The 55,716-nt window shown below is 60.8% G+C and carries 54 protein-coding genes, 4 tRNA genes and 1 riboswitch (1 of these 59 only partly in view); of the genes, 29 read left to right on the plus strand and 29 right to left on the minus strand.

What is annotated here, in order from left to right:
* Positions 1-536, plus strand: the 3' end of a protein-coding gene (locus JOE62_RS12805) for a pyridoxal phosphate-dependent aminotransferase (RefSeq protein WP_204722635.1). It extends 664 nt beyond the left edge of the window; the window shows 536 of its 1,200 coding nt (coding positions 665-1,200); its start codon lies off the left edge, out of view; it ends in the stop codon at positions 534-536.
* 79 nt (positions 537-615) lie between these two features.
* Here JOE62_RS12805 and JOE62_RS12810 read toward each other — a convergent pair whose 3' ends face one another.
* Together JOE62_RS12810 and JOE62_RS12815 are read right to left on the minus strand one after the other, a co-directional pair.
* Positions 616-1,284, minus strand: a complete 669-nt coding sequence (locus tag JOE62_RS12810) for a LuxR C-terminal-related transcriptional regulator (RefSeq protein ID WP_204722636.1) — start codon at positions 1,282-1,284, stop codon at positions 616-618.
* A 4-nt stretch (positions 1,285-1,288) separates the two neighbouring features.
* Positions 1,289-2,542 carry an ATP-binding protein gene (locus JOE62_RS12815; protein ID WP_204722637.1) on the minus strand — a complete coding sequence of 418 codons (1,254 nt, stop codon included), beginning with the start codon at positions 2,540-2,542 and terminating at the stop codon, positions 1,289-1,291.
* Between the two features lie 127 nt (positions 2,543-2,669).
* Between JOE62_RS12815 and JOE62_RS12820 the strand changes: the two genes are divergently transcribed.
* From JOE62_RS12820 to JOE62_RS12835, 4 genes are all read left to right on the plus strand, one after another.
* Complete coding sequence (locus JOE62_RS12820) at positions 2,670-3,992, plus strand: PspC domain-containing protein (RefSeq protein ID WP_204722638.1); 1,323 nt, start codon at positions 2,670-2,672, stop codon at positions 3,990-3,992.
* Positions 3,993-4,004: 12 nt separating this feature from the next.
* On the plus strand, positions 4,005-4,253 hold the full coding sequence (locus JOE62_RS12825) for a hypothetical protein (RefSeq protein ID WP_204722639.1): 249 nt from the start codon (positions 4,005-4,007) through the stop codon (positions 4,251-4,253).
* Between the two features lie 35 nt (positions 4,254-4,288).
* On the plus strand, positions 4,289-4,531 hold the full coding sequence (locus JOE62_RS12830) for a PspC domain-containing protein (protein WP_105656871.1): 243 nt from the start codon (positions 4,289-4,291) through the stop codon (positions 4,529-4,531).
* Positions 4,532-4,786: 255 nt separating this feature from the next.
* Entirely contained in the window at positions 4,787-5,815 is a 1,029-nt protein-coding gene (locus JOE62_RS12835) for a 6-phosphofructokinase (protein ID WP_204722640.1), read from the plus strand.
* 75 nt (positions 5,816-5,890) lie between these two features.
* Here the strand turns inward: JOE62_RS12835 and ygfZ are convergent, their stop codons facing one another.
* The 3 genes from ygfZ to JOE62_RS12850 form a co-directional block, all read right to left on the minus strand.
* Positions 5,891-6,973 carry a CAF17-like 4Fe-4S cluster assembly/insertion protein YgfZ gene (gene ygfZ, locus JOE62_RS12840; RefSeq protein WP_204722641.1) on the minus strand — a complete coding sequence of 361 codons (1,083 nt, stop codon included), beginning with the start codon at positions 6,971-6,973 and terminating at the stop codon, positions 5,891-5,893.
* Between the two features lie 2 nt (positions 6,974-6,975).
* A complete protein-coding gene (locus JOE62_RS12845; RefSeq protein ID WP_204722642.1) occupies positions 6,976-7,590 on the minus strand; it encodes a heme-binding beta-barrel domain-containing protein in 615 nt (204 codons plus the stop codon).
* A gap of 266 nt (positions 7,591-7,856) precedes the next feature.
* Positions 7,857-8,525: a hypothetical protein gene (locus JOE62_RS12850; protein ID WP_204722643.1), complete on the minus strand. Its 669-nt coding sequence runs from the start codon at positions 8,523-8,525 to the stop codon at positions 7,857-7,859.
* Positions 8,526-8,723: 198 nt separating this feature from the next.
* On the opposite strand from JOE62_RS12850, the gene JOE62_RS12855 reads away from it, so the two are divergent.
* From JOE62_RS12855 to asd, 9 genes are all read left to right on the plus strand, one after another.
* Complete coding sequence (locus JOE62_RS12855; RefSeq protein WP_128471104.1) at positions 8,724-9,392, plus strand: winged helix-turn-helix domain-containing protein; 669 nt, start codon at positions 8,724-8,726, stop codon at positions 9,390-9,392.
* 52 nt (positions 9,393-9,444) lie between these two features.
* Entirely contained in the window at positions 9,445-10,401 is a 957-nt protein-coding gene (mshD, locus tag JOE62_RS12860; RefSeq protein WP_204722644.1) for a mycothiol synthase, read from the plus strand.
* 84 nt (positions 10,402-10,485) lie between these two features.
* Positions 10,486-12,702 carry an RNA degradosome polyphosphate kinase gene (locus JOE62_RS12865; protein ID WP_204722645.1) on the plus strand — a complete coding sequence of 739 codons (2,217 nt, stop codon included), beginning with the start codon at positions 10,486-10,488 and terminating at the stop codon, positions 12,700-12,702.
* The gene (locus tag JOE62_RS12870; protein WP_204722646.1) at positions 12,702-13,709 is read left to right on the plus strand and encodes an NUDIX domain-containing protein; all 1,008 of its coding nucleotides are present in this window, start codon (positions 12,702-12,704) and stop codon (positions 13,707-13,709) included. The genes JOE62_RS12865 and JOE62_RS12870 overlap by 1 nt, the downstream gene beginning before the upstream one ends.
* A 139-nt stretch (positions 13,710-13,848) precedes the next feature.
* Positions 13,849-14,181 carry a GNAT family N-acetyltransferase gene (locus JOE62_RS12875; RefSeq protein ID WP_066140787.1) on the plus strand — a complete coding sequence of 111 codons (333 nt, stop codon included), beginning with the start codon at positions 13,849-13,851 and terminating at the stop codon, positions 14,179-14,181.
* 108 nt (positions 14,182-14,289) lie between these two features.
* Positions 14,290-15,099, plus strand: coding sequence for a thymidylate synthase (locus tag JOE62_RS12880; protein ID WP_204722647.1), 810 nt, complete (start codon positions 14,290-14,292; stop codon positions 15,097-15,099).
* Entirely contained in the window at positions 15,096-15,671 is a 576-nt protein-coding gene (locus JOE62_RS12885) for a dihydrofolate reductase (RefSeq protein ID WP_275587984.1), read from the plus strand. Before JOE62_RS12880 ends, JOE62_RS12885 begins: the two co-directional genes overlap by 4 nt.
* Before the next feature lie 7 nt (positions 15,672-15,678).
* Positions 15,679-15,906: an NF038396 family protein gene (locus JOE62_RS12890; protein ID WP_204722648.1), complete on the plus strand. Its 228-nt coding sequence runs from the start codon at positions 15,679-15,681 to the stop codon at positions 15,904-15,906.
* 112 nt (positions 15,907-16,018) lie between these two features.
* Entirely contained in the window at positions 16,019-17,137 is a 1,119-nt protein-coding gene (gene asd, locus JOE62_RS12895) for an aspartate-semialdehyde dehydrogenase (protein WP_204722649.1), read from the plus strand.
* A gap of 84 nt (positions 17,138-17,221) precedes the next feature.
* Here the strand turns inward: asd and JOE62_RS12900 are convergent, their stop codons facing one another.
* From JOE62_RS12900 to JOE62_RS12930, 7 genes are all read right to left on the minus strand, one after another.
* The gene (locus JOE62_RS12900) at positions 17,222-17,746 is read right to left on the minus strand and encodes a GNAT family N-acetyltransferase (protein WP_204722650.1); all 525 of its coding nucleotides are present in this window, start codon (positions 17,744-17,746) and stop codon (positions 17,222-17,224) included.
* Positions 17,747-17,789: 43 nt separating this feature from the next.
* Positions 17,790-18,851, minus strand: coding sequence for a UDP-N-acetylmuramate dehydrogenase (locus JOE62_RS12905; protein WP_204722651.1), 1,062 nt, complete (start codon positions 18,849-18,851; stop codon positions 17,790-17,792).
* 53 nt (positions 18,852-18,904) lie between these two features.
* A complete protein-coding gene (locus JOE62_RS12910; RefSeq protein ID WP_204722652.1) occupies positions 18,905-20,107 on the minus strand; it encodes an MFS transporter in 1,203 nt (400 codons plus the stop codon).
* A gap of 2 nt (positions 20,108-20,109) precedes the next feature.
* Positions 20,110-20,550 carry a MaoC family dehydratase gene (locus tag JOE62_RS12915; RefSeq protein ID WP_128471097.1) on the minus strand — a complete coding sequence of 147 codons (441 nt, stop codon included), beginning with the start codon at positions 20,548-20,550 and terminating at the stop codon, positions 20,110-20,112.
* Between the two features lie 2 nt (positions 20,551-20,552).
* Entirely contained in the window at positions 20,553-20,999 is a 447-nt protein-coding gene (locus JOE62_RS12920; protein WP_204722653.1) for an FAS1-like dehydratase domain-containing protein, read from the minus strand.
* Between the two features lie 101 nt (positions 21,000-21,100).
* Positions 21,101-21,376: a hypothetical protein gene (locus JOE62_RS12925; RefSeq protein WP_204722654.1), complete on the minus strand. Its 276-nt coding sequence runs from the start codon at positions 21,374-21,376 to the stop codon at positions 21,101-21,103.
* 84 nt (positions 21,377-21,460) lie between these two features.
* Entirely contained in the window at positions 21,461-22,402 is a 942-nt protein-coding gene (locus JOE62_RS12930) for a DUF2797 domain-containing protein (RefSeq protein WP_204722655.1), read from the minus strand.
* 239 nt (positions 22,403-22,641) lie between these two features.
* Here JOE62_RS12930 and JOE62_RS12935 point away from each other — a divergent pair, with 239 nt between their 5' ends.
* Positions 22,642-23,418: a GTP pyrophosphokinase gene (locus JOE62_RS12935; RefSeq protein WP_338085790.1), complete on the plus strand. Its 777-nt coding sequence runs from the start codon at positions 22,642-22,644 to the stop codon at positions 23,416-23,418.
* A 92-nt stretch (positions 23,419-23,510) separates the two neighbouring features.
* Here JOE62_RS12935 and JOE62_RS12940 read toward each other — a convergent pair.
* Positions 23,511-23,587 (minus strand) — tRNA-Met (locus tag JOE62_RS12940).
* A 47-nt stretch (positions 23,588-23,634) separates the two neighbouring features.
* A tRNA-Thr gene (locus JOE62_RS12945) sits at positions 23,635-23,706 on the minus strand.
* Positions 23,707-24,236: 530 nt separating this feature from the next.
* Between JOE62_RS12945 and JOE62_RS12950 the strand changes: the two genes are divergently transcribed.
* Positions 24,237-24,308 (plus strand) — tRNA-Thr (locus tag JOE62_RS12950).
* A gap of 276 nt (positions 24,309-24,584) precedes the next feature.
* Positions 24,585-24,692, plus strand: a riboswitch (TPP riboswitch).
* The gene (thiC, locus tag JOE62_RS12955) at positions 24,689-26,431 is read left to right on the plus strand and encodes a phosphomethylpyrimidine synthase ThiC (RefSeq protein ID WP_204722656.1); all 1,743 of its coding nucleotides are present in this window, start codon (positions 24,689-24,691) and stop codon (positions 26,429-26,431) included. Its footprint overlaps the riboswitch before it by 4 nt.
* A gap of 88 nt (positions 26,432-26,519) precedes the next feature.
* Here the strand turns inward: thiC and JOE62_RS12960 are convergent, their stop codons facing one another.
* Complete coding sequence (locus JOE62_RS12960) at positions 26,520-28,415, minus strand: DEAD/DEAH box helicase (protein ID WP_204723300.1); 1,896 nt, start codon at positions 28,413-28,415, stop codon at positions 26,520-26,522.
* 308 nt (positions 28,416-28,723) lie between these two features.
* Here JOE62_RS12960 and JOE62_RS12965 point away from each other — a divergent pair, with 308 nt between their 5' ends.
* Positions 28,724-29,140: a hypothetical protein gene (locus JOE62_RS12965; protein WP_204722657.1), complete on the plus strand. Its 417-nt coding sequence runs from the start codon at positions 28,724-28,726 to the stop codon at positions 29,138-29,140.
* A 90-nt stretch (positions 29,141-29,230) separates the two neighbouring features.
* On the opposite strand, the gene JOE62_RS12970 is transcribed toward JOE62_RS12965, so the two are convergent.
* The gene (locus JOE62_RS12970) at positions 29,231-30,388 is read right to left on the minus strand and encodes a cystathionine gamma-synthase (RefSeq protein WP_128471092.1); all 1,158 of its coding nucleotides are present in this window, start codon (positions 30,386-30,388) and stop codon (positions 29,231-29,233) included.
* Positions 30,389-30,415: 27 nt separating this feature from the next.
* Positions 30,416-31,780: a pyridoxal-phosphate dependent enzyme gene (locus JOE62_RS12975; protein ID WP_204722658.1), complete on the minus strand. Its 1,365-nt coding sequence runs from the start codon at positions 31,778-31,780 to the stop codon at positions 30,416-30,418.
* A 136-nt stretch (positions 31,781-31,916) separates the two neighbouring features.
* Here JOE62_RS12975 and JOE62_RS12980 point away from each other — a divergent pair, with 136 nt between their 5' ends.
* Entirely contained in the window at positions 31,917-32,879 is a 963-nt protein-coding gene (locus tag JOE62_RS12980) for a DNA-3-methyladenine glycosylase family protein (protein WP_204722659.1), read from the plus strand.
* 25 nt (positions 32,880-32,904) lie between these two features.
* Here JOE62_RS12980 and trxA read toward each other — a convergent pair whose 3' ends face one another.
* Both trxA and JOE62_RS12990 read right to left on the minus strand, forming a co-directional pair.
* Complete coding sequence (trxA, locus tag JOE62_RS12985; protein ID WP_204722660.1) at positions 32,905-33,279, minus strand: thioredoxin; 375 nt, start codon at positions 33,277-33,279, stop codon at positions 32,905-32,907.
* Positions 33,280-33,418: 139 nt separating this feature from the next.
* Positions 33,419-33,500, minus strand: a tRNA-Tyr gene (locus tag JOE62_RS12990).
* 182 nt (positions 33,501-33,682) lie between these two features.
* Between JOE62_RS12990 and JOE62_RS12995 the strand changes: the two genes are divergently transcribed.
* Positions 33,683-34,171, plus strand: a complete 489-nt coding sequence (locus JOE62_RS12995; RefSeq protein ID WP_038992247.1) for a YajQ family cyclic di-GMP-binding protein — start codon at positions 33,683-33,685, stop codon at positions 34,169-34,171.
* 118 nt (positions 34,172-34,289) lie between these two features.
* Here the strand turns inward: JOE62_RS12995 and JOE62_RS13000 are convergent, their stop codons facing one another.
* Together JOE62_RS13000 and htpX are read right to left on the minus strand one after the other, a co-directional pair.
* The gene (locus JOE62_RS13000; RefSeq protein WP_204722661.1) at positions 34,290-34,883 is read right to left on the minus strand and encodes a magnesium transporter; all 594 of its coding nucleotides are present in this window, start codon (positions 34,881-34,883) and stop codon (positions 34,290-34,292) included.
* A 180-nt stretch (positions 34,884-35,063) separates the two neighbouring features.
* The gene (gene htpX / locus JOE62_RS13005) at positions 35,064-35,942 is read right to left on the minus strand and encodes a zinc metalloprotease HtpX (protein ID WP_204722662.1); all 879 of its coding nucleotides are present in this window, start codon (positions 35,940-35,942) and stop codon (positions 35,064-35,066) included.
* A 286-nt stretch (positions 35,943-36,228) separates the two neighbouring features.
* Here htpX and rarD point away from each other — a divergent pair, with 286 nt between their 5' ends.
* Positions 36,229-37,119, plus strand: a complete 891-nt coding sequence (gene rarD / locus JOE62_RS13010; RefSeq protein WP_338085791.1) for an EamA family transporter RarD — start codon at positions 36,229-36,231, stop codon at positions 37,117-37,119.
* Positions 37,120-37,214: 95 nt separating this feature from the next.
* Here the strand turns inward: rarD and gabT are convergent, their stop codons facing one another.
* The 3 genes from gabT to JOE62_RS13025 form a co-directional block, all read right to left on the minus strand.
* Positions 37,215-38,558, minus strand: a complete 1,344-nt coding sequence (gabT, locus tag JOE62_RS13015) for a 4-aminobutyrate--2-oxoglutarate transaminase (RefSeq protein ID WP_204722664.1) — start codon at positions 38,556-38,558, stop codon at positions 37,215-37,217.
* A 207-nt stretch (positions 38,559-38,765) separates the two neighbouring features.
* Positions 38,766-38,909 (minus strand): methionine/alanine import family NSS transporter small subunit, encoded by a 144-nt coding sequence (locus tag JOE62_RS13020; RefSeq protein WP_073705872.1) that lies wholly within the window; start codon positions 38,907-38,909, stop codon positions 38,766-38,768.
* 2 nt (positions 38,910-38,911) lie between these two features.
* Positions 38,912-40,519: a sodium-dependent transporter gene (locus JOE62_RS13025; protein WP_204722665.1), complete on the minus strand. Its 1,608-nt coding sequence runs from the start codon at positions 40,517-40,519 to the stop codon at positions 38,912-38,914.
* Positions 40,520-40,633: 114 nt separating this feature from the next.
* On the opposite strand from JOE62_RS13025, the gene JOE62_RS13030 reads away from it, so the two are divergent.
* Genes JOE62_RS13030 through JOE62_RS13040 form a run of 3 tightly spaced genes read left to right on the plus strand, consistent with a single transcriptional unit; the run spans position 40,634 to position 43,002 of the window.
* Positions 40,634-42,037: a PucR family transcriptional regulator gene (locus JOE62_RS13030; RefSeq protein WP_204722666.1), complete on the plus strand. Its 1,404-nt coding sequence runs from the start codon at positions 40,634-40,636 to the stop codon at positions 42,035-42,037.
* Positions 42,038-42,055: 18 nt separating this feature from the next.
* Positions 42,056-42,490, plus strand: a complete 435-nt coding sequence (locus tag JOE62_RS13035) for a hypothetical protein (RefSeq protein ID WP_204722667.1) — start codon at positions 42,056-42,058, stop codon at positions 42,488-42,490.
* Complete coding sequence (locus tag JOE62_RS13040) at positions 42,490-43,002, plus strand: HIT domain-containing protein (RefSeq protein ID WP_204722668.1); 513 nt, start codon at positions 42,490-42,492, stop codon at positions 43,000-43,002. Before JOE62_RS13035 ends, JOE62_RS13040 begins: the two co-directional genes overlap by 1 nt.
* Before the next feature lie 94 nt (positions 43,003-43,096).
* On the opposite strand, the gene JOE62_RS13045 is transcribed toward JOE62_RS13040, so the two are convergent.
* Positions 43,097-44,194, minus strand: a complete 1,098-nt coding sequence (locus JOE62_RS13045) for a polyprenyl synthetase family protein (protein ID WP_204722669.1) — start codon at positions 44,192-44,194, stop codon at positions 43,097-43,099.
* Positions 44,195-44,486: 292 nt separating this feature from the next.
* Here JOE62_RS13045 and JOE62_RS13050 point away from each other — a divergent pair, with 292 nt between their 5' ends.
* The 4 genes from JOE62_RS13050 (at position 44,487) to JOE62_RS13065 (ending at position 48,467) form a co-directional block, all read left to right on the plus strand.
* Complete coding sequence (locus JOE62_RS13050) at positions 44,487-45,824, plus strand: isochorismate synthase (protein WP_204722670.1); 1,338 nt, start codon at positions 44,487-44,489, stop codon at positions 45,822-45,824.
* A 167-nt stretch (positions 45,825-45,991) separates the two neighbouring features.
* On the plus strand, positions 45,992-46,780 hold the full coding sequence (locus JOE62_RS13055; protein ID WP_204722671.1) for an ABC transporter substrate-binding protein: 789 nt from the start codon (positions 45,992-45,994) through the stop codon (positions 46,778-46,780).
* A gap of 99 nt (positions 46,781-46,879) precedes the next feature.
* A complete protein-coding gene (locus JOE62_RS13060) occupies positions 46,880-47,671 on the plus strand; it encodes an amino acid ABC transporter permease (RefSeq protein ID WP_204722672.1) in 792 nt (263 codons plus the stop codon).
* Between the two features lie 13 nt (positions 47,672-47,684).
* Entirely contained in the window at positions 47,685-48,467 is a 783-nt protein-coding gene (locus JOE62_RS13065; RefSeq protein WP_204722673.1) for an amino acid ABC transporter ATP-binding protein, read from the plus strand.
* An 85-nt stretch (positions 48,468-48,552) separates the two neighbouring features.
* Here JOE62_RS13065 and menD read toward each other — a convergent pair whose 3' ends face one another.
* The 3 genes from menD to JOE62_RS13080 all read right to left on the minus strand — a co-directional run bounded on the left by menD (position 48,553) and on the right by JOE62_RS13080 (position 53,616).
* On the minus strand, positions 48,553-50,244 hold the full coding sequence (menD, locus tag JOE62_RS13070) for a 2-succinyl-5-enolpyruvyl-6-hydroxy-3-cyclohexene-1-carboxylic-acid synthase (RefSeq protein WP_239543823.1): 1,692 nt from the start codon (positions 50,242-50,244) through the stop codon (positions 48,553-48,555).
* Between the two features lie 157 nt (positions 50,245-50,401).
* The gene (locus tag JOE62_RS13075; protein WP_204722675.1) at positions 50,402-52,495 is read right to left on the minus strand and encodes a PhoX family protein; all 2,094 of its coding nucleotides are present in this window, start codon (positions 52,493-52,495) and stop codon (positions 50,402-50,404) included.
* A gap of 125 nt (positions 52,496-52,620) precedes the next feature.
* Entirely contained in the window at positions 52,621-53,616 is a 996-nt protein-coding gene (locus JOE62_RS13080; RefSeq protein ID WP_204722676.1) for an o-succinylbenzoate synthase, read from the minus strand.
* An 80-nt stretch (positions 53,617-53,696) separates the two neighbouring features.
* Here JOE62_RS13080 and JOE62_RS13085 point away from each other — a divergent pair, with 80 nt between their 5' ends.
* Positions 53,697-54,560, plus strand: coding sequence for a phosphatase PAP2 family protein (locus JOE62_RS13085; RefSeq protein WP_204722677.1), 864 nt, complete (start codon positions 53,697-53,699; stop codon positions 54,558-54,560).
* A 37-nt stretch (positions 54,561-54,597) separates the two neighbouring features.
* On the opposite strand, the gene JOE62_RS13090 is transcribed toward JOE62_RS13085, so the two are convergent.
* Positions 54,598-55,575 carry a hypothetical protein gene (locus JOE62_RS13090; RefSeq protein ID WP_204722678.1) on the minus strand — a complete coding sequence of 326 codons (978 nt, stop codon included), beginning with the start codon at positions 55,573-55,575 and terminating at the stop codon, positions 54,598-54,600.
* Positions 55,576-55,716 lie beyond the last annotated feature (141 nt).

Below are 55,716 nucleotides of genomic sequence, written 5' to 3' on the forward strand. Positions count from 1 at the left end.
CCTTGGTTCCAGAGCTCGAAGACCGAGTTGTCATCCTCAACGGCGTCGCAAAGACCTATGCCATGACCGGCTGGCGCGTGGGTTGGATGGCAGGTCCACTGGATGTCATCAAGGCCGCCACTAACCTGCAGTCCCACGCGACCTCGAATGTTTCCAACGTCTCGCAGCGCGCCGCCTTGGCAGCCGTTGCCGGGCCACTGGATGCAGTCAACGAAATGAAGGTCGCCTTCAACCGTCGCCGGCTGGCCATCGTCGAGTCGCTGAACGCAATTGACGGACTGCACTGCCCAACCCCGGAGGGCGCGTTCTACGCCTACTCGGACGTGCGCGGACTGCTGGGTCGCGAGATCCGGGGAGTCGTGAACAACACCAGTGCAGAACTGGCTGCCTTCATCCTGGAGCACGCAGAAGTTGCCGTCGTTCCAGGTGAAGCGTTCGGCCCGTCCGGATACATCCGCATGTCCTATGCGCTCGGTGATGCAGACCTTGAAGAAGGCGTTGCACGGATGGCCAAGTTGCTGGACGAAGCCAAGTAAGCAAAAGTCACCACGCAAGAAGCCGGGGAATCCACCACGATCATGGATTTCCCGGCTTCATTGTTTTCCCCAGTGCTGCTCAGAATATCTTGCGGTCCACAGCCCAACGGGTGAGCTCATGCCGGTTTGATAGCTGCAGTTTGCGCAGCACATTCGAGACATGGGACTCTACGGTCTTCACCGAGATGAACAGCTCCTTGGCGACTTCCTTGTAGCTGTATCCGCGGGCAATCAGCCGCATTACCTGCAATTCGCGGTCGGACAGCAGATCCAGTTCTTCATCAATTTCCGCCACCGGTGCGTTGCTGCCGAAGGCATCCAAGACGAACCCGGCCAAGCGCGGCGAGAACACGGCATCTCCCCCGGCCACGCGCCGCACCGCATCGGAAATCTCTGCCCCGGAAATGCTCTTGGTGACGTAGCCGCGGGCACCGGAACGAATAACCGTCACGACGTCCTGCGCCGCGTCGGAAACGCTCAATGCCAGAAAGCGCGTTGACCCCAGCAGCCCGGTGCAGCCCTTGAGCACTTCGGCGCCGCCGCCGCCACGGCCGCCGGGCAGATGCACATCCAAGAGCACCACATCCGGCTGCTGCGCGTTGATCACCTCAATGGCTTCTTCCACGGTGCCGGCTTCGCCGACAATCTCGATATCCCTGGCTAAATCGGCACGTAATCCCGAGCAGAAGATGGCATGGTCATCCACCAGCACCACTCGGTAAAGCCCGGAGGCGTTTTCTGCGCTCATATTCCTATTCTTCCTCCATGTCCAGTGGCATGCTCAACTGCACTTCAGTTCCGGATGCGCCGCTGCGGATCTGCGCCGTACCGCCTGCGCGTTCCATGCGGCCAATAATTGATTCCCTGACACCGTGACGATCCGCAGGTATTCCATCGATATCAAAACCCGTGCCACGGTCGCGCACATACACTTCTACTTGGGCAGACGAGCATTCGATGAAAACAGAAATCTTGCCATCAGCATGCTTGGCCGCGTTCATCATCGCCTCGCGGCTAGCGGCCACCAGTGCCTGCTGTCCGGCAAAGCCCTGCGCATTTCCGACCGCAACGACTTCAACATCGCGCAAAAGCAGCTGTTCAATGTGGCTTGCCTCGTGCTGGATCTCAACGATGACATCTTCGTCATCTAGGTCCTGATTGCCATACAGCCATTGGCGCAGTTCACGTTCCTGGACACGTGCCAAGGCCCTCACCGCAGCTGGGTCTTCGCTGCGTTTTTGAATCACCGCCAAGGTTTGCAATACCGAATCATGCAGGTGAGCGGCGAACTCTGCACGTTGGGCCGCCGCCTGGCGCGAGCTTCGTTCAGCGATGAAGTCCCGCCATAGCCGCGTGCCCCAAGGAAGCAAGACAACGGTCGCGCCGACAATTATCGCCAAAGCCGCCCACAGGCCGCCGAGCAGGTCCGCGGCTCCGACAACGTTTCCCAGCAAGGCCAGCAGCCCGCCGATGACCAAGACCAGTCCAAAAGCCAAGCGCAGCAACAATGGCAGGGCCAGGCGTTTCTTGCCTTCGGTGATCCCTTCGTCGAATTGGATCCAGGCCAGCACAATGCCGGCAATAATGGACAAGGAAGGCCAGATCAAATCCCAGCGGATATTCCAGCCGGTCCATTGTCCGAAGGCCAGGACGGCGAGCGCCAGCAAGCTCGCACCTATTAACGTGTCACGCCAGGTGGAGTTCCTTTCCCACCCTTCGCGTGGACGGAAAATGCCTTGCTGCACTCGGTTCATCTCTTCAGCAAGGCTGCGTGACCTGGTGCCCCAGGAGCGGAGCTCATCCGCGTGCGCTTCTTCGGCGCTCGGGACGAATACCCAGAGCCAGGCATAGAGCAGTATGCCGACGCCGCCCAATACGGATAGTCCCAGAAACCCCAGCCGGACGTAATTCAGCGGCAGATTCAGATGCTCCGCGAGGCCGCCGCAGATACCAGCGATGAGCCGGTTTTCGCTGCGAACCATCAAAGGTCGTTCAGGACTTTCCATAGTTCTAAGTCAAGCACGTTCTTGGCGTTTCTTCGCGGTTGATCACCGGATCTAGGGGGCACCCCTAGGGGAAGTTCAGGGTATCCCCTCATAGCGCGGGACCCCGGCAAAGCGAGAATATTGAACTATGAATAACGAAGGGTCTCAACGTCGTCGTGGCATCTACGAACAGCTGCGCAAATCACCGGTCATCCGCCAGGACTCTCAGTGGCTCGGTGGCGTCGCAACTGGCCTGGCCGATTATTTCAAGGTCGATGTGGTCCTGATCCGCGGCATCTTCGTGGTGCTCGGTGTCCTCGGCGGCTTGGGCATGGTGCTCTATGGTCTGGCTTGGGCGTTGCTGCCAGATGCCGCTGGAAAGATCCATTTGGAAAGTGCAGTGAATCGCAACTGGACCAGCGGCATGACCGGCGCAGTCATCATCTTGGCGGTGGGCATCTTCCCGGCTCCCTGGTTCCTGGATTCTCTGGCACCGATCTTGTGGCCCGTGGCGATTGTCGCGGCCATCGCATTCATCATCTTCAGCAGGAAAAACACCAGATTTGCACGTCCGGACGGGGCACGAAAGACGGCGCCAACCGGTACCAGTCCTGTCGCCTCGCCCAAGCCTGCCGGCAAGACGACGGCGTTGGAGCATCCATGGCGTGAAGATGGCCCCCAGAGTTTCAATGCAAGCGCGGCGAACCGGTTTGCGGCCGGTAATCCAGATGCGCCAACTAAGGAGTACCCCATGAGTTCAGCTGATTCTGGCCCCACACGCCAGCACGAGACTAGCTACTCACCAGATCTTGCATACACCAAGGCCTACAGTTCCAAGGTGAATCGCAAGCCGGTCAGCCACCCGATTCCGGGATGGCTCGGAACGACCGTCTTCGGCCTCACCGTGCTGGTGATCGCTGTGGTCATGCTGGCCGATTACTTGGATATCGTTGCTTTGCCTGGTTCGGGCTGGACGGTGGCCTTGGCTTGCGGACTGCTGCTGGTTGGGCTCGTCATAGTCCTGGCCGCCCTTTCCGGGCGCACCAGTGGAGGCCTTTTAGGCTTGGCAATTCCTCTGCTGGTGTTGACGGTGATCTTCTCTGTAACGTCCTTCGGTGATTCAACCCGCGGGTTCGTTCGCTCGGCTACCGGAGACGACAGCCGGTACAGTGCAGCATTCAGCAGCTCCACGGTAGACCTGACCCACTTGGGCAGGATTACCAAGCCCACTACGGTAGAGATCGACTCCGTTTTTTCCAAGCTGGACCTGCTCCTGCCGGAGAATGTTCCGGTGAAGGTACAAACTGAAGGCGCGTTCCTGTCCGAAATGGACTTGGAGCTGCCTCAGGATCTACGGTCCATGCCCGGCGATGCACCAACGCTGACCGTTGAAGTCGACGGCGCTTTTTCCTCCTTCTCCACCAGCGTGGATACTCCCACCATCCTGAACCCCAGCAACAAGGATTTCTAAGGACTGAGCTTCATGAATACTTCTTCCACTCCAGCTAGAAAATTCCCTACCGGAACCTTGGTCTTCGGGCTGATCATGATCGTTGTCGCCCTGGCATCGCTCAGCCGACTGGTTCTGCAATGGAGTTTCGACATGCCGTTGTTCTTCATCACCATCGTCGCGTTGGCCGGTGTTGCCATGATCTTCTCCGGTCTGGCCGCGGCCGGCAAGGCCCGGAAATCCGCAGCTGAACCACCACTGCCCACGGACCCCAACCTCTAAGTTTCCACGCTTTTCCAACTATTAGGAGTTATCTGATGGACGCATTCTTCAACTCGCTTCGTTCCATGCCGCTTCGCCGCGGACCAGGCCGCTTGGCCGGCGGCGTCGCAGGAGGCATTGCCGACAAGTTCGGATGGGATGTCACCTTGGTGCGCATTGCGCTGCTGCTTTCGTTCCTGCTTCCGGTCATGGGCGTTGCGGCATATATTCTGGCGTGGATCCTGATCCCGGCACAGGACAACACCATCATCTTGCAGAACTGGCTGCGCAAATTCTAAATTCTGGTCCCGACCGGCCAACTCGGCGAACGAAGCTTGGCGCCATGATCCTACTAGGGCGGGTCTCACGCACTTCCGTGACGTGAGACTCGCCCTAGTGGCTTTAAGCACGTACAATGGCACGCAGAGTAGATGCTCAATGGCGCGCGGATATTGAATGACATCCGAATGGAAATCCTTGCTGTCGCAGCTAGATCGGGAGACTGCTTGCTCCAGTTGCTGCACAAGGCTTTCCCCTTTACTAAGCGAGGACCAATGCGCATTGGAATCATGACCTCCGGCGGCGACTGCCCAGGTTTGAACGCTGTCATCCGCGGAGCGGTACTGAACGGCATAAAAAGCTACGATTACGAGTTCGTCGGTTTCCGTGACGGCTGGCGTGGCGTCAAGGAAGGCGACTTCTTTGATCTTCCCCGAACCGCTGTGCGCGGCATTGCCAAGCAGGGCGGCACCATCTTGGGCACCTCGCGCACGAATGCGTTCGAGGGTGATCTCGGTGGCGCCGAGAACATTTCCAAAGTCCTCAAGTCCAATGGCATCGATTCGCTGATCGCCATCGGCGGCGAAGGCACGCTAGCCGGCGCCCAGCGCCTCTGCGAGGCAGGCCTGCCTATCGTTGGCGTCCCCAAGACCATTGACAATGACCTGGACGCCACGGACTACACTTTCGGTTTCGATACCGCCAACCAGATCGCCGTCGAAGCCATCGACCGCCTGCGCACCACCGGCGACTCGCACCACCGCTGCATGGTCGCTGAAGTAATGGGACGGCACGTGGGCTGGATTGCCCTCCACGCAGGCATGGCATCCGGTGCGCACGCCGTGCTCATCCCAGAGGTGTCCACCACCATGGAGCAGATCTGCCAGTGGGTGAACGAAGCCCATGAACGCGGACGCGCCCCATTGGTAGTTGTCGCCGAAGGCTTCGTGCCCGAAGGCATGGAAGAGGCGTTCTCGGTACGCGGCCTCGACTCCTTCGGCCGTGCTCGCCTCGGCGGCATTGGCGAGATGCTCGCGCCAGTGATCGAGGAACGTACCGGCATTGAAACGCGTGCAACGGTGCTGGGCCATATTCAGCGCGGCGGCGTGCCTACCGCATTCGACCGTGTCCTTGCCACCCGGCTGGGAATGGCTGCTGTGGATTCCATTCACGCCAAGGCCTGGGGGACCATGGTGGCCCTGCACGGCACGAAGGTGCTGCGTGTGCCTCTGCGGGCCGCCTTGAACAACCTCAAGCGCGTGCCCATGGAACGCTACGAAGAAGCCGCTGTGCTCTTCGGCTGATCCTGGAGACGCAACAAGGGCGTGGGGTGAAATGCATTGGATATGCTTTTCACCCCACGCCCTTGTTGTTGGCTTCTAGCCTTGGGGCGGGGTCCTCAGGAACCCGGTAAAGCGCCCAGCCACCTGGCCGGCATCGGTAGCCACGATGACGTCCTGCGTAGCCGGATAGCTCGTTTCGCCGTCAATCACGGACAACACCGCTTCCGGGTCAACGTTGCGCTTGACCACGGCCAAGGCAATGGGGCCTGCTTCATAATGTAGGGTCGCGGAAGTGATCCGGCCTACCGTGCGTTCGCCCAGCTTCACTTCGGCCCCTGCGGCTGGCAACGTGTGCATGGAACCGTCAAGGTCCAGGAAGACCAGTCGGCGCGGCGGGTGGCCGATGTTGTGCACGCGGGCAATCGTTTCCTGGCCCTTGTAGCAGCCCTTGTTCAAATGCACCGAAGTACGCAGCCAGTCCAGCTCGTGGGGAATGGTCTTGTCGTCGATCTCAGCGCCGAAGCGCGGTTCCCACGCGGCGATGCGCAAGGCTTCGACCGCCATCATGCCGGATAGTTCTTCGTCAGCTACGGCTTCGGCCAGCTTTTCCAGCTCCACGATGTGCAAGAACCATGGACGTTCCTTGCCTGGGTGGTCTTCGCGGGAATAGGCCCAACCGCCCTCGGTAATGCCCGGCCATGGGTTCTCCCAGACCAGCGATCCAGCGGTGCCGATCTTGCGGGGAGCTGCCAGAACGCCATAGCTGGAGGAAAGGTCATTCACCTCAACGCGCAGCATGAAGCGCATCGAGTTCAAGAACTGCTCCAACGCTGCCCCGGCGCCCGGTTCAACAATCAGCAGCAAACGGTCTTCGGTGGCGAGCACCTTCATCTCGTGCTCAATGCGACCCTGGACCGAAAGCAGCAGCGCTTGGGTGCTGTCCCCTGGCTTCAGATGGGAAATTCGCTGGCTGCTGAGCGTATCGAGCCAGCTCTGGCGATCATCGCCTCGGATCTCGACAACGTCGAAGTGGCTCAGATCGGCAATTGCCTGGCCCTCGGCGAGCTTGCGTGCTTCACGGGTCGGAGCGCCGTAGTGGGCTGCGACACCGGCATCAACACCGCCAGCTTCCACAGCCCCAGCGCGATCGATCAGAATTGAACGGTATCCAGCGGCCATGATCAGTTCGCCGTTCCTTCGGCCGTGACGCGCTTGAGCGCCGCGGAGGCGTGCGCCTGGAGGTTCATATTGCCCTTGGAGACGTCCCAGCGCCAGAACAGCTCGCCATTGACCAGGCCGTAGATGCGAGTGGACGATGCGTAAGCCTGGGCGTTCTTGCTGCGCAGCAGGCTCTCGGTGGCAAGCTGAATACGCGGCCCATCAATCAGGCCGTAATACAGCTCTGAGATGCCATCAGGCCGGACGATATGCGCCTGGATCTTGAAGCCGTCCTCGGTGTGCAGCTTCTGCACATCGTCCGCCGAACGCAATACCGGGAAGATATCCCCCGGCACCATGCCGGGACCGGCATCGGCATCCTGCTGTTCGCGGTCCAGCGACCAGAATCCGGATTCAACTGCCAGGATGCGCAGCTTCGTGCCATCGGCTTCTGTCAGCCAGGCTTCGCTGCGGTATTCAAGGTAAGGGCCGCCAAGGTCACGGAAGGTGACTTGCTGCCAGAAAAACTCGTCCTCGGCTTCGCCTTCGCCAAGACGGCCGGCACCTTCCCAGGTGCCAATGAGCCATGCGAAAGGTACAAGTTCCGGGGTGAGGTCCGTAGGTAGGTCAAAGGCCATGGACTACTCGCTCCTAATTCAGTTAGTGATGAAATGAAAACAGCGCACACGTTGTTGTGTGCGCTGTTTCTACTTCTGGCCCTGGAAGAGGCGCTTCACTACCAGGCCTGCGAACCCGGCCATTCCGAGACCGGCGATCACTACAAGTGCCTGGAAGAAAATTTCGATTGCAAGGTAATTTTCATTCATGGCTTCATCTTAGCGTGCGAGCCCGGAGAACTTCGACACGCGTGACGCAGCTTGCATCATATTTGAACCGCTCACCGTTAAATGAATGCTAGCACTTCCATTGCATACCAGCTGACAGCACCGTTCATCAGCAAGATGGCGCAGGCCAAGCCCAGGATTCCACTTAGATTGCGCACGCTGCGGCTGACCAAAGCCAAGGCGCGTAACGAACCAACCAGCAGTCCTGCAAGCAACCCGAGGATCGCGCCCTGGTACCAAAGGATATCTATCGGCAACGCACTGGACGCCGCGCCCAAAGCTGCAGCAACCACAGGTGCAAGAATCATCGTCATCCGGTTCGGCAGACGGGTTGCGGACACCGCACCAGCCCCGAGCAGCGCGACCACGGTGATCACGGTCAACCCAAAGCCGTATGGCGCGTAAGCGCTGGCGGCCCAGGCAGACCCGAGCACACCCAGGACAATGCCAGTCACACCGGAAACCACGCCGGCCAACCGGCCTTCGGCTTCTGCACCGCGCAATACTTGGCTTATAAATACCAGAAGCACGCCAACCGCGATGACTTCGACGCTATGTGACATCATCGACCTGCCCGGCAAGAACATGGCCAAGGCCGTGGCAGCCAACGAGCATAGCGCCAAGATGATGGTGATCGGCCATGGCGCATCGGAGCGAACCATGCGGGGCCACGTATAGGCGAAAATCAGCTGCAATACCGCGGTGAGCACACCCATCAGCCAGCTCATCGAATCCAGACTTGCGACAACGACAAGCAGTGCTGCTGCAACGAGCCCACTGAATAAAACCTTGATTCTCAAATTCCGATTCCTGACGGTAATGTGTCCGCACTTGCGTGTTCACATGCGTGCTTCAACTGATTCATTCCTTATACTGTGACACGTAAAAGTGATTTTTTCGCAACTATCTGGCAGGAGGCAGACCGATTGGCTCACCTACTGCTCCTAAGTAATCATGCCGAAAATGCCGCTGAAGTTCTTCCGGCACTTGAACTGTTGATGCACGAGATTTCATTCTTCCCTGCAACCACAGAGTCGCTGAGCCAACTCCCGGAATGCGATGCGCTCATTCTCGATGCCCGCACCGATCTGATTCCGGCTCGCTCTTTGGCACAGCTCTTGCACGCCAACTTGAATCTCCCCTTGCTGCTGGTTGTCAGCGAGGGCGCACTGGGCATTTTGAATTCGGACTGGCACGCGACGGATTTCCTGCTGCCTTCCGCGATTCCTGCCGAACTTGATGCACGCATCCGTCTGATGCTCTCAGGCGCATCGGCCCCTGCCCCGGCGCAGGTCGAGCCCGAAAGCTCTTCGGGCCTGCGCATCGATGAGTTGAGCTACACCGCCCGTATCGATAACCGCATGCTGGACCTGACATACAAAGAGTTTGAGCTGCTCAAGTACCTCGCGCAGTTTCCCGGTCGGGTCTTCACCCGCGAGCAGCTGCTGCATGAGGTGTGGGGCTATGACTACTACGGCGGCACCCGTACGGTTGACGTGCATGTGCGCCGTTTGCGCGCGAAACTCGGCACCGATCATGAGCAGCTCATTGGAACGGTGCGCAACGTCGGCTACCGCTTCCACGCCGAATCATAACTTTCGGATAACTCCTACCCACTTCCCACATTTTGCGACTATCGTGAAATGCATGAGCGAACTGCCACAGAACACTGTTTCCATTCAGCACGTCCCGGGTGAGCTTGATGAACGGGTACTGTCCGACGTGCGTCAACTAGCACTCGATGCGCAGGAAGCCGATGGCAATCCGCCGTTGAGCGATCAGACCCTGGTGGCCTTGGCAGCCGATGAGTCAAACGGAAATCTAATTGCACTGCTCGCTGAAGCCGGTGAAGGTGCGGATTCCACGTTGGCCGGTGTGGCTGTCGCGGTTCGGGAATCCGAGGAGCACCCTTGGGTCATGGAACTGGTGGTCCACCCTGAGCATCGTCGGGCCGGTATTGGCCGCGCCCTGTTGGGCAAGCTCGGCGAGCTGCTGGACCTCTCGCAAATCCAGGCGTGGGCGCACGGCGACCACGAGGCGGCCAAGAAGCTGGCCGCCGGCGTAGGACTGAACCGCGTACGCGAGCTGTTCCGGATGCGCCGCGAAGGCACCGATTATTTGGAAGAATCCCCGATTGACCGCCGCATCATGGTTCGCACGTTCCGCGTTGGCGAGGATGAGCCTCAGTGGCTGGAAGCCAACGCCAAGTCCTTCGCCCACCATCCCGAGCAGGGCTCGCTGACCCTTGACGACCTCGAAGCACGCATGTCCGAGGACTGGTTCGATCCAACCGGCTTCTTCCTCGCATTCGATGCGGAGGAGAATCTGCTCGCCTACCACTGGACCAAGATCCATCCTGCCTCCGGTGACGCGGCACGTCCCACCGGCGAAGTCTATGTTGTCGGGGTGGTTCCCGAAGCGCAGGGACTAGGCTTGGGCCGCTCCTTGACCACCACGGGCGTCAACTACCTGCTTGAACTGGGCGTTGATGCGGTGATCCTGTACGTCGATGCCGATAATGAGGCAGCGGTGAAGCTCTACCGCTCGCTGGGCTTCACACTTTGGGATGCCGACATCATGTACGGTCCGCAGAAGATAGACTAGGGGTACCGGCAGTTCCGATTATTTCGGGACTCCCACTAGCGGTGTCTTTAGCGTCCACTTGCAGGAAAGAAGTGAGTTCAGCAGATGAATAGCTACCCCAAGGAAACTGGTACTCAACTACGCGATGTCCCTTCTTCGAAAGTCAACGAGGACCGCATAGAACCTGCCGATTCGTTGCCGGACTTGCATCCTGATGGCGGATTCAAAAATGAACGTTTCCTTGACCGCGAGCTCAGCTGGCTGCACTTCAACGCCCGTGTCCTGGAACTGGCCGAAGACACCGATCTGCCATTGCTGGAACGTGTGAACTTCCTGTCCATCTTCGCCTCGAACCTCGATGAGTTCTTCATGGTTCGCGTTGCCGGGCTGAAGCGCCGCATCCACGCAGGACTGGCAGTGCCAGCGGCAAACGGCATGAACCCGGTAGACCAGCTGGAGCTGCTACTCTCCTCGGCCCACGCACTGCAGACCCGCCACGCCAAGGTCTTCGCCGACTCGGTCTACCCGGATTTGACCGAGCAAGGGATCCGCATCACCACATGGGAAGACCTTTCGGCCTCCGAACGAGAACTGCTTTCCAAATGGTTCGTTTCCCAGGTGTTCCCGATACTCACCCCGCTGGCCGTTGACCCCGCCCACCCATTCCCCTACATCTCCGGCCTCTCGCTGAACTTGGCCGTGGTAGTCCGCAACCCATTGACCGGCAAAGAACTCTTCGCCCGCTTGAAGGTGCCGGACACCATCGCCCGCCTGATCAGCATCGACGGCACCCGCGCTGCGCACTCGTCGCTGCGCACCGCCCGCTTCATCCCTCTCGAAGCGCTCATCGCGGTACACCTGGAGCTGCTGTTCCCCGGCATGGAAATCGTTGAGCACCACTTCTTCCGCGTTACCCGCAACGAAGACCTGGAAGTTGAAGAAGACGATGCAGAAAACCTGCTGCAGGCGCTGGAGAAGGAATTGCTGCGCCGCCGCTTCGGTCCACCGGTTCGCCTGGAGGTCGCCGATGACATCAACCCCGAAATCATGGAACTGCTCACCCGCGAACTAGGTGTGGAAGAGGACGAGGTCTTCAAGCTTCCCGCCCCATTGGACCTGCGCGGCCTCGGTGTCATCGCGTCGCTGGATCGTTCCGAGCTGCACTACACCAAGCATGTCGGCCATACTTCCAACTACCTGAACGAATCGGAAACTGCCAAGGCCGCCAATGTGTTCGCGGCCGTACGCCGCCGCGACATCCTGCTTCACCATCCCTATGATTCCTTCTCCACCAGCGTGCAGGCCTTCCTGGAACAGGCCGCAGCTGACCCGAAGGTCATGGCCATCAAGCAGACCCTGTACCGCACCAGCGGCGACTCGCCAATTGTCGATGCGCTGATCGACGCGGCAGAAGCCGGCAAGCAGGTCCTGGCCCTGGTGGAAATCAAGGCGCGCTTCGACGAGCAGGCCAACATCTCCTGGGCTCGCAAGCTGGAGCAGGCCGGAGTGCATGTGGTCTACGGCATCGTTGGCCTGAAAACCCACTCCAAGCTCTCCTTGGTGGTTCGCCGCGAAGGCGACAAGCTGCGCCGCTACTGCCATATCGGCACCGGAAACTACCACCCGCGCACCGCGCGCTACTACGAGGACTTCGGCTTGCTCACCTGCGACGACGAGGTGGGCGAGGATATCTCCAAGCTCTTCAACCAGCTCTCGGGCTACGCCCCGCGCTCGACATACAACCGCTTGCTGGTTGCTCCGCGTTCGGTACGCACCGGACTGCTGGCGCACATCGAGAAGGAAATCGTCAACGCCACCGCGGGCAAGCCGGCGAAGGTCGTCATCAAGGTCAACTCGATCGTGGATGAAGCCATCATCGATGCGCTGTACCGGGCCAGCCAGTCAGGCGTCAAGGTGGAAGTCATTGTTCGCGGCATCTGCGCCCTGCGCCCGGGCGTCCCCGGACTGAGCGAGAACATCGAAGTGCGTTCCATCCTTGGCCGGTTCCTTGAGCACAGCCGCGTGTTCATGTTTGAAAATGGTGGAGATCCACTGGTGTACATCGGCTCCGCAGACATGATGCACCGCAACCTGGACCGGCGCGTGGAAGCCCTGGTTTCGCTGCGCAACCCGGAAGACATCGATCGCATGATCACGCTGCTGGCCCGCTACATGGATGACAAGACCGCTTCCTGGCACCTGAACTCCGATGGAGAATGGATCCGCCATTACCAGGACGAGGATGGCAAGCCGCTCTCCGATGTCCAGTTCTGGCTAGTAGAAGAACATGCCCGCCGACGGAACAGTGGACGTAACAGCTAGTGAACGAATCAGAGCTGCGCGATACCCGCACCAGGGCTCGTGACATCATCAGATCCGCAGACGCCGAGGAAATCCGCCTTGGCGAATACGACATCGTGGCTGCCGGGGCGATCCCCTGGAGGCTGAAGGACGGCAAACTGCAAGTTCTCTTGATCCACCGTCCCAAGTACGACGACTGGTCCTGGCCCAAGGGAAAGCTGGACCAGGGCGAATCCATCGCAGAGTGCGCGTTGCGCGAGGTCCGCGAGGAAATCGGGTTGCGCATAACCTTGGGCATCCCGCTTTCGGCCACTGCCTACACAGTCGGGCAGAAAACCAAGGTCGTCTACTACTGGGCGGCCAAGACCGATCCGCAGACGGTGATTGAACCCGACGGCGCAGAATGCGACGAGACGCGCTGGGTCAGCCCCAAGAAAGCTGCCGGGATGCTGTCCGCGGCCACCGACAACCAGCCGCTGGACGACCTGGTGCGGGCCCATGACGCTGGCGTGCTCGATACGCACCCGGTGCTGATCGTCCGCCATGCCAAGGCCAAGCCGCGTGGCAAATGGACGCGCGCCGAGGGCGACCGCCCGCTGGCGGCGACCGGACGGCGCCAAGCGCAGGCTGTTTCGCGGATGCTCGAAGCGTGGAAACCCATGCACGTGGCTTCTTCGCCGTGGATGCGTTGCGTACAGACGATTACGCCCTACGCAGCCTTGCACGCGTTGAACCTCAAGAGCATCAAGGCACTGACCGAACACGCTGCCACGCGCAAGCCTGAGCGAGCCCGCAAGGCCGTGCAGAAGCTGTTCGACAAGTACCGTTCCCAGGTCATTTGCACGCATCGGCCGGTGCTGCCCTTCGTACTGGAGGTCCTCGTAAAGAACTCCACCGCTGAACTGGCCCAGGCGCTGCCGGATCAAGATCCCTATTTGGAACCAGGATCCTTGATCGTTGCACAGCAGGTCCAAGCCGGCAAGCCGCGCATCGTCTCATTCGAGATCCACACGCCGTACCACGACTAGCCTCGGCGGCCGCTACCCGTCCAATGCGTGCCGTGCATAGGTGTTCTCTCATGGCTTGGCGAAACCCGTTGCATCTGGCTCCGATTAGGGATAAGACTGTAAATAGGACACACGTCACAGCCGAGAATGAGGTAATGCCATGACTGCCAAGCAGCCGCACCAGCCAGTCGAGAAGATTGTGCACCATGGCCTGCGTCTGGATCACGACGCGAGCCGTGGCCGCTATTCGCTGTGGCACGGTTCCACTTTCGTCGGCTTCCTCGGCTACCACGAAGAAGACGGGATCGCCACGATTCAGCACACCATCGTCAACGAGGAATTCGGACGCCGAGGATACGCTCGTGCCCTGGTGACCTTGGTTCTGGACAAGTTCCGCGACGAAGGGCTGAAGATCATTCCCGAATGCAGCTATGTCCAGGACTACCTGCACCGCTACCCGGAATACAACGACATGGTGGTTTCCGCCAGCTAGCCTCGAATGCGAGCAGAGTCATCAATGTCCGTAGTTTCGGCGGCATTCCAATTGATCTAAACTGGAACGTGTGAATATGCCAGCGCCGACGACCAGCAGACAGGTATGATGACGAGTTCAATCGCGACCCCCTATGAAGATCTGCTTCGAGACGTGCTGGAAAACGGCGCCTCCAAGGAAGACCGCACCGGAACCGGAACCCTGTCGGTATTCGGCCGCCAGATCCGCTTCGATCTGAAGGATTCTTTCCCGCTGATCACCACCAAACGGGTGCACTTCAAGTCTGTGGCTGCCGAGCTCCTTTGGTTCCTGCGCGGCGAATCCAACGTGAAGTGGCTGCAGGACCAAGGCGTTCGCATCTGGAACGAATGGGCTGATGAGCACGGCGAACTCGGCCCGGTCTACGGCGTCCAATGGCGCAGCTGGCCAACTCCCGAAGGCGGCCACATTGACCAGATTTCCCAGCTGGTCGACTCGTTGCGCAATAATCCCGACTCCCGCCGCCATATCGTCTCGGCGTGGAACGTCGCAGAAATCCACAACATGGCGTTGCCGCCATGCCACGTGTTCTTCCAGTTTTACGTCGCCGATGGCAAGCTCTCCTGCCAGCTTTACCAGCGCAGCGCAGACATGTTCCTGGGCGTGCCCTTCAACATCGCTTCCTATGCCCTGCTGACCCGCATGCTAGCGCATCAGCTCGACCTGGAACCAGGCGAGTTCATCTGGACCGGCGGCGACGTGCATATCTACACCAACCACTTGGAACAGGTCCAGGAGCAGCTCTCCCGCGATCCTTACCCATATCCGACGCTCAGCCTCAATTCCAAGCCAAAGTCGATCTTCGACTACACGCTGGAAGATTTCAGCGTCAATGACTACCAGCACCACCCAACCATCAAGGGCACCGTAGCCGTATGACCCGCAATCCGCGCCACGCGCACGAGGTGCAACCGCTGATTGGCGCCATTTGGGCCCAAGCCGAGAACGGCATCATTGGCGCTGGCGGCGCCATGCCGTGGCATGTTCCCGAGGATCTGGCCCACTTCAAGCGCACCACGGCAGGTCATCCGGTAATCATGGGTCGCGCCACATGGAATTCTTTCCCGGCGAAGTTCCGCCCCCTGCCAGGCCGCACCAACATCGTGCTGACCACGCAGGCCGATGCACATGGGCAACTGCGCAAGGATGGCGCAGTCCCCGTCTCGAGCCTGGAAGAAGCCATTGCCCTGGCACAGCGCAGCGAAGGCGGCGAAGAAGTCTGGATCATTGGCGGCGGCAACGTCTACGCACAGGCACTGGACCTGCTGGACCTCGCGGTGGTCACCAAGCTTGATGTCTCCCCCGAAGGAGATACCTCCGCGCCGTCGCTCACCGCCGACTTCGCTCTGGGTGCTTGCGATCCATCCCAAGATTCGGAAGCTGCCCGCTGGCATGTTTCCTCCACCGGTACCCGCTACCGCTTCGAAACCTGGCTTCGCCAAAAGGACTAGAACGACCATGAAAAAATACATCGGAGAGCTCAAGCAGCACCCCGAGGCACTCTTCATTCTCGGATACATGCTCTTCCCGCTGCTGGCATTGGTAGTGGCCGCACTCGGCTTCTTCATGGTTCTGGGCGGCCACAAGATTTTCGGACTGATCCTGTTGCTGGTTCCCACGCAGATCTTCATCTTCTCGGCGATGTGGGCGATCAAGAACCGCAAGCTGCTGCTTGAGGAAAAGTAAAACTTTCGCTGTACCGAATCACACCTGAACCCTGCTGGGGCTTGGGTGTGATTCTGCTTTAACTCTTGTAACGAACCGGGCTCTGCCCGATCATCGCACCTACCATGGAGACATGACTTCATCTGTTGGTTTTGTAGGTTACCGAGGCATGGTTGGATCCGTGCTGATGCAGCGCATGCTCGACGAGGGCGATTTTGCCCAGATCGACCCGGTATTTTTCTCGACTTCCAATGCTGGCGGCAACGCCCCGGCATTCGCTGAGGGCGCCGGCCCGCTGCAGGACGCGTTCGACATTGACACGCTGTCGAAGTTGCCGATTATCGTCACCGCCCAGGGTGGCGACTACACAACCAAGGTCCACACCGAGCTGCGCAAGTCCGGCTGGGACGGCCTGTGGATCGATGCCGCATCCTCGCTGCGCATGAACGATGATTCGGTCATCGTCCTGGATCCGGTCAACCGTTCGGTGATCGATGAATCCCTGGCCGCTGGCACCAGGGACTACATTGGCGGCAACTGCACCGTCTCGTGCATGCTCATGGGCTTGGGTGGGTTGTTCAAGAACAACCTGGTCGAGTGGGGCACCGCGATGACCTACCAGGCTGCTTCGGGCGGCGGTGCACGCCATATGCGCGAACTGCTCACCCAGTTCGGCGACATCAACGCGTCGGTGGGCAGCGAACTGGCTGATCCGGCCAGCGCCATCCTGGAAATCGACCGCAAGGTTCTGGAAACCCAGCGTGGAAACCTCGACGCGTCGCAGTTCGGTGTTCCGCTGGGCGGCTCGCTGATTCCATGGATCGATGCGGATCTGGGCAACGGCCAGTCCCGCGAGGAATGGAAGGCAGGCGTTGAGACCAACAAGATCCTGCAGACTGCCGGCGACAAGCAGATCATCATGGACGGACTGTGCGTTCGTATTGGCGCCATGCGCTCGCACTCGCAGGCACTGACGCTGAAGCTGAAGGAAGACCTGCCGGTCTCCGAAATCGAGTCGCTGCTGGCAGCCGACAACGAGTGGGCCAAGGTCATTCCGAACGAGAAGGAAGCCACCGTGGATCAGCTGACTCCGGTCGCAGCTTCGGGCACTTTGGACATCCCGGTGGGCCGCATCCGCAAGCTGGAAATGGGCCCAGAATACATCTCTGCCTTCACCGTCGGCGACCAGCTGCTGTGGGGCGCAGCGGAACCGCTGCGCCGCATGCTCGCTATCGCCCAGGGCCGCCTCTAGCCATCCCTGAAGCGCAAACCATGGCAAACAGCCCAGAACAGAATTTCTGTTCCGGGCTGTTTGCCATTTCCCTGCAGGTGAGCGCTAGTGGGCCCACTCGTTCCTGAGCACCGAATAGATCAGCTGGTCATGCCACGCACCGGCCCGCCACTGGGCTTGGCGGATGACACCCTCGCGGGTGAACCCCAGCTTCTCCAGGCACCTCTGCTCGGCCAGGTTTTCAGCGGCTGTCGTGGCCTGGATCCGATGGCGCGGGTAATGGGAGAACAAGTAATCGACAAGCAACTCCTGCCCTCGGGTGCCAAGGCCCTGGCCGCGGAACTCGGCAAAGATGCCGATGGCGATTTCCCAGCAGGCAGAGGTGTTGGCCCGGCCCCACGACGTGACGGTGAACCAATCGGCTTTGCCGATGACCTGCTCTCCCAGGCAAACTGCCAGCGCACCGTCAGCGCTGCCGATCATCTGGTCTTGGGCCACGCGGTTGCGCAGCTTGCTGGTATCCCAGAAGCCGAACCATTGGGCTTCGCCGGCGCCCTGGACGGATTGGAAGTTCACCTCCAGCAGGTCGATATCTGTTGGACAGAGTTTGCGCAGGGATACTTCCGCCACGGCATTCCTCTCTTGCCCCGGCAACCGCCGGGAAGCATTTCACCTAGAGCACTTCGCCAATCAGCAACGGCTCGTTGACCAGTTCAATCCCAAAACGTTCCTGCACGCCGGCACGTACTGAGCGGGCGATGGCCAGAATGTCCTGGGCAGTGGCTTCCCCGCGGTTGGTGATGGCCAGCGTGTGCTTGGTGGACAGCGAGGCGCGACCATCGGCGAGCGCGAATCCGCCGGTCCCCTCCAAGCCGTAGCCCTTGGAGAAACCGGCCTGGTCGATAAGCCACGCAGCGGACAGCTTCACGAAGCCGGCCAGTTCCACCGGGTAGTTCGGGGCGTTCGGCGGAAGCTTGTCCAGGACGCTGGATTCAACGATGGGGTTGGTGAAGAAGGAACCGGTGGAATGCGAGTCGGCGTCCTTGATATCGAAGACCATGCCCTTGGAACGGCGCAATTCGAGCACTGTTTGGCGCACTTGAAGCGCGTTGGCGCGGTCTCCGGCTTCAACCCCGAGCCGGCGGGCCAGCTCTGCGTAGCGGATCGGAGCCGATTCGTTCTCGCGGGCCAGCAGGAACGCCACCTCCAGGACCACATAGCGCGGGGACCCATTGTTGCTGGTGCGCTTGATGAGCGACTCCCGGTAGGCGAATTCAAGTTCGGCGTTATCCAGCTTGAGTACCTGGTCGCTCTCGCGGTCATAGGCGCGCACCCACGCCAAGGTTTGGGACACGTCTGCACCGTAGGCTCCAACGTTCTGCACCGGGGTGGCACCGGTGCACCCTGGGATGCCCGAGAGCGCTTCCAGCCCGCTCAGGCCCTCAGCCAAGCTGTATTCAACGGTCGTGTCCCAGTTCTCGCCGGCGGCGGCACGCAGCAGCACCTTGCCATTCGGCTGCTCGTCCAGGTGCAGTCCACGGGTGGCAATCTGCACGGCAACACCCGGGAAGCCGTCATCCGAGATCACCAGGTTGGAGCCCCCGCCAATGAGCAGGACGTCCTGCCCAGCAGCATCGGCTGCGGCTACTGCGTGAGCCAGTTCGGCTTCGCTGGTTGCGGTCACCATAAGCCTGGCTGGCCCGCCGACGCGGGTCGTGGTCAGGTTCTTCAGCATTGCTTCAGTTTACTTTCGGTATGAGGACGATGGTCTGCGGCCAGGGTCGCGTGCTAGGCCTTGGGCTCGCCGCCGGCACGGCTTCCGGCGGCATTCGAGGACAGGCAGAAGGCCACAACCACCAGGATGGAGATGGAACCCAGGGCGGGCAGCAGTCCGATGACTTCGGCCAGCAGGCCCAGCAGTGGCGGGCCGCCGAGGAACGCGCCGTACCCGATGGTGGACACCACCGAGACGCGGGTCGCCGCATGCACCGGATCATCCGAGGCAGCACTCATGGCCAACGGGAAGGTCAGGGCCACGCCCATGCCCCAGATGGCCAAGGCCACGAAGGCCAGGGGCAGATTGTTGCCGAAGGCGAAGAGCAGCACGCCAACCAGCGCGCTGATGGCGCTGGCACGGATCATGAAAACCCTGCCCATCCGCAGGATCAAATCGCCGGAGAGCAGGCGGGTCAGGGTCATGGCGGTCACGAAGACGCCGTAGCCGATGGCTCCCATGCCTTCCTTCGTCTGGTACCCGTCCACCAGCGCCATGGCCACCCAGTCTCCGGCAGCGCCTTCGGCCAGGGCCATGCCCAGCACCAGCACGCCCAGGAGCACGGTCTGCGGTTCGGTCCAGGCCTTCTTCAGCGTGGACCCGTTGCTGCTGGTGCGCGGGGTCCGGCTGAAGTCTTCGCCGTAGAATCGTGCGCTGAACAGGACCGTGGCGATGATGAGAAGGCCCATGAAGCCGTAGTGGTACTGCAGCGGGATCTGCAGGCGTGCGCCCAGCGCGCCGGCGCCGGCGCCGATTACCGTGCCAATGGAGAAGAAGCCGTGCAGGGCAGGCATGATGCTCTTGCCCAGAGCCCGTTCCATGGCCGCGCCTTGGACGTTGGAGGCGACATTCCACGAGGCGGTGCCCAGTCCCTGGGCAAAGAGGAAGATGCCACAGATGACGGCGCTGCCGAAGATCCCGGCACCGACGCCGACGAGGATCAGCGAGCCGGCGGCCAGAGTCGCGGCGATGCGCATGACGCTGGTGGCGCCCAGCCGCAGGACCAGCTGCCCCGAGACCGACACGGACAGGAAGGACCCTGCACTCAGGCACAGCAGCAGCAGGCCGACACTGGCGTGGTCCAGCGCCAGGGCATCGCGCACCGCTGGCAAGCGCGAGACCAGTGCCGAGATCAGCAGGCCGCTGGCCAGGTAGGCGGCCATCAGCGCATTGCGCCACTGGGTTGCCGGCCGCTGCGCATCACCTGGAAGCTGCATGCCTAGAGCTGCACCACTGCCTGGCACTTGAGCAGCACCTTGGCTCCATCGGCCGAGACTGCCAGGTCGATGCGGGCGGTGCGGGCCTCGGCGTCCAAGGCGCCGACCTTGCCTTCCACCGAGATGGTGGTGCCTTCATGCTCCGATGGGTTGGAGCCTTCCGGGTCCTCGACGACGACCGGCTTGGTGAAACGGGTCTGGTAGTCGATGATGGCGCCCGGGTTCCCTACCCACTGCGAGACCAGGTCGATGACCGAACCCATGGTGAACATGCCATGGGCGATCACCGAAGGCAGTTCCACCTCCTTGGCGAAGCGCTCATTCCAGTGGATCGGATTGAAGTCGCCCGAGGCTCCGGCATAGCGAACCAGGTCCGCGCGGTTGACCTGCACCGTGTGCGAGCCAATGACCTGTCCCTTTTCGAGGCTTTCGAATTCAATCATGCTTAGTCCTCAGCTCGTACCAGTAGCGATGAAACGGTGGTGGCGATCTTCTCGCCGGCCGCGGTGGTGATTTCGGCGCGGGTGGTGATCATCGCGCCGGCGCCCATCTCGCGGATCTGGTCCACGTAGAGCTCGGCAAGCAGTTCATCGCCGGCCACGATCGGTCGGTGGTGGGTGAAGCGCTGGTCGGCATGCACCACGCGGGAGAAGTCGATGCCGCTGGCCGGGTCGGAGATCAGCTGCGCGTCGGCCCGCTGGGCGATGATGATTGCGAAGGTCGGCGGGGCGACAACGTCGCTGTAGCCCAGCTCGCGGGCTGCCTGCACGTCGTAATGCGCCCGGTTGGCGGCTTTGGTGGCGGCGGCGAATTCGCGGATCTTCTCGCGGCCTACCTGGTAGGACTCGCCGGCAGGGTAGATGCGCCCTACCAGGTCGGGGTTGATACCCATGGGTTCTCCTGAACGTTGTTGGACGTGGCCGGGCGTGGATGCCGCTGGATACGAAATCCGGGCGCAGCTGCCCGGTCACACTGTGGAATTCTTGCGAGAGCCTAGTTCTGCCCGTCGGCGGGGCGCTTGTTGGCCTGTGGCGCGGCGAGGCCGTTGTCGATGCGCCACTGGCGTGCGTCCTTGGCCCGGACGACCAGGCTGGCGATGTGGCAGAGCATGCCGATGACCATGATGCCGATCGCGATGTAGACCGTGGGCAGGGACGGAATGTTGGCGCCGATGATGGCCAGGATAATGCCCACGCCCATGATCCCCATGGCGGCGAAGACGAGCTTCTTGTAGCGGGGCGAGGCGGATTCCCAAGGAGTGTTGGTCATGGCTCAAGTCTAGTTCAGCCCGGGCCGGGAGCGCTCATTGCCGCCGGGGCATTTCCGCGTGACTCCCCCGACAGCGCTCCGGCCTCAGAACAGGGCGGATTGCTCTTCCTTGAAGTCCCCGCGCTGCTCCACCACCGCGACCTCGCGGGTTTTCAGCTCGGCGGCATCCAGCAAGCGCAGGGTGGTGCCATCGCCGCTGTCGGCGAGGATGCTCTGTCCCAGCACGCCGCGGATGCGCAGGTTCACGGTGCTTCCGGGCAGGGTCGTGGTCCAGGCATGCAGCGCATGCGCATCCCAGGCGCCAATGACCGGGCGGGCGAAGGCCGGCTGCTCCCACAGCTCGTCGCGCAATTGCACGCCAAAGATCTCCATGCCGCGCTGCGCGCCGAGGAAGTCCCTGGCCCGGCCTGCCGCGTCGGCGTTGATCTGATCAAGCTGGGCGTAGTCCAGTTCCCAGCTGGCCAAGCCCTTGACCTTGGACTTCTGCCGCACCTGCTGGCTCAGGCCCACATGCTCGGTAACCAGGTCTTCGATCACCCGGATGGCCGCCCCGTCAGTGGCGCGGGCGACATAGCGCGCAATGACTGCGCCCTGCTGCGCCAGCCGTGTCCATTTGCTCTGGGCCGAGGTGGTGCCGACCTTGGTCACTCCGTGGGCGAAGCTGGCGATATACAAGAAGTGCGGCTGTTCCAGGTACTTGCGTAGGCCTTCGGGGGCTTCGCCGGTCTTGTGGAAATGGTGCATGAACTTCGACTGGTCCAGCCGGCGGCAGCTCTCGCATTGGGTGCCGGTGCGCAGGGCCTTGTTCTTGGGGCATGTCAGCGTATTGCGCGAGCCGTCGGCGTTCATCGTGATGTAGCCCAGGCAGAACTTCAGTTCTCCGATCTCCAGGGCCAGTGAACGCCCCGCTTCCAGGTACTCGGTCCCCCAGGTTTCGCCGCTGCGCAGCCGGAGCATCGGAGCGGGTTCGTGTTCTGCGAAGCTGATGCCGTGGCATAGCTGCCGGGTAGCTGAAGCGAATTCCATCAGGACCTTTCTGAAGTTTCACCTCCAACGATAGTTCACTGCAGAGGGCCAGGTCCGGTGGGCAGGTTGGCCGATTCGCAAAGTCCGAAAGTTAGCTGGACGAATTCCCGTTTGGTTCTGGCCTAATTCTTAGGAGATGCCCTTAGGCTGAAACTGCACCGGAAACGTACCGCGGACCGGGCCACAATCTGTTGAGGTGATCCAGGATTTCAGTCCCATTTGATGACGAGACGCGTGCAGTGGCAATCACGGCTGCTGGAACTACCCCGTCCCCGGCCGAGTTGCAGCGATTGACGAAGGCCTTCCACCACGATTTCCAGCGCTTCATGATGGAATACCAGTTTGCGGTGGACGAAGTGCTGACCAAGGTCTCGATCTTGCGTGAAGAGTTCTTGTACTTGCACAAATACAATCCAATCGAGCACGTCAGCTCCCGGGTGAAAACTCCGGAGAGCATCATGCGCAAGGTTGCCCGCCGGGCCATCGCGCCGTCCCTTACTGCCATACGCGAGAACATCAGCGATATTGCGGGTGTGCGCATTACCTGCAGTTTCGTCAAGGACATCTATAAGGTCCTGAACACCTTGACCGCTCAAAATGACCTGAAGGTCATCCAGATCAAGGATTACATCAAGAACCCGAAGCCAAGCGGCTATAAAAGTGTCCATGCAATTGTGCAAATTCCGGTCTTCTTATCCGACGGCCCTGTCGACGTCGTAGTGGAGTTGCAAATCCGCACGATCGCCCAGGATTTCTGGGCAAGCCTGGAGCATAAAATTTTCTACAAGTACGAGGGGGAGGTTCCAGAACATCTAGTACAGGAGCTCGCCGATGCGGCAGCTGTTGCAACGAAACTCGATATGCAAATGCAACGCTTGCATACCGAAGTACACGGCCATGATGCCAATGATGCAGCAGGACAAGAGACGAATTTCGATACGAAGGCCTTCCAGGGACTGCTCTCGCTGGCACAGCAAGCCAGCACAAGGAGCCCTGAAAAGGGTGCGGACAACTAAGCGTTATTGGCTTCGAAACGACGGGTCCCTGAAGACCGCTTCGAACCCGGAAACCAAAAAAGATCCTCAGCCGAAGCCGAGGATCTTTGATTTGGTAGCGGCGCCGGGACTCGATCCCGGGACCTCACGATTATGAGTCGTGCGCTCTAACCAGCTGAGCTACGCCGCCACAAGTGAGAAACAATCCAGTAGAAGCCAAGAAAGCTTCTCACTCAGAGCCCCCTGCCGGAATCGATCCGGCGACCTCGTTCTTACCAAGAACGCGCTCTACCACTGAGCTAAGGGGGCAACGAGTAAATACTCTACACGCATTTCCCGGCAAAGAAAAATCGGCAAACCGACCTGGAAAACACCCCGAAATTTCCATAAAACCACTAGTCAAATTGAGATTAGCCACTCACCATAGACCTTCAAGGACGAAGACTGGGACAAAAGGCGCTCGGGTGACGATGCTCACTGAGGTGTCCCTTGTGGTCAATCGCGGATTCGACCAGACTCGCAGGATAAGATCCCGCGACACTTTCCCTCGTGGCAGAACCACAGACCTCCCACGCAAAACACAGGAGGCTCAACTCCCCCAGTCCCTCGACCCTGGGATTATGGATTGCCTGGAAGGGCATCTGGCATCCGGTGCGCGGAGTCGCCACAACGCGCCGCGAAAGTAATCCAGGAAGCATGAAGCAAGCTCTCACGCGCACGGAATTCACCTAGGCAACCCGACTCCCATTTCCGTCTTGATTAGGAATATTGTGACGTCAGCAACAAATCCCCGGGGGATTTTGCAAACCTCGAAAACCTGTGTAAAGTATTTACCTGTTGCCCCCTTAGCTCAGTGGTAGAGCGCGTTCTTGGTAAGAACGAGGTCGCCGGATCGATTCCGGCAGGGGGCTCGCAATGAGAGAAGCAATCTGATTCCAGATTGCTTCTCTTTTCGTTTATCTGCCGCTCTTAGTGCCCCATCGCGCGGCCATCGCCTCAGCCTTCGCCCGCGCTGCTTCGCCAGTCTTCTGCCACGCCGTCTTCCCCAGATTCCCGATTCGCGCTGCAAGAGGCTGATCGCTTGTACAAGCTAGCTCCTGCCGCCGGGCCAGTGCCCGCATCCTGAATTGCTGTCACCCTTCTGACCACTGGATTTGCGTTTCCTCCTCCCAAGCGTGCTATGTTGTTCGCGACCACACGGGTGCCCTGGCAAGGGCTGAGATCGGGCTATCGCCGTCCGCGACCGTTGAACCTGTCCGGGTCATGCCGGCGAAGGAAGTGAGTTTCCCCAGTGGAACAATTTGAACAGCACCCTGCCCACACCCTTGCCTACCGCGAATCTGCGGGAATTTCTGTTCCCGTCACGCAGATCCATCTGGCAGACTCTCCCAATGGAAAGCCCAACGAGCCGCTGTCGGTGTATCGGACCAGCGGACCGGGAAGCGAACCGACCCAGGGCTTGCCGCCCTTCCGCGAGCAATGGATCCTGGAGCGCGGGGATGTGGAGGCTTACGCAGGCCGCGAGCGCAATCTGCACGACGACGGGCGCTCGGCGGTCCGCCGCGGCACGGCCAGCGCGGAATGGGCTGGACGTTCAGCCCCTCCGCTGCGGGCCGTTGGCGGAGCGCGCGTAACGCAGATGCACTATGCACGTGCCGGGATCATCACCCCGGAAATGCGCTATGTGGCGCTGCGCGAGGAATGCGATGTAGAACTGGTGCGCAGCGAGCTCGCGGCCGGACGAGCCATCATCCCGGCGAACATCAACCACCCGGAATCCGAGCCGATGATCATCGGCAAGGCGTTCCTGGTCAAGATCAATGCGAATATCGGCAACTCGGCGGTGACCAGCTCCATCGCAGAAGAGGTCTCCAAGCTCCAATGGGCCGCCAAATGGGGTGCCGACACGGTGATGGACCTGTCCACCGGAGATGACATCCACACCACCCGAGAATGGATCATCCGCAACTCCCCCGTGCCCATCGGCACCGTGCCGATCTACCAGGCGCTGGAGAAGGTCAATGGCGAAGCCAACAAGCTGACCTGGGAGATCTTCCGCGACACTGTCATCGAGCAGTGCGAGCAGGGCGTGGACTACATGACCATCCATGCTGGCGTGCTGCTGCGCTACATCCCACTGACCGCCAACCGGGTTACCGGCATGGTTTCACGCGGCGGGTCCATCATGGCCGGATGGTGCCTGGCGCACCACCAGGAGAATTTCCTCTACACCCACTTCGATGAGCTGTGCGAGATATTCGCGCAGTACGACGTCGCCTTCTCGCTGGGCGACGGGCTGCGCCCGGGCTCCATTGCGGACGCAAACGACGCAGCCCAGTTCGCCGAGCTGGACACGCTGGCCGAGTTGACCAAGCGCGCCTGGCACTACGACGTGCAGGTGATGGTCGAGGGACCGGGGCATATCCCGTTCCATCTGGTGCGCGAGAATGTGGAGCGCCAGCAGGAATTGTGCGACGGGGCCCCGTTCTACACCTTGGGCCCGCTGGTCACCGACATCGCGCCGGGCTACGACCACATCACCAGCGCCATCGGTGCCACGGAGATCGCCCGCTACGGTACCGCAATGCTCTGCTATGTCACGCCCAAGGAGCATCTGGGGCTGCCCAACCGGGATGACGTGAAGACCGGCGTGATCACCTACAAGATCGCGGCTCACGCGGCAGATCTGGCCAAGGGGCATCCGGGTGCCACGGCCCGTGATGATGCGCTGAGCAAGGCTCGTTTCGAATTCCGCTGGAATGACCAGTTCGCGTTATCCCTAGACCCGGTCACCGCGCAGGAATTCCATGACGAGACTCTGCCGGCCGAGCCGGCGAAGACCGCACACTTCTGTTCCATGTGCGGGCCGAAATTCTGCTCCATGCGCATTTCCCAGGACATCCGCGACGAATACGGCTCGGCCGAGGCACAAGCGGCCTTGGCCGGGATGGCGCAGAAGAGCCGGCAGTTCCTGGAAAGCGGCGGCACGGTCTATCTCGGGGATGAGATTCCGGTAGGGACCCCTGCCGAATAATTAGCCCGGCATGCGATAACGCCCTTGGAGCAAGCTTTCGGCTTGCCCCAAGGGCGTTATCCAGTGCTACTCAGCTGTAGCTGCAGGCTTAGTAGTCGCGACGTCCACCGCTGCGGTTCGATTCGCTGTAGCGGTCCTTGCCGCCGCGTCCGCCACCGAATCCGCCACGGCCGCCATTGCGTCCGCCACCGAATCCACCACGGCCGCCATTGCGTCCGCCACCGTAGCCGCCACGGCTACCACGGAAACCTCCGCGGTCGCCATCGTCATCACGGCGCGGGCTGCGGCCATTGTCGAGCTGGAGATCGATGGCTTCGCCGCCGATGCGCGTCTTGGAAAGTGCACGCCACTGGTCCTTGCTCAGCTCTGCTGGCAGCTCCACCAGGGTGTGGTCCGATCGGATGTCGATGCCGCCGATTTCCGAAGAATCGAAGCCGCCCTCGTTGGCCAGTGCGCCAACGATCGAGCCTGGCTGAACGCGGTTGCGGCGGCCAACTGCCAGACGGTACATGGCGTTGCCCTCGGCAGCGGTCTTGCGGGCACGTGGACCGCGCTCACCGCGTTCGCCACGCTCCGGGCGATCCATGCGGGCCTTCTTCGCAGGCGACATGACCGGCTCGGTCATCAGCAGCGGGCGTCCGCCCTGGGCCATCAAAGCCAGTGCAGCCGCGATTTCGAGGTGGTCCAGGTCCTCGTGCTCGGCAGCGAACTTCTCCACGATCTCGCGGAAAGTAGTCAGGTCCTGGCCGCTGATGGTCTTGTCGATGCGGTCGGTGAACTTCTGGATGCGGCGGTCGTTGACCGAATCCAGCGACGGCAGCTGCATCTGGGTCACCGGCTGGCGGGTCGCCTTCTCGATGGCACGCAGCAGGTACTTCTCGCGCGGGGTCATGAACAGGATTGCGTCGCCCTTGCGGCCGGCACGGCCGGTGCGGCCGATGCGGTGCACGTAGGACTCGGTGTCATGCGGGATGTCGAAGTTGATCACGTGCGAAATTCGCTCGACGTCCAGGCCGCGGGCTGCCACGTCGGTAGCCACCAGGATGTCGATCTTGCCCGAGCGCAGGTTCTCGACGGTGCGCTCGCGCTGCTGCTGCGGGATGTCGCCGTTGATGGCGGCGGCGGTGAAGCCGCGGGCCTTGAGCTTGTCGGCCAGGTCTTCGGTAGCCATCTTGGTGCGCACGAAGGTGATCACGCCGTCGAATTCCTCGGATTCGAGGATGCGGGTCATGGCGTCAAGCTTGTGCGCGCCCATGACCTGCAGGAAGCGCTGGGTGATGTTGGTACCGGTGGACTGCTTGGACTTCACGGCAACTTCCTGCGGGTTGCGCAGGTATTCAGAGGCGATGCGGCGGATGGTGCGCGGCATGGTGGCCGAGAACAGGGCAACCTGCTTCTCTTCCGGAGTCGCTTCGAGGATCTTGTCGACCTCTTCGGCAAAGCCCATGCGCAGCATTTCATCGGCCTCGTCCAGCACCACGTACTGCAGGTTCGACAGGTCGAGGGAACCCTTGTTGATATGGTCGATCACACGGCCTGGGGTGCCCACGACTACCTGTGCGCCACGGCGCAGGCCGTTGAGCTGCGGGCCGTATGGGGAGCCGCCGTACACTGGCAGAACGGTGAAGTTCGGCAGGTACTTGGCGTAGGAGGTGAAGGCCTCGGCGACCTGGAGGGCCAGCTCGCGGGTTGGAGCCAAGACCAGGATCTGCGGGGTCTTGGCTGGGCCATTGGTGTCAGCCAGTTCGGCCATGCGGGACAGGGCAGGCAGTGCGAAAGCAGCGGTCTTGCCGGTACCGGTCTGGGCCAGGCCGACAACGTCGCGGCCTTCGAGGAGCAGTGGAATGGTCGCTGCCTGGATTGGCGATGGCTTCTCGTAGCCAAGGTCGGCAAGCGATGCAAGCACGCGGGCATCCAGGCCAAGCTCGGAGAAGAGCACGGTTGGCTCTTCCGGGGTCTGGTTGTCGTTGGTGTTTACGGGCATGTCAGAAGACACGAAGAATTACCTCATTCGTTTGGGGATAGGCCTTGGCCGTCCCCAAAGAAACGACGTATAGGCTGCACAGTCAGATACAAGTCACGCTCATCAAGCGCTCCCCTATGACATAAAGACCCGCACACACTTTGCGGAAAATACAACACGAGAAGGCTCCAACCTCAAAAATTGGGCTGGATGCGAGAGGGATACCCTGATGTTCGCGAACACTTAATGCTAGCTTGAACGGCACTGAGTTGTCAGTGTCGAAGCCGTGTGAGATCGGGCACCGCGACAGAGCACGTAGGGTTAAGCACGTGAAGAAACCTCTTTTTCCAAGGCGTCCCAATGAGCCCACCCCCGGCGGACTGTTCGTCGCCCAAATGCTCTGGTTCCTGGCCGGAGTGCTTTTTCTCGGCTTTGGCGGCTTCCTGGCCTATGAGCAGAGCCGGGATTCCACACTGGATTTCGGCAGCATTGCGCTGATGGTCTTTTTCGCCGCAGCGGGCATCGCCTGCGGCGTGCTGGGATACCGGCTGTTCACCGGCGACCGGGCAGCGCGCGCCCAGCTGTCCTGGCTGGGACTGATTGCCGCACTGCCGCTGCTGCTGCGGTTCGGACGCTACTCGCTGCTGGCGGCCATCATCATGTTCAGCGTGGTGCTGATGTGGATGCCGGCGAGCAACAGGTACTTCAAGATCGTCGATCCCAAGCCGGCCAAGCGCCGCCGGTAGCCGAACCGGAACCCGGTTCAATGCACGAAAGACCTGGGTTCTGCTGCCCTTGGCGGGCAGCAGAACCCAGGTCCTTTGCGTTATGCGCATTTACAGGTTGGTGAAGGCCTTCTCCAGATCTTCGATCAGATCTGCCGGATCCTCGATGCCGACCGACAGGCGCAGCAGGTTCACTGGCACTGCCAGCTCGGTGCCCTTCACCGAAGCGTGGGTCATCTCCGATGGATAGTTCATCAGCGACTCGATGCCACCCAGGGATTCAGCCAGGGTGAACAGCTTGGTGCTCTCGGCAATCTTGCGGGCCGCCGATTCCCCGCCCTTGAACTGGACGGAGACCATGCCGCCGAAGCCGGACATCTGCTTCTTGGCGATCTCGTGGCCCGGGTGGTCTTCGAAGCCCGGATAGAGCACGCGCTCGACTTCGCTGCGTTCGCGCAACCACCCGGCAACCTGTGCGGCGTTCTCCGAGTGGGTGCGCATGCGCACGCCCAGAGTCTTCAGGCCGCGGGTGGTCAAGAACGCATCCATTGGGCCCGAAACAGCGCCCACTGCGAACTGGATGAAGCCGATCTTCTCGGCCAGCTCGGCGTCCTTGACGATCACCGCACCGCCCACCACGTCGGAGTGGCCGCCAATGTACTTGGTGGTCGAGTGCACCACGATGTCTGCACCCAGTGTCAACGGCTGCTGCAGGAACGGGCTGGCGAAGGTGTTATCCACGACCAGCAGTGCGCCGGCGGCGTGGGCAATCTGAGCGACCTTGGCGATGTCGGTGATCTTCATCATCGGGTTGGACGGGGTTTCCACCCACACCAGCTTCGCCTTGTTCTTCTCGATGGCAGCGGCCAGGGCCGCCTCGTCACCCATGTCCACCGGGGTGTTGCCGATGCCCCATGCACCCAGGACGCGGTCAATCAGGCGGAAGGTTCCGCCGTAGGCGTCGTTGCCCAGCACGATGTGGTCGCCCGGGCGCAGGATTGCGCGGATCAGCGAATCCTCGGCGGCCAGGCCCGAGCTGAAGGAGAAAGCGTGGTTGCCGAATTCGGCGCCGGCCAGCTGCGCCTGCAGCGAGTCGCGGGTCGGGTTGGTGCCGCGGCCGTACTCGTAGCCGTTGCGCAGGCCGCCAATGCCGTCCTGCGCGTAGGTGGACGAGAAGTGCAGCGGCGGAACTACCGCGCCGGTAACCGGTTCGAATTCCTGGCCCGCGTGGACAAAGCGGGTGTTTGCGCCCTGATGGTTTTCAGTCATCGATATCAATCCTTTGTGGTGAAGTCTCTAGCGGGTGGTGTAGGCCAGAAGGTCGGCTGCGGTGGCCGCGGCAATCACTTCGCCGCCCTTGGTCAGCAGCACGGCCGGGTGGCTCTTGAGCAAGTCTTGCGCATGCTCCGGGGTGTCTGCGGTGCCAATGAATGGCATTGCCAGGTCGCCCAGATCTGCCAGCGTGCTGGTTGGTTCTGCACCGGCCAACAGCGCGTCGGTGATGTCGCTGGCACCGATTACGCCGCGGATCTCGCCGATTCGCGCAGGCAGTGGTGCAGTGGCTACGACCAGCGCGTCATCGCCCTGCTCGCGCAGCGCCTTGGCCGCCTCGGCCAGGGTAGTGTCCAATGGCACTGTCGCGGTGCCTTGCTTGGCCAGCGCCTCGCCGATGAAGTCCAGCGCGGAGTATTCATCGGTGGTGAAACCCTGGTCCAGCATCCACTGGTCGTTGAAGATCTTGGCCAGGTAGCCGCGGCCGCCATCCGGTGCGATCACGACAACCACGTCGTCTTCGCCCAGATCCTTGGCGACGCGCAACGCGGCGACGACAGCCATGCCCGAGGAACCACCCAGCAGCAGGCCCTCTTCCTTGGCCAGACGGCGGGTCATCTCAAATGCTTCGGCATCGGTGACCGGCTCCACGGCATCCGGCACCGAGGGGTCATAGTTTCCCGGCCACATGTCTTCGCCGACGCCTTCGACAAAGTAGGGGCGTCCGGTGCCGCCGGAGTAGACCGAGCCATCCGGGTCAGCGGCGATGATCTTCACCGGGCCGGAAGCGCGGTCAGCGGAGATCTGCTTGAGGTAGCGTCCGGTGCCGGTGATGGTGCCGCCGGTTCCTGCGCTGATGACCGCATGGGTCAGCTTGCCGTCGGTGTCATTCCAGATTTCCGGGCCGGTGGTCTCGAAGTGGCTGTCAGGCGCTCCCGGGTTGGAGAACTGGTCGGGCTTGTATGCGCCATCGATTTCGGTGACCAGGCGGTCGGATACGCCGTAGTAGGACTCGGGGGAATCCGGAGCCACCGCGGTTGGGGTAACTACTACCTTGGCACCGTAGGCGCGCAGCACGTCGCGCTTTTCCTCGCCGACCTTATCGGGGGTGACGAAAATGGTGTTGTAGCCCTTGAGCTGGCCTACCATCGCCAGGCCGACGCCGGTGTTGCCGCTGGTCGGTTCCACGATGGTTCCACCAGGCTTGAGCTGGCCGGATTCCTCGGCACGCTCGACCATTTTCAATGCGATACGGTCCTTGATGGAACCGCCCGGATTCAGGTACTCGAGCTTCACCAGTACGGTGGCTGTGATCCCGTCGGTGACTCGGTTGAGCTTCACCAAAGGGGTATTGCCGATCAGGTCTAGAACTGTGGACGCATACTTCATGTCAAGAACTTTACCGGCGGATGTCATACATGTCGTTCCGAGGCGTAGCGAAACGTCACGCAGTGGACGCACGCTTTTCTCTGGTGATAGGGATACCGTCCAGGAATCCCGGGGGCAAAGTTATAGGATGCGTTTCATGGAGAAGTCGTTGAGCGCCAGCTACGATCCGCAGCGTCCGGTGGCCTTGCCCAAATCCTTGGGCATCTTGCGTCGCGGCCTGGGCGATCCGACGATCCGCCTGTCGCAGACCGAGGCGTGGTTGGCCTTTGCGACGCCGCTAGGGGATGCAACTTTGCATATTCATAAGCCCTCCCCGAGCTCGCCAGCCGCATTGCAGGCCTGGGGTCCTGGCGCCCAGTGGGCCATGGAATCGGCACCGAACTTGCTGGGTGCGAAAGATGACTGGACCGATTTCGACGCGGGAGTCAAAGAAGGCAAGTTCCCGGAGATCATCGCGCGTTCCCGCTTCGAGCATCCTGATTTCGTTCTGCCCAGCACCGGCAGGATCTTCGAGCACGTGGCCGGGGCGATTCTGGAACAGCGGGTCACCGGGATCGAAGCGAATTACGCGTGGCGCTGGCTGATCCGCCATCTGGGCCACCGGGCACCTGGCCCGGCGCCCGAGGACCTGATGATTTTCCCCGGTCCGCAGAAATTGGCAACGATGAAGCGGTGGGACTGGCAAGCAGCGCGTGTTGAGGGGCAACGGGCTACCACGATGGCGCGTGTGGTGCGGGTTGCCAGCAGCTTGCAGTGGTGGGCGGATAAGCCGATAAACCAACCAAAGCCCGCGGCAATGGCACCGGGAACCCTGGAAGCGGCGATGGCGTCGGTGCCGGGCATCGGACCATGGACCATTGCCGAGACGCTGCAGCGTTCCCATGGATCTGCTGATCACATTTCCGTCGGAGATTTCCATCTGGCAGATTTCGTTGGCCAGGTGCTGGCCGGTTCGAGAATCAGCGATGCGCAGATGCTTGACCTGCTGGCGCCCTATGCCCCGCATCGGCAACGCGTGGTCCGTTTGCTGCAGCTTTCAGGGCAGAGAAAACAAAGCTTCGGGCCCCGATACGCACCGCTGGATCACCGGCGGCGGTAAGGGGGCCCGAAGTTTCTGGGAATTCCTAGGAGTCTGCCTGCGCGGCTTCCTCTGCGATCTGCTTATGCACTTCGCTCATGTCAATGCCCTTGACGGCGGTAACAAGGTCTTCGAGCTGGGTCTGGTTCAGCGCACCAGCCTGCGAGAACACGAGGACGTTCTCGCGGAACGCCATGATGGTCGGGATCGAGGTGACGTTCGCAGCGCGGGCCAAGCCCTGTTCCGCTTCGGTATCCACCTTGGCAAATACTACGTCGGTGAACTTCTCGGAGGTCTGCTCGTACACCGGCGCAAAATTGCGGCATGGACCGCACCAGGCAGCCCAGAAGTCCACCAGGACGATGTCGTTCTCATCAATCAGCTGCGCGAATTCGTCTTCGCTCACATTTTTCGTTGCCATGGTTATACGGTAGCCGATCCTTATTTGAAATACGTAGAAAGGTGATCTTGGTTGAGCACGGGAATAAAACCAACCCGATGGCCGCGTAAGTTCTCCGTATGCAAAAACTCCCGGATCCTGGGATCCGGGAGTTATTTTGTGGCAGATACTGGATTCGAACCAGTGAAGGCGTTGCCAGCTGATTTACAGTCAGCCCCCTTTGGCCACTCGGGTAATCTGCCGAGTATGTTCGCTTCAAGAACATTTGCTCTTGTCGGAACGAGAAATAACTCTACAGGAGTTTTCCGGCGTTGTGAAATCGGGAGGGGTATTTTTGCTGTAAGCCTGATCACACCCCGAATTTGAAGGTTAATACCGGTAGGCTATGAAGCGAATCAGACCCGTTTCAACTAGGAGTATTCACATGGCTAGTGATTCCACATTCGACGTCGTAAGCAAGGTTGATAGCCAGGAAGTCGCCAACGCGATGAACCAGGCCCAGAAGGAAATCGCCCAGCGCTACGACTTCAAGGGCGTAGGCGCTGAAATTGACTTCAGCGGCGAGAAGATCCTGATGAAGGCCAACTCGGAAGAGCGCGTCAACGCTGTGCTGGATGTTTTCCAGTCCAAGCTGGTCAAGCGCGGCATTTCACTGAAGTCGTTGGATGCCGGTGACCCATTCGCTTCGGGCAAGGAATACCGCATCGAAGCAAGCATCAAGGAGGGCATTGCCCAGGATGTCGCCAAGAAGATCAACAAGTTGATCCGCGATGAGGCGCCTAAGGGCGTCAAGTCCACCATCCAGGGCGACGAGCTGCGCGTTTCGTCCAAGTCTCGCGATGATCTTCAGGCCACCATGGCTCTGCTGCGCGACTTCGAGGAAGCAGACCTGCAGTTCGTGAACTTCCGGTAGGGCACATCTCAGCCTGCTAGAAGTACTTCGCAAGAGCCGAGGGCTGTCACCCATCCGTGGTGGATGGGTGACAGCCCTCGGCTCTTTGCTGGATTACCGAAAACTCTCGTCCGACTGCTCAACGTATCCGTTTGCCATCGCCTTTGCGTTTTTGCGCCTTGGCCTCGTCACGGGCCTTCTTCTTGTAGTACCTGTCGCGGGTCCTGTCCCTGGCACGACGCTTGATCTCCTCCACATCGTCAGCAAAATGCTCCTTCGTCATTGCCTTGAATTCATCGAACGTGGCCTGCTCTTCTTCAGGGGTCGGCCCAGGAATCCAACTTTTCATCCAGAGCAACTCTGCCAAATTGCACATGGCTACGGCCGCCGTCACCACTGCGCTAGCGATGATTGAACGGTCGAGTGCGAAAGAAGCAACAAAACTGATCACAATGGACGCAGTGAATGGCAGAAAAACATAGGCAAACCCGCCGGGATTGGACCTGCGTTCGCGGAGGACGATGGGCCGCTCAATGACTGCGCCTACAACCTCGGATATGACAAATGCAAGAACAAGCGAGACCGCGATCCTGTCAAAGGTCACGTCGACATCGATAAACAGTGTGATTATCCACGCGAGCAGGAGGGCAACAGCTCCCTTTACAACCCCCGTTGTCAACCGGCCAGCAATCGCATCGCCCAGCGTAGGAAAACGGATTTCGCCGTCCGTCATTTTTCTTTCTCCTCGTGGTCTGTTGATGAGAAGCATGCCGCGATCACGGTTCTGGGTTAACGCCTTTCAGGCTTCCCCCAGGGCTTCAACTTCCCGCAGACGCGAGTCTCCGATCGCCCGTAGAGCACTGCTACAACAGGTCGATCCGCAGGAGCGGTCACCTGCTCCAGCGCATTCGGCTTAGTACCCGCGGCCGCCGGCCATTGCTTCAAGCCGCGCGATGCGATCTTCCATCGGAGGGTGGGTGGAGAACATGCGCTTCAGGCGCGAACCGAAAGGGTTCGCGATCATGAGGTGCGAGCTGTTGACCAGCTTCTGGTCATTCGACGCCAGCGGAGCGTGGGAGATCCCCGATTCCAATTTGCGTAGCGCGCTTGCCAGTGCCAGCGGATCGTTGGTCAGCTTGGCACCATCTTCATCGGCATCGTATTCGCGGGTACGACTCACGGCCATCTGGATGATGGACGCAGCCAGCGGTGCCAGCAGCGACAACGCAATCAATGCGATCGGGTTCACCCCGCGGTTGTCATTGCTGTTGCCGCCTCCGAAGAACATCAGGAACTGCGCCACCGAAGTGATCACGCCGGCAATTGCCGCGGCGACCGACGAGGTGAGGATGTCCCTGTTGTAGACGTGCATCAGTTCATGGCCCAGCACACCGCGCAATTCGCGTTCATTTAGCAGCTGCAAGATGCCTTCGGTGCAGCACACCGCCGAGTTCTGCGGGTTGCGACCGGTAGCAAAGGCGTTCGGCGAGGTAGTTGGCGAAACATACAGGCGCGGCATCGGCTGCTGCGCGTTCATCGACAGCTCGCGCACGATGCGGTACATTCCCGGTTGTTCCGCTTCGCTGACCGGGTAGGCATGCATTGAGCGCAAGGCCAGCTTGTCGCTATTCCAATAGCTGTAGGCAGTACTTGCGAGGCCAATCAGGGCGAAGATCCAAATGAACATCGAACGGCCGGTACCCGCGGAAATCAGCGAACCGATGGCCAGCAGCAGGGCGAACATCCCGCCCATCAAAAAGGCGGTCTTGAGTCCGTTGTTATGTCCATGCACGGCGATGCACTCCCTCAATGAAGCAAACCAAGTTGGTGTTCTCTAGTCTAGTCAACGACTGGAAATCCAAATATGTTCCGGTGAGAAGATCACATCGGCGCACCCGGTTGCAGGCATCCGCAGGGCAGGGGAATATACCGGGAGGCTGGACGTTGTAGTTTTAAGATGCGGTGCCACAGTTTATTTCCGGCTGGTCCGCTCCCCCGCCCTATTGCGATTCTGAAAGTGTGCGCCCTGCATGTCCTTAAGTACTGCCAAACCGATCCGTTCAGAACATAGTTATGGGTTGATCCAAGGCACCTCCGCATACCTGATTTGGGGCATGCTCCCGGCCTACTTCTTATTGCTGCCTGCCATCTCGGCATTCGAATTCGTTGCCGTCCGGGTTATCTTCTCGCTGGTTTTCTGCCTGCTTCTGCTGGCGTTCACCCGCCAGTTCAAGGGGTTCCTGGCCATGTTCAAGGATTCCACAGCCATGTGGCAGTTGGGACTGGCCAGTGTGCTGATCGCGGCCAACTGGACCCTCTATGCGCTGGCAGTCTTGACCGGGCATGTGCTGGAAGCATCGCTGGGCTACTTCATCAACCCGATTGTGGCGATCTTGCTGGGCGTCGTTGTTTTGAAGGAAAAATTGTGTCGCCTGCAGTGGATCGCAGTCGGCGTAGCCACTGTTGCCGTGATGGTCCTGACCGTCGGTCTGGGGCGGGTTCCATGGATTTCCCTCGGGCTGGCCTTCTCCTTTGGCTTCTATGGTCTGGTGAAGAACAAAGTAGGCCAAAGCGGCACCGCCTTGGGATCCTTGACCATTGAAACCGTCTGGCTGACCCCGCTGGCCTTTGGCTATCTGATCTGGCTGGCTGCTGCCGATCAGTCGGCACTGTTCTCGGCTGACGTTCCGGGTCTCCTGCTCCTGGCCGGAAGCGGCATCATCACCGCTGTTCCACTGTTGCTCTTCGGGGGTGCGGCACGCCGTTTGCCTTTGAGCACGCTGGGCTCGCTGCAGTTCCTCGCCCCGCTTTTGCAGTTCATCTTGGGCTTATTGGTCTTCGGCGAGCACATGCCATTCGAACGCTGGGTTGGCTTCGCTCTGGTATGGGTTGCAGTCATCTTCGTGCTCGTGGACATGATGCGGATTCCACGCACTGGATCCATGCCCGAACCAAAGAGGCTGGGCTGAGCGCCAATTGGCATGAGCACTGATTAAGCGAAAGCCTCGAATCTCCGAAAAGGAGATTCGAGGCTTTCGCCGTGCTCGGCCTAGAACGCGGCTGCTTAGGCGACAGCCTTGCGGATGGCATCTTCCAGCACGTTAAAGGCATCTTCGAGCAGCTCGTCGCCAATGACCAGCGGCGGCAGCAGACGCACCACGTTGCCGTAGGTGCCGCAGGTCAGGATCAGCACGCCCTGGGCCAGGCACTCGTCGGCAATGGCCTTGGTCAGTGCGGCATCCGGCTCCTTGCCCCCGGCCTTGACGAATTCCATCGCGACCATGCCGCCACGGCCACGGATGTCGCCCAGTTCCTTGATCTCTTTCTGCAGCGCTCCGAAACGGGTGAAGAACTTCTCTTCGATCTGCCGGGCGCGGCCCGCCAGGTCCTGCTCTTCCATGAACTTGATGGATTCCAGGGCTGCGGCCACTGCTACCGGGTTGCCGCCGTAGGTGCCGCCCAGTCCGCCGCCGTGCACCGAGTCCAGCAGTTCGGCGCGGCCGATGATGCCCGACAGCGGCATGCCACCGGCAATGCCCTTGGCCAGGGTGACGATATCAGGCTCGATGCCCTCGATATCCGACGCGAACCATGCGCCGGAGCGGGCAAAGCCTGCCTGGACTTCGTCGGCAATGAAGACGATGCCGTTTTCCTTGGCCCACTCGGCAATGCGCGGCAGGAAGCCTGTGGCTGGAACAATGAAGCCGCCCTCGCCCTGGATCGGTTCGATGATGATCGCCGCGATCTGGTCGCCACCGATCTGCTTCTCCATGGCCAGGATGGCGCGCTCGGCAGCTTCCTTGCCGGAGATGTTCGGGTTTTCCTCGCGGAACGGGTAGCTCATTGGCATGCGGTAGATCTCCGGTGCCAGCGGTCCGAAGCCGCGCTTGTATGGGGCTGCCTTGGCGGTCAGACCCATAGTGAGGTTGGTACGGCCATGGTAGGCGTGGTCGAAGGCGACCACTGCCTGGCGGCCGGTGGCAATGCGGGCGACCTTGATGGCGTTCTCTACCGCTTCGGCACCGGAGTTGAAGAAGACCGCACGCTTCTCGAAGTTGCCCGGGGTGATGGCGGCGAGCTTCTCGGCCAGCTCGATGTAGTTCTCGTACGGGGCGACCATGAAGCAGGTATGCGTAAAGCGGGCCGCCTGCTCGGCGACGGCCTTGGCTACCGCCTGATTCGAAGCGCCAACGGTGGTCACCGCGATGCCGGATCCCAGGTCGATCAGCTGGTTGCCGTCGACATCGACAATGATGCCGCCATCCACCTCTGCGGCGTATACCGGTAGGCTGGATGCTACGCCTGCGGCAACTGCCTTGGCCCGGCGTGCGGTCAGTTCCTGCGACTTCGGGCCGGGGAACGGACCGTTGATCTTGCGCTTCTGATCAATGCGGTAGGTAACGTCCATGTGCTTGTCCTTCCAGAACTTGTTGGTGAGCTCGCTTGCCCAGTTTTCTCTATAACTAGAGAGTATTCTCCTGGCCACCAGCGGACTACGCTGAATGGCACAACGCATTCCGTGTCGCCTAGTGCATTTGCACAAGAAAGAGGCCTCTGCGTTCCAAGCCGTAGCTTGAAGCGCAGAGGCCTCTAATCCTGATGCTGCGTACAGGTTCTAGTTTCCTGCCGAGCCAGCTGGCTCAATCACATCGTCGTCCTGCTTTTCAGGATGACGACTCAGGTTGATCAGCGAGACGGCCAGGCCGCCCCAGATGGTGAGCATGGAGATAATCATGAAGACAATCGCGATGGCACTCATGGCTAGTACTCCTTTCCAGCGACTTCAGGAACTTCCTCGGCCTCGACATTCGCACGATGCTGGTCGAACTCGGGGTCATCGATCTTCGAGTTCTTGCTCCATGGAATCAGCGAGAGCACGATCGCGCCAACGATCAGCGCACCGGCCATGCCCCAGCCGAAGATGCCGTTGAACCAGACAGGGTAACCGCTGTAGGACTCGGCCATCTTGCTTTGCAATTCGTTGATCAGCATGTAGCCCAAGGCTGCTGGTCCGATGCCACCAACGAGGACCTTCCAACCGGTTCCCAGCTTGATGGAACTATGGCGGTTCAGGTGCTTGGCCAGCTTCGGCAGCATGCCCAGGCCGGCACCGAAGACGATCACGAGTACCAAGGCGCAGGCCAGGATGCCGAACTGGTTGACGAAGGCATCCATAGTGTCCAGCAGATACAGGCCAGTGGTGGTCGGGAACAGCACCAGCGAAATCACTGCAACCGGAATGCCCACGACCAGGGTCGCTGGGACGCGCTTCCAGCCCAGCTTGTCCTGGAATGCCGCCACGATCACCTCAAGAATGGAGATCAGCGAGGTCAGGCCTGCGAAGACCAGCGAGCCGAAGAACAGCACACCGATCAGCGAGCCCAGCGGCGCTTCGGACACGATGGTCGGGAAGGCAATGAAAGCCAAGCCGATGCCGGAGGTGGCAACCTCGTCCACGGCGCTGCCGGCGTTGTAGGCCATGAAGCCCAGAGCGGCGAAGACGCCGATGCCTGCCAGCAGTTCGAAGCTGGAGTTGGCGAAGGCGACAGCGTAGCCCGAACCGGTCAGATCGCTCTTGCGCTTCATGTAGGACGAGTAGGTCACCATGATGCCGAAGGCAACGGACAGCGAGAAGAAGATGTGCCCGAAGGCTGCAGCCCACACCGCTGGGTTGGACAGTGCCGCGAAGTCCGGGGTGAAGAAGGCATTCAGGCCATCGATGGCCCCTGGCAGGAAGACCGACTGGACGACCAGGATCAGGAACATCACGATGAGCAGCGGCATGAAGACCGCGTTGGCTCGGGAAATGCCCTTGTTCACGCCGGCGACCATGATCACGATGGTGACCAGCCAGACGAAGAACATCGGGATGAAGATGTTGCCCACGAAGTCGAACCCGAGGTTGACGTTGTCCGAGACCTTGAGGAAGTCGTTCATGAAGAAGCCGGAGGCGCCGTCTGCGTTCGTTTCCCATGCCTTGGTGATAGAGAACCAGCAGTACATGGCGGCCCAGGCAATGATGGCCGCGTAGTAGATGGCGATGATGAAGCAGATCAGTACCTGCCACCAACCCAGGACCTCAGCCTTGCGGTTAGCCCGGCGGTAAGCCAGCGGGGCGGAGCCGCGGTAGCGGTGGCCGATCGAGTAGTCGAGGAACAGCAGCGGGATGCCGGCGCAGAGAATTGCGACCAGGTACGGGATCAAGAATGCGCCGCCGCCGTTTTCGTAGGCGACATAGGGGAAACGCCAGATGTTTCCCAGACCAACGGCCGAACCAATCGCTGAGAGGATGAACAACTTTCGGGAGCTGAAAGTCTCACGCTTCTCTGTTGCGAGTGGAGCGCCCTGCGATGAAGATGGAGTGCTCATGTGTCTAAGCTACTGCAAAACTTTCACATTGTGGTCATGTCTAGAGCTTGCGTGTCCACATTTTGAGCATTTTGCTAAATCGGGAACTTTTCGCGTTCCCACTAGAATGACTATATGGCAATTAGTTTACGCGGTCTTCTGGAACATGACGAGCTCGATCTTCGGCCGCTAACTGAAAACAGTCACCGCGATGGCATGGTCATCACCTGGGGTGCGGTGACCGAGCTGCTCGACCCGTCTCAGTTCTTGACCGGACGCGAAATTGTCTTGACTACTGGCGTTCGCCAGAAAAACAAAGCCGCGCAACGGCAGTTCGTCAATGTCCTTGCGGCCAATGATGCCGTAGCTTTGGGTTTTGGTACAGGCCTGGAGCACGATTCAGTACCGCAGGCGACCGTCGACGCCGCCCGAGAAGTAGGACTTCCCGTCTTCGAAGTTCCCTATCAGATACCTTTTGCGGCGATCACCCGGCTGATCGCCGAAGCACTGAATGCTGATCATCTCAAGCGCGTTGAAGGCCTGCTGAAGTCCCACCAGAAGCTGGCCCAGACACTGCTCTCCTCGGATCTTGACAGCATGCTCGAGGAACTCGAACGCATGCTCGGCACCCAGGTGGCGCTGACACTGCACGGAGAAGTGATCAGCGGCAACTATGATCCGGCGCAGTCCTGGCATGAACGCCCCGTGGCCACCGGGCTGCGCGACAAGTGCACCCTGCATATTGCCGAACCCTACGTCCACCAGCAAGTAGTCGACTACGCGCAGTCGCTGATCGGACTGGAACTGGCCAACAAGTCCCGGCTACGCGCTTCGCAGCGCCACGCCAACGGCCAAGTGCTCGAAGACCTCGCCGGCGGCGCCCTGGTCGGCGCCGATGCGGCTGCACGCCTGGGCGCTCTGGGCTTGAACACCCAGCGCGAGCACTCGGTCGTCCTGGTGCAGGCGCCAAGCCAGATCGAGCGCTTGCAAACCCTGCCGCTGCCTTCCGATCTCTCCTCGCAGGTTTCGGCGATCATCGATGGCCGATTGGCAATCATCGTTGCGCATAGCAAGGTGCAGCTGTCGGTCAAGCACCTCGATGAGTATCTGCTCGCGGCCGGCATTCCGGCGCGCGTGGGCTACGGCGGACGCTACCCGAATACCACAGGCATCCGCTGGAGCTACTTCGAGGCCCTGGAGTCATTGCGCCACGGCGAACGGGTCAACGAGCCCACCAAGCTGTCACTCACCTCGCTCCTGCTCGCCGCCCACGATGTTCCCCTGCAGGATTTGGCCATCGAAGCGCTGGGGCCGCTGCAGGAGTTCGATGCCTCCCACGATTCCGACCTGTTGCTGACGTTGAGCGAGTATCTCAACCGCGATGGCTCGGTGGGCGCGGTGGCAGAGTCCATGGGCCTGCACCGCAACACGGTGCGCTACCGGATCCAGCAGATTTCAGACCTTTCCGGCTACGACCCGAATGTGACTAGCGACCGAGTCCAGCTCTGGATCGCGTTGAGCGCCCTTGAGCTGGGCTAATCTCGATAGGATAAAGACATGGCAGACATGTTTCTAGAGAAGTTCTGTTCCCTGGTTCCCAAGTACTTGGAAGACCAGTGGAACGAGGCCGATGGCCTGAGCGCCGAAGAATTGCGCGAAGGGCTGGCGCAGTCCGAGGTGCCAATTCCCTTCGTCCTTGAAGAGTTCTATCGTGCGCTGGGCAATAATGAAGATTTCATGGAGGTCTACCACTACTTCTTCGATCCGGAAGAACTGGAAATCGAAGACGGCTACCTCTTGTTCCTGGAAGACGAGGAAGAGAAGTTCGTCTGGGGCTTCAAGGCGTCCCAGCTCGATGTTCCCGATCCAATCGTCTACCGCCGCAACAATGCCAAGGGCAAATGGACCAGCGAGGAAGGCACCTTCAGCGAATTCACCCTGGACATGTTCGCCTGGATCTTCGAAGAGCTGGCCGCCGAATTGGAGGACTAGTGCTCCACCGTTCCCATGAACCAGCCAATTACGCGTGCCCTTTCTGCGAGCTGGTCAACGACCTGCCCTTCAGCCAGGACAACTTGTGCGCGCCCACAGATCTGATCTATCAGACCGAACTTGTGGCAGCGATCATGGCTTGTGATGGGTTCGGGAACTACGGCGGTCATGTGATGATCATTCCTACCGCGCATCTGGAGGCGCTCTATGACCTCGATGAGGCCACTGGTGCCGCGGTCATGCGCGAGACCAAGCGCGTCGCCTTGGCGATGAAGCTGGCCTGGGATCCGGAAGGCACGAGTACCCGGCAGCATAATGAGCCGGCGGGCAATCAGCACGTGTGGCATTATCACCAGCATGTTTTCCCGCGCTACGCCGATGACGAGCTCTATCGGCAGCTGCGCCACCGGGTTTCAATCCAGGAGCGGGCGAGCAAAGCGGAACAGCTGCGCCAGGCGCTCTTCTCCCCCGATCATCCGCAGCCGCTAACCTGCGAGGATATCGTCAGATAAGCAGGAGCATGCACGTGGGCAGAAGCAGGCCCGGAGCACAAGGAAACCCCGGAAGGCTTTCGCAGTCTTCCGGGGTTTCCTTGTTCAATCCCGTCTAGGCTTCGCGGGTAACCACCGCATCGGCGAAAGAGATCAGCGCCTGCTTCACGGTGCCCTCCGGCAGCGGAGCCAGGACGGCAATCGCATCATCGGCCCACTTGCGCGCGGCCTTCCAGGCATCGTGGATTGCCGGATGGGCGGTCACGGCTTCTACAGCGGCCGCCAGGGCTTCATCGCTGGTCAGGTCCGCATCGACCAGTTCGACAGCCTGCTGTGCTTGGGTATCGCCGTCCGCAGCCGCCTGGCGAAGCAGCAGAATCGGCAGGGTCGGCACGCCTTCGCGCAAATCAGTGCCCGGAGTCTTGCCCGAATCGGCTTCCTTGGATGCCAGGTCAATCACGTCATCGGCGACCTGGAAGGCAATGCCAACCTTCTCGCCGTACTCGCGCAGCACCTCGATGTAGTCAGGGGCGCCACCGAAACGCGCGCCGAAAGCACCGGAGGTCGAAAGCAGCGATGCGGTCTTGTCGCTGATCACCTGGATGTGGTGCTCGATGGCATCGTCGCCCTCGCGAGGGCCGATGGATTCATGCAGCTGTCCCAGGCACAGGCGTTCGAAGGTGCGTGATTGCCACATGACTGCTTCTGGGCCCAACTCGGAGCCGAACACCGAGGCACGGGCGAAGATCAGGTCGCCTGCGAGAATGGCAACGGAGTTTCCCCACACTTCGTGTGCGGTCGGTGCGCCGCGGCGCATCGGAGCGGAGTCCATGACGTCATCGTGGTACAAAGTGGCCAGGTGGGTGAGTTCCACGACAGCCGCCGCCTTGATGACCTCATCGTTGACGCCATCGCCGAGCAGGGAGGTCAGCAGCACCAGCAACGGGCGTACGCGCTTGCCCCCGGCCTCGACCAGGTGGCGGCTGGATGCGTCAATCAAGGGATCGGAGTTGGCCAGCGCGTCACGCAGCAGCTTCTCCACCTTTGCCATGCCCATGGAAATAGCCGGACCGAAGTCCGGATCCTCGGCCAGCAAAGCGAAGCCCGAGGGAAGATTGATGGCCGCAGCTAATGCAGCGGTTTCAGGATTCAGCTCAATCGAGTCGGACACGTCATGTCCGGCTGCGGTCCAGTTGCTCTTCGAATCAGTCACTGTTCTACGGCTTACTTATCTTTCATCGGGTTGGCCATCGCGGTGTGCGAAGGCAATCTTGCCTGCAAGATGCACGCAAACATCTCTTCACTCTAGCCGATGCTTTCCACTGCATATTGCTGGCATGGCCGGAGCCGGGCCTACCGGTCTGGTACCAGCGACCTGAGAGGTCGATTTAGAGTTTACCGGGTTCCCCCTGCAGTTCTCACCCGACCCGGCCGATCTCACAGGGGTGACCACAGACACCCGCAAGCCTTTTTCCCCGGCATTGCGCGGTAGGCTTAGCCTTATCATGTCTGCAGATTCGCCCGTTCTTAGCGCCAGCGCTCATCAGCCGTCGGCTCCTGTTCTCACCAGCATCACCTTCGAATACCTCGATGCCCCCGAAACACTGCTGGCCGACTCATTGCGTCACCGAAGCCTGGTATGGACCCGCAACGGCCACGGCTTGGTCGGCTTCGGCACTGCCGCCCGGCTGCACACCCACGGAGAAGAGCGCTTTGCGCGTGCGCGAGCCTGGTTCGCGCAGGTCACCGAGCAGGCTCGGATCATCGACCCGATCTCCCGCCCGGGCAGCGGCCTGGTGTCTTTTGGCTCTTTCGCGTTTTCCTTCACCAGCGTCTTCGAATCGCGCATGGTCATCCCCCAGCTGGTTATCGGCCGTGATGAGGAGACGTCCTGGGTCACCGTTACCGGCAGCGCCGAGGAACTTGACGGGCTGACCTACCAGCAGGCCCTGGCACGCGCCGAATCAGCGATGGCAGATGCATCCTTGCCGGCAGGCGAGCAGGGCAGCATCGAGCTGACCAGCGGACAGCTCACCGCCGGTTCCTATCTTGAAGCCGTGGACCGTGCGCTGGGCTATTTCGAGGAACGCGGAATCTCCAAACTGGTGCTGGCCCGTGACGTATTGGCACATAGTTCCACCCCGATCAACTTGGCCCGCGTTGTCGATGCGCTGACCGAGCAGTATGGCAATTGCTGGACCTATTCTGTTGACGGCTTGGTGGGCGCTACCCCGGAGATGCTGGTGCGCGTGACCGGAGGCTTGGCCGAGGCCCGCGTCCTGGCCGGAACCCTGGACCGCGCTGCCGCTGGTGCCGAAGATCCCGACTTCGCGCACCGCAACCTCTTCGAAGATCCGAAGCAGCGCAATGAGCACCAGCTGGCTATTGATTCGCTTACCGCGTCCTTGAATCCCATTTCGCACGGCATGAATGCTCCGGACGAACCATTCATTCTCCAGCTTCCCAATGTGTGGCATTTGGCCAGCGATGTCCGTGCCCAGTTGCGCGCAGATGGCGCCGGTATCCTGCCTAATGCACTGGATGTTGCCGAGATTTTCCATCCCACCGCAGCCGTGTGCGGCACCCCGACCAAGAAGGCCGGCGTGCTCTTGCGCGAACTGGAAGGAATGGACCGCGGCCCGTATGCCGGTCCGGTCGGCTGGGTTGACAGCCGTGGAGATGGCGAATTCGGCATCGCCTTGCGCGGCGGAATCCTGGAAGACGAGAAGCTGATGCGCCTGTACGCCGGCTGCGGCATTGTCCCCGGCTCGGTGCCGGAAGATGAATTAGCCGAGTCGTGGGCCAAGATGCGTCCCATGCGCCAAGCCTTGGGAGCCGAATAGGCCCAGTCCGTGCGAGGGACGATGGCCGGGTAGCACCCGGTTGAGCATAAACAATCCTTACTCTCGGCGCGTCATGTGTGAGGTGAATCTCAGCCTAGTGCTGGCGTGGTTATGATTATGGCTACGCAGTGATCCACTCGCATTACCCGAAAGTAGGTTCTGATCCTATGCGTAGTCTCAAGAAGAAGTTCGCCTCCGCAGTTGCCGTCACCTCCGTTGCACTGCTGGCGCTCACCGCCTGCGGTTCCGGCTCCGGTTCTGAAGGTGAAGCCGAAGCTGGTTCCTTCCCGCTCAACGAAGGCAAGCTCACCATTTGCTCAGATATTCCTTACGAGCCATTCGAGTTCGTCAAGGATGGCAAGAACGTCGGATTCGACATGGACATCGCAGCTGAGATTGCCAAGGATGCAGAACTGGATCTGAACGTCATCGACGCCAGCTTCGACTCCATCGAATCCGGCCTGTTCAACACCCAATGCGATATCGCGATCTCCTCCATCTCGATCACCGAAGAGCGTTCGGCCAAGATGGATTTCTCCACCCCGTACATGGATGACGACCTGGTACTGATTTCGGCAGACGATTCCGGCATCAAGGATCTTGAAACCGCCAAGGACAAAAAGGTCGGCGTCCAGCAGGCGACCACCGGTGAGAAGTACGCCAAGGAACAGGGCCTGACCAACATCATCGGCTTCGAGGATGCCGGGCTGCAGACCCAGGCGCTGCTGGCTGGCCAGGTCGACGCGCTGCTGGGCAACCAGTCGGTACTCGGCTACTCCATCAAGGACAAAGAAGGCTTCAGCGTTGTTGCCGACTTCAAGACCGGCGAGCAGCTGGGCGTTGCAGTTCCAAAGGACCAGCCAGAGACTCTGGAGCTGGTCAATGGCACCCTTAAGCGCTTGACTGATGCAGGAACCATGGAAGAACTGACCGTGAAGTGGTTCGGAGAGAAGTAATTCTCGAGCATCATCTGATTTCAAGGCAAGCGGGGGCATCGGGCTGCGCCCACAGGTTGGCAGCCCTGCCTCCGCTTCCTGCATGAGAGGTATTCAAGCATGGCAATGACCACCCGTCAGCGCGCCCGCATGAGCAAGACCATCCAGATCGCCATCTTCATCATTGCGATCATCGCATTGATTTTGGCAGTCGACTGGGACAAGGCTGTCTACGCCTTCTTCTCCTTCGACAAGCTGGGGCCAATGTTCCCAGGCATGATCCTGGTCGGCCTGAAGAACACCATCTTCTACACCATCATTTCCTTCGCCTTCGGCTTGGTCCTTGGCCTGCTTCTGGCACTCATGAAAATGGCGTCTTTTGCGCCTTACCGCTGGTTCGCCACCGCATTCATTGAATTCTTCCGCGGCATCCCGGCAATCCTGGTGCTCTTGGCCTTCGGCTTCGGCTTGCCGCAGGCATTTGGAACACAGTGGCCGCAGCCGGTCAACGTCATGTGCGCCCTGGGCTTGGTCTCGGCAGCATACATTGCAGAAACCCTGCGTGCAGGCCTGCAGGCAGTGCCCAAGGGGCAGACCGAAGCCGCTCGTTCACTGGGCATGCCAGCATGGCGCGCCATGGTCACCATCGTGATCCCGCAGGCCTTCAAGATCGTCTTGCCGCCGATGACCAACGAAATCATCCTGCTGACCAAGGACACCTCCTTGGCCTTCATCCTCGGTGCATCGATGGCCCAGTACGAAATGACCAAGTTCGGCCGCGACGGCATCTCGCAAATCGACGCCGGCATCACACCGCTGGTTGTCGCCGGCCTGTTCTACTTGGTGATCACCATCCCGCTGAGCCTGGTGGCCCGGAAGTTCGAATCCCGCGCCGCAAAGACCAAGCGATAGAGAGGACCTGGAAATGTCGAGCGACACCAATAAGCTTTCAGTCCATGCTTCGGGCGTGGAAATCACCGGACTGCGCAAGGCCTACGGCAGCAACGAAGTGCTCAAGGGCATTGATCTGAATGTTGCTCCGGGCGAAGTGGTCTGCCTGATCGGTCCTTCCGGCTCGGGAAAGTCCACCCTGCTGCGCTGCGTGAACCTGCTGGAGCAGCCAAATGGCGGCACCATCATGGTCGGCGGCTTCAACGCCACCGATCCCGATGTGAACCTGGACAAGATGCGCCAGCAAGTGGGCATGGTCTTCCAGCAGTTCAACCTGTTCCCGCACCTGACGGTCCTGGAGAACTGCACCGTTTCGCCCATCAAGGTGCTCAAACGCAAGAAGGCCGAGGCGGAGAAAATCGCCTTGGGCCACCTGGAACGCGTAGGGCTCGGCGACTTCGGCGACCGCTACCCGGATCAGCTTTCCGGCGGCCAGCAGCAGCGCGTAGCCATCGCACGCGCGCTGTCCATGGAACCGACCCTGATGCTTTTCGATGAGCCAACCAGTGCGTTGGACCCGGAGACCGTTGGCGAGGTGCTGTCCATCATGAAGAACCTGGCCCGGACGGGCATGACCATGCTCGTGGTCACCCACGAGATGGCATTCGCCAAGGAAGTTGCGGACCGGGTGTTCTTCATGGACGGCGGAGTCGTGGTGGAAGAAGGCAAGGCAGCGGATGTCATCGGCAATCCGCAGCAGCCGCGTACGCAGGACTTCCTGCGCCGCGTGCTCGATCCGACGCACGTCGACATCTAAGCACCACAGCGCATCAGGATTCCCCTGAGTTGCCAGTGAAATGGACTGGCAGCGCAGGGGATTCCTTTTCGCCTCGCAGTGGCCTTCAGAAAGCTGGCCAGGGCAGCTGCCCGATCGCCTGGTTCAGCTCGAGTGTCTCGGCACGCAGGCTGCTGCGCGAGGCCGGCACTTCAATCAGCCGCAGGTTCGCCGTGCGCTGTGCGGCCAGAACGGCGCCAAGCTCTTCCTTGGTTTCTGCTTTGGCGTACTGCCAGCCATAGGCTTCGGCGAGCGCAGGCAGGCTCACCCGCTGCGGGGTGGCAAAGAGTCGTTCCACCGCATCGGCGTAGCGGCCCGAACGGTCAACTTCACCGTGCTCCAAGGTGGAGAAGATTGCTCCTCCCCCATCGTTGTAGACCACGATGTCCACCACGGGTTGGTCTTCACCCGGAGTCCAGGACAGCGAGCTGGCGTCATGGGCGAAGGTGATGTCCCCCATCACCGCCAGTGTCGGACGCTTGCTGCCCTGGGCCAGGCCCAGGGCGGTGGCTATGGTTCCATCGATCCCGGCCAGGCCGCGATTGGCGTGCACTCTCATGGTCCGTGCTGGTGCTGGGCGAGCCGCCAGGTCGAAGTCGCGGACAATGTTCGACGATCCGAGCAACAGAACTTCCGGCGCGTGTTCCCAAATGGCCTCGGCGACAGTTGCCCCATTGACTGACGATGCACGGCTAAGGCCCTGGCGCACCTCCAGCGCCTGCGCATCGAGCTGCTGCCATGATTCCAGCCAGCCCTCTGCACCGATGCCTGCGAATTGGCGCAGCTCGCTCCAGGAACTGACCGGGGTCTCGCGTCGCCGGCCCTCCTCATACCAGGCCACCGGCACCGGCTGCCAGATCGCTGATTTGATTGCCGGGTCGGCCAGCAGCTTGCCCACCGGTCGGCTTAGGGTCGGGCGGCCGAAAAGCACCACGCGTTCAATGCGCTCAAGGCCCACGGTGATCAGCGGGCGGTAGTGGCCTATGGCATTGGCCGAGAAACGTGCGTTGGACGATGGCTCGGCGAACAATGGCAGCCCCAGGTCCTGGGCGAATTGCTGCGCCTCCTCGCCAGCCCCATGCCCGGCGACGACCACGCTCCGGCGTGGCTTGAGCTGTTGAACGGGCAGGGTCGACATATCCGGCTGGCGCGGTGCCGGCCATTGCCCGGGTTCAATCGCAGTCCAGCGTTGTTCCTCGATGCGCTCTTGGGGTGCTGGAGTCAGCGGATCCCGGAACTGCAGGTTCAATTGGACCGGTCCGGCCGGATCCTGCTCGTTGCCGGCCAAGGCAGCCAAGACCTGTGCGAGTTCATGCTGCGGGTCAGCACCGGCAGGAACATTGGCCGCCAGGCGCACGTGCTCGCCAAAGAGGTTTTTCTGGCGGGTGCTCTGGCTTGCCCCGGTGCCGTGCAATTCATCGGGGCGATCAGCAGAAAGAACCAGCAGCGGTGTCGCCGTGTGGTTGGCTTCCATCACCGCCGGCAGCATCTGCCCGATGGCCGAGCCGCTGGTGGCGGCCACTGCTGCCGGCCGCCCGGTGCCTTGGGCCAGGCCCAGTGCCATGAACGCGGCGGAGCGTTCATCGATGCGCACGTGGATATCCAGGATCCCGGCAGCCGCCGCCTCGGCCGCGGCGTAGGCCAACGGGGCGCTGCGTGAACCGGGAGAAATCACCAGATCCCTGATTCCCGCCTGGATCACTGCGGAGAGTACGTGGCGAGCGGTGGTGATGGCGCGTTGCTCGTCAGGTTGCTGCATTCCCACGCTGCGTGACTCCTTAGATTCCATAGCTGAAGGCAATTATCCAAGTCTATGCCTTGGGCTGCCGGAGAACCGACTTGGAATGCGCCACGGCGCCGGCAGGTTCCTCTGATGGATCCTGCCGGCGCCCTGGAAGCTTGGCCTGGAGCTGCGCCTACTTGTTGCGGCCCTTGCCCTTGCCCGGCTTCGCGTCTTCCTTGAAGACCTGGACTACCGATGGGCGTGGACCGTAGAACTGGCCCCTGCCTGCTTCTGCCGCGTTCTTCACGAAATCGGGGAACAGTGAGGTAGGGCTGGCGAAGCTGCCGCCTTCGCCCGGGTGCTGCACGGCAACGAAGACCGAGTTGTCCTTGTCATGGATCAGCGGGCCGCAGGTCTCTGCGCCGGTTGGCACGGCCAGGAACTGCTCGACGCGGCCGCGATCCTTGCCGGTCAGGGTGACCTTGTGCAGTGCATCGGAGTAGCCGATGGTGCCGGGTGCGCCGTCGGTGGAGATCCACAGGTTGCCCTTGGAGTCGAAGGCCAGGTTGTCCGGGCAGGAGATCGGCGAGACCTTGTCGGCTGGGTAGCCGGAGAAGTAGGTCGATCCGTTCACATTGGGGTCACCGGCCACCAGCAGGATGTTCCAGGTGAACTTCGCCGCGGTGGCGTCGTTTCCGGCTTCGGTGATTTCCAGTACGTGGCCATCGCGGTTGCGGACGCGCGGGCTGACTTCGGTGGCGCCTTCCTTGCCTTCCTTGCCGCGGTCGGTGTTGTTGGTCAGCGCCACGTAGACCTTGCCGGAGACAGGGCTCGGCTCGACATCTTCCGGGCGGTCCAGCTTGGTGGCTCCGACCTTGTCGGCTGCCTGGCGGGTGTAGACCAGCACCTCGTCGATGCTCATGCCCTCGACCTTGGATTCGCCATTCTTCACCAGCGGCAGCCAGGTGCCCATGCCGTCGAAGGCACCATCGGACGGGACAGCGCCGCTGCCGTCGATTTCGCTTGCTGGCGAGTTGCCTTCGAACTTCGCAACGTACAGGTCGCCCTCGGAAAGCAGGCCCATGTTGTGCTTGCGATCGTGCTTGGAATAGGTGTTCTTCGAGACGAACTTGTACAGGTATTCGAAGCGCGAGTCGTCGCCGGAGTACGCAACGACCTTGCCGTTCTTGGCAATGCGCACATTGGCGCCTTCGTGCTTGAAGCGGCCCAGGCTGGTGTGCTTGACCGGGGTGGAGGTTGGGTCCTGCGGATCGATTTCGACGACCCAGCCGAAGCGGTTAGCCTCGTTCTCGTAGCCGTCGTTGTGCAGGCCGAAACGCGGGTCGATGTCTTCCCAGCCTCGGCCGGTCGCGCCGGTGCCGATGCCGTAGCGGGCTTCCTGAGCGGTGCCCTTGCCGCGGAAGTACTGGTCGAAGTTCTCTTCGCCGGAGAGCACGGTGCCCCACGGGGTCGTGCCGCCGGCGCAGTTGTTCAGGGTGCCAAGGACCTTGGTTCCGGTTGGATCAGCGGCGGTCTTGAGCAGGTCGCTGCCTGCCGCCGGGCCGTCTACCAGGAATTCGGTGCTGGCGGTGATGCGGCGGTTGCGCTCGCCACCCTGCACGTAGCTCCACTTCTTGTCACTCTTCTTGCGCTTGACCTCGACGACCGAGAAGCCATGGGCGTTCATCGCGATCTTGCGGGCTTCGTCCTTGTTCGCTTCGAACCAGGCAGCGTCGAACATCATGTCTTCATTGGTGTATTCGTGGTTGGCCACCAGCACGCCGGTACGGCCCGAATACTTGTCGACGATGATGTCCAGGTAGTCGCAGTTGTAGCCGAACTGCTCGGCCTGCTTGCGGGCCGACTGCTTGGAGGCGTCGAATGCCGGGGTGTTCTTGAAGAGCGGATCGCCCCAGCGGATGATGGCGTTCCAGTCGTAGCCGTCAGGAACTGAAACGGTATCTACCGAACGCGACACCGGCTCAATGGCGTCGAACGAAAGGTGTCCGCCCTTGCCTGGCTTCATTGGCACCAGTGGCGCCGCGGTCGCGTCGGCTGCGCCGAAGAGCTGCGGGCCGATGACCAGTGCCGAGGCGCCGACGGCGCCCAGGCCAAGCATGCTGCGGCGGGACATCGACTTGTCGGCGATGTCCTTGAAGTAGCCATTGGACGAAGTGTTGCAATCCGGCTTGGTGCAGGCGTCAGCGCACTTGAAGTGGCAAGTAGCTGCAGAACGGCCGCCGCGGGTGTGGCCCAGCATTGGCAAAAAGGTACGGGTTGGATTCATGATCCGCTCACTTCCTCAGTATGTGGCTCATCGTCAGGGGAATGACTCGAACTGAGGTTTTCACTTGGAAGTGTTCTAAAAGCGACGCAAAGGTGAACGCCAGGGAAACAGATTCCTGAGTAGTGCTATTCCCTAGCCAGTTCCGCATAACAGGACTCCAGCCGCTGCCGCCACCAGCCTACGCGCGCCTCTTCTGGGCGCAGGCTCTCCAGTTTCTGGTGATCCGGCTCAATGCGGCGCACCGGCAAATATCCGGCGGTAGCCAGCAACGGCTCGGCACAAACGTCTTCGGCGAACAAGGTACCGGTAGACAGGCCGCAGGCATAGGGCAATGCTGGCAGTGCGCTGGACAAGGCTGCCGCTTGGGCCAGGCCTACCGAGGTATCCAATGCGCTGGAGACGACGACATCCAGTTCCGCGTGCTTGGCAATGTCCAGCACAGCGCTGATGCCGCCCAGCGGCTGGGCCTTGATGACCATCAGATCCGCCGCGCCCAACCGCGAGACTTCCAGGGGGTCGGTGTGCTTGCGTACCGCTTCATCTGCGGCGATCTTCAACGGGTTTCCGGCTTTGCGCAGTTGCTCGCGGACTTCCGCCAGCCCGGTAATGCCAGGCACCGGTTGCTCTGCGTATTGCAGGTCGTACTCGCTCAGTGCTTTCAGTGCGGGAACGGCCTGGGCGATATCCCACCCCATATTGGCGTCCACGCGCAGCGCTGCCTGCGGGTAGAGCCGCCGGGTTTCAGCCACGCGGGCCAGGTCTTCGTCGAGGCCTTGGCCCTGTTCGGCCACCTTGATCTTGATGGTGTGCGGCGCGTCGTAGCGTTCAAGAACCGCCCCTACATCCTTCGCCGCAACCGCTGGCAGGGTGGCGTTGACCGGGATGCTGGTGCGCAGCGGTTCGGGGAACGGCTGGTAGGCGGCCTCGATTCCGGCGGCCAGCCATCGTGCGGCTTCCGCAGCTCCGTACTCGGTGAAGGCAGAGAATTCGCCCCAGCCTTCCGGCCCTTCGATCAGCAGGGCCTCGCGCTGGGTGACGCCACGGAATTTCACGCGCATCGGAAGGCGGACAACATGGGAATGCGCCAGCAATTCTTCAAGGGGCGGTAGTTCAAAGCTCATAGTCCAAGCCTAGCGAGCGTGGGCATGGTTACATGCCTGAACGGTGCCGTTCCGCCTGCCGGATATGACACCCTAGAGATATGCCACGCCATTCAGCCTCCACGCGCCCGCACCATATCAGGTGGTGGTGGGCCTTGCTGCTGCTGGTTGCGCTTTTCTGTCTTGAGTACATATTTTTCGTCCAGCAACGCAGTGGGCAATGGGCGGATCAGGCAGGATTCATCGCGTGGTCGCAATGGTGGCCCCGGACCGACTTGCTCAATCCGGTCCGCGAATTCCTGGATCTCTTGCCAGCAATTTGTGGCGCGATTGCTGCAGTATTCCTGCTGTATCGGGTGATTCGCGACCGCCATTTCCTTCGGGCCATCGTAGCGATCATCGCGGCCGCAGCCGCAGCCGGCACCACGCAGCTTCTGAAGCACGAGGTCTTGACCCGCCCGGATTTCAATTTCGGCACCACAGGAAATTCCTTCCCCTCGGGACATACCACCGCCGCCGCTGCCGCCATGGGACTGATGTATCTGGTGTCGCCACCGAAGCTGCGTCCAGTGGTGCAACCGATTGCCTGGTTATTCGCCACGGTGACGGGACTGGCCACCCTGATCTGCGGTTGGCACCGCCCAAGCGACATTGCCGCTGGTTTCGTGGTGGCAGGATTCTGGCTGGTTCTGGCTTCGGCCGTGCTCCAGCGCATCCAGCCGCTGAGCCACGAAGTTCCCAAAGGATCCTGGTCGAGGAATGTCGGGGCGGGCAGCTTGGTTCTCTGGGCTGCGGTCATCGGATTGTCATTCGTCCTGCCGCACCCGCACATCCAGAAAATTCCGGAGTTCCTGCAATTGGCCTACGCTGTCTTGGGGATTATCCATGTCGTGGCCGCATCGCTGGTATCCGGCTTAGTGCTGCGCTCGGTGGTTATCGGCCCCATGCGCACCCTGAAGAAATAGGGCACCGGCACAGGAATCAAGCAGGCTGCTGTTCCGCCTAGCCCATGCGGGCATTGAGAACGTCCGCGGCCTGCAGTGAGTCCGGAATGGTCACGGCGAATCGCTTCTTGTTCTTGAGGTCGAAAACGAGGCCTTCGTGTTCTCTCATCACGATGGCCGAACCGCCTGGAATGATCCGCCAGCCCCAGCCTCCCCACATCATGGGATTGATCTTCTCACTGGTCACAGATTCAATGTCAGTGATCTTGATAGTTCGCATTGGGATCCCCAAGAGCGCGGAAGATACCCGGAAACGATCACCGATGATGGATACCCGGATCCAGATCACGCATAGCATCAGCACGCAGACTGCGACTGACAGGGCCACGGGAAGGATGACGCTCGCCAAGCTGCCGTCGTGGCTTCCACCGGCCAGAAAGGGCAGCACTACAGCAAAGAACAGTGCCGCGAACAGCACGAGGCATAGCATCCACATCCACCATGGTGCGGCCATAGTTTGCTTGAACTCCGCTTGCCTGGAATCTGGCTGTGGCTCGGCGAATGCCTCCGCCGCGTCAGTCCGCTGTACGCTTTGGGCTGCATCGATTCGTTGCTGGCGGTCCTCGTTGAATTGCCGTGTGTACTGCTGGTAGATGCCGCTGGCCCACAGCGGCGCTATGCCCAGCAACGCGCAGGCAATGAGCAAAAACATCATGCCGCCCAGCACTGCAGTTTCAGGTGTTTCGGCGAGCGCTGTCGCTGCCGCCGAGCTGACGAACACGCCAGCTGCACTCCACGCGAGCAGGCCACCGGCAAAGAGCAGCATCATAAGCAAAGCCGGTTTATTGCGCAGCTTCAAGGAGAACATCCCGGTGATGGCACCAACGATGGTCAGCCCGATGCAGACCGGGACAAAGACGGCGGTTCGGGTGAACCCGTCAGGGTAGGTTGAGCTCCAGTGCGTTGCGGTCATGTCCGGCAGGTCGCCAGCAAGCAGCGCAGCGGTGGCCCCGACAATGGCTGCTGGGAGAAGCAACAGTAAGCAGGTCAGTGGACGATTCTTGATTCCTGTCCCTGCAGTTGCCATCCCAATTCCCCTGCTTTCGCTGCCTTGTGCTGGGTGGCCCACTTTCCGAGCAAGCAGCCGAGCTCAACTTATTTCCAGCATAGAAATGAT

The sequence above is a fragment of the Glutamicibacter nicotianae genome, from assembly GCF_016907615.1.
Taxonomy (GTDB): Bacteria; Actinomycetota; Actinomycetes; order Actinomycetales; family Micrococcaceae; genus Glutamicibacter; species Glutamicibacter nicotianae.

What these genes read in the sequence shown, in the direction of transcription:
- JOE62_RS12880 (WP_204722647.1), top strand. Translation starts at nt 14,290, where the DNA reads ATGACGAGTTCAATCGCGACCCCCTATGAAGATCTGCTTCGAGACGTG.
- JOE62_RS12925 (WP_204722654.1), bottom strand. Translation starts at nt 21,376, where the DNA reads ATGACCAACACTCCTTGGGAATCCGCCTCGCCCCGCTACAAGAAGCTC.
- gabT (WP_204722664.1), bottom strand. Translation starts at nt 38,558, where the DNA reads ATGGACGTTACCTACCGCATTGATCAGAAGCGCAAGATCAACGGTCCG.
- JOE62_RS13020 (WP_073705872.1), bottom strand. Translation starts at nt 38,909, where the DNA reads ATGAGTGCCATCGCGATTGTCTTCATGATTATCTCCATGCTCACCATC.
- JOE62_RS13000 (WP_204722661.1), bottom strand. Translation starts at nt 34,883, where the DNA reads ATGACGGACGGCGAAATCCGTTTTCCTACGCTGGGCGATGCGATTGCT.
- JOE62_RS13050 (WP_204722670.1), top strand. Translation starts at nt 44,487, where the DNA reads ATGTCTGCAGATTCGCCCGTTCTTAGCGCCAGCGCTCATCAGCCGTCG.
- JOE62_RS12970 (WP_128471092.1), bottom strand. Translation starts at nt 30,388, where the DNA reads ATGACTGAAAACCATCAGGGCGCAAACACCCGCTTTGTCCACGCGGGC.
- JOE62_RS12825 (WP_204722639.1), top strand. Translation starts at nt 4,005, where the DNA reads ATGAATACTTCTTCCACTCCAGCTAGAAAATTCCCTACCGGAACCTTG.
- JOE62_RS12830 (WP_105656871.1), top strand. Translation starts at nt 4,289, where the DNA reads ATGGACGCATTCTTCAACTCGCTTCGTTCCATGCCGCTTCGCCGCGGA.
- JOE62_RS13085 (WP_204722677.1), top strand. Translation starts at nt 53,697, where the DNA reads ATGCCACGCCATTCAGCCTCCACGCGCCCGCACCATATCAGGTGGTGG.
- JOE62_RS12865 (WP_204722645.1), top strand. Translation starts at nt 10,486, where the DNA reads ATGAATAGCTACCCCAAGGAAACTGGTACTCAACTACGCGATGTCCCT.
- JOE62_RS12875 (WP_066140787.1), top strand. Translation starts at nt 13,849, where the DNA reads ATGACTGCCAAGCAGCCGCACCAGCCAGTCGAGAAGATTGTGCACCAT.
- JOE62_RS12980 (WP_204722659.1), top strand. Translation starts at nt 31,917, where the DNA reads ATGGAGAAGTCGTTGAGCGCCAGCTACGATCCGCAGCGTCCGGTGGCC.
- ygfZ (WP_204722641.1), bottom strand. Translation starts at nt 6,973, where the DNA reads ATGGCCGCTGGATACCGTTCAATTCTGATCGATCGCGCTGGGGCTGTG.
- JOE62_RS13035 (WP_204722667.1), top strand. Translation starts at nt 42,056, where the DNA reads ATGGCAGACATGTTTCTAGAGAAGTTCTGTTCCCTGGTTCCCAAGTAC.
- JOE62_RS13055 (WP_204722671.1), top strand. Translation starts at nt 45,992, where the DNA reads ATGCGTAGTCTCAAGAAGAAGTTCGCCTCCGCAGTTGCCGTCACCTCC.
- JOE62_RS12930 (WP_204722655.1), bottom strand. Translation starts at nt 22,402, where the DNA reads ATGGAATTCGCTTCAGCTACCCGGCAGCTATGCCACGGCATCAGCTTC.
- JOE62_RS12850 (WP_204722643.1), bottom strand. Translation starts at nt 8,525, where the DNA reads ATGAGCTGGCTGATGGGTGTGCTCACCGCGGTATTGCAGCTGATTTTC.
- JOE62_RS12995 (WP_038992247.1), top strand. Translation starts at nt 33,683, where the DNA reads ATGGCTAGTGATTCCACATTCGACGTCGTAAGCAAGGTTGATAGCCAG.
- JOE62_RS13080 (WP_204722676.1), bottom strand. Translation starts at nt 53,616, where the DNA reads ATGAGCTTTGAACTACCGCCCCTTGAAGAATTGCTGGCGCATTCCCAT.
- JOE62_RS12910 (WP_204722652.1), bottom strand. Translation starts at nt 20,107, where the DNA reads ATGCAGCTTCCAGGTGATGCGCAGCGGCCGGCAACCCAGTGGCGCAAT.
- JOE62_RS12920 (WP_204722653.1), bottom strand. Translation starts at nt 20,999, where the DNA reads ATGGGTATCAACCCCGACCTGGTAGGGCGCATCTACCCTGCCGGCGAG.
- JOE62_RS12905 (WP_204722651.1), bottom strand. Translation starts at nt 18,851, where the DNA reads ATGCTGAAGAACCTGACCACGACCCGCGTCGGCGGGCCAGCCAGGCTT.
- JOE62_RS12975 (WP_204722658.1), bottom strand. Translation starts at nt 31,780, where the DNA reads ATGAAGTATGCGTCCACAGTTCTAGACCTGATCGGCAATACCCCTTTG.
- JOE62_RS12820 (WP_204722638.1), top strand. Translation starts at nt 2,670, where the DNA reads ATGAATAACGAAGGGTCTCAACGTCGTCGTGGCATCTACGAACAGCTG.
- JOE62_RS13025 (WP_204722665.1), bottom strand. Translation starts at nt 40,519, where the DNA reads ATGAGCACTCCATCTTCATCGCAGGGCGCTCCACTCGCAACAGAGAAG.
- JOE62_RS12810 (WP_204722636.1), bottom strand. Translation starts at nt 1,284, where the DNA reads ATGAGCGCAGAAAACGCCTCCGGGCTTTACCGAGTGGTGCTGGTGGAT.
- asd (WP_204722649.1), top strand. Translation starts at nt 16,019, where the DNA reads ATGACTTCATCTGTTGGTTTTGTAGGTTACCGAGGCATGGTTGGATCC.
- JOE62_RS13075 (WP_204722675.1), bottom strand. Translation starts at nt 52,495, where the DNA reads ATGAATCCAACCCGTACCTTTTTGCCAATGCTGGGCCACACCCGCGGC.
- JOE62_RS12835 (WP_204722640.1), top strand. Translation starts at nt 4,787, where the DNA reads ATGCGCATTGGAATCATGACCTCCGGCGGCGACTGCCCAGGTTTGAAC.
- JOE62_RS12960 (WP_204723300.1), bottom strand. Translation starts at nt 28,415, where the DNA reads ATGCCCGTAAACACCAACGACAACCAGACCCCGGAAGAGCCAACCGTG.
- JOE62_RS12845 (WP_204722642.1), bottom strand. Translation starts at nt 7,590, where the DNA reads ATGGCCTTTGACCTACCTACGGACCTCACCCCGGAACTTGTACCTTTC.
- JOE62_RS12885 (WP_275587984.1), top strand. Translation starts at nt 15,096, where the DNA reads ATGACCCGCAATCCGCGCCACGCGCACGAGGTGCAACCGCTGATTGGC.
- JOE62_RS13030 (WP_204722666.1), top strand. Translation starts at nt 40,634, where the DNA reads ATGGCAATTAGTTTACGCGGTCTTCTGGAACATGACGAGCTCGATCTT.
- trxA (WP_204722660.1), bottom strand. Translation starts at nt 33,279, where the DNA reads ATGGCAACGAAAAATGTGAGCGAAGACGAATTCGCGCAGCTGATTGAT.
- JOE62_RS13060 (WP_204722672.1), top strand. Translation starts at nt 46,880, where the DNA reads ATGGCAATGACCACCCGTCAGCGCGCCCGCATGAGCAAGACCATCCAG.
- JOE62_RS12915 (WP_128471097.1), bottom strand. Translation starts at nt 20,550, where the DNA reads ATGATTGAATTCGAAAGCCTCGAAAAGGGACAGGTCATTGGCTCGCAC.
- menD (WP_239543823.1), bottom strand. Translation starts at nt 50,244, where the DNA reads ATGCAGCAACCTGACGAGCAACGCGCCATCACCACCGCTCGCCACGTA.
- JOE62_RS12815 (WP_204722637.1), bottom strand. Translation starts at nt 2,542, where the DNA reads ATGGAAAGTCCTGAACGACCTTTGATGGTTCGCAGCGAAAACCGGCTC.
- JOE62_RS12890 (WP_204722648.1), top strand. Translation starts at nt 15,679, where the DNA reads ATGAAAAAATACATCGGAGAGCTCAAGCAGCACCCCGAGGCACTCTTC.
- mshD (WP_204722644.1), top strand. Translation starts at nt 9,445, where the DNA reads ATGAGCGAACTGCCACAGAACACTGTTTCCATTCAGCACGTCCCGGGT.
- JOE62_RS13065 (WP_204722673.1), top strand. Translation starts at nt 47,685, where the DNA reads ATGTCGAGCGACACCAATAAGCTTTCAGTCCATGCTTCGGGCGTGGAA.